Source organism: Bacillus salipaludis (assembly GCF_004358205.1).
Genome location: NZ_SMYO01000020.1, coordinates 1 through 56,907, shown reverse-complemented (window position 1 = coordinate 56,907; position 56,907 = coordinate 1). Strand labels below are relative to the sequence as shown.

The 56,907-nt window shown below is 39.3% G+C and carries 46 protein-coding genes, 20 tRNA genes, 2 rRNA genes, 1 riboswitch and 1 other annotated feature; of the genes, 54 read left to right on the top strand and 14 right to left on the bottom strand.

Annotation, left to right across the window (positions count from 1 at the left end; translation table 11 throughout):
• The 22 genes from E2K98_RS26085 to E2K98_RS25980 form a co-directional block, all read left to right on the top strand.
• Positions 1 to 150 (top strand): 23S ribosomal RNA (locus E2K98_RS26085); the annotation flags it as partial.
• 140 nt (positions 151 to 290) lie between these two features.
• Positions 291 to 407: ribosomal RNA gene (gene rrf / locus E2K98_RS26080) — 5S ribosomal RNA — on the top strand.
• A gap of 14 nt (positions 408 to 421) precedes the next feature.
• Positions 422 to 496: transfer RNA gene (locus tag E2K98_RS26075), tRNA-Asn, on the top strand.
• Between the two features lie 26 nt (positions 497 to 522).
• Positions 523 to 595, top strand: a tRNA-Thr gene (locus E2K98_RS26070).
• A gap of 22 nt (positions 596 to 617) precedes the next feature.
• Positions 618 to 692 (top strand) — tRNA-Glu (locus tag E2K98_RS26065).
• 39 nt (positions 693 to 731) lie between these two features.
• Positions 732 to 807 (top strand) — tRNA-Val (locus E2K98_RS26060).
• 9 nt (positions 808 to 816) lie between these two features.
• Positions 817 to 889, top strand: a tRNA-Thr gene (locus tag E2K98_RS26055).
• 15 nt (positions 890 to 904) lie between these two features.
• A tRNA-Tyr gene (locus E2K98_RS26050) sits at positions 905 to 989 on the top strand.
• 45 nt (positions 990 to 1,034) lie between these two features.
• Positions 1,035 to 1,109: transfer RNA gene (locus tag E2K98_RS26045), tRNA-Gln, on the top strand.
• 5 nt (positions 1,110 to 1,114) lie between these two features.
• Positions 1,115 to 1,187: transfer RNA gene (locus E2K98_RS26040), tRNA-Lys, on the top strand.
• Positions 1,188 to 1,226: 39 nt separating this feature from the next.
• Positions 1,227 to 1,297, top strand: a tRNA-Gly gene (locus E2K98_RS26035).
• 16 nt (positions 1,298 to 1,313) lie between these two features.
• Positions 1,314 to 1,389: transfer RNA gene (locus tag E2K98_RS26030), tRNA-Ala, on the top strand.
• Between the two features lie 344 nt (positions 1,390 to 1,733).
• A complete protein-coding gene (gene rocF / locus E2K98_RS26025; protein WP_133339346.1) occupies positions 1,734 to 2,630 on the top strand; it encodes an arginase in 897 nt (298 codons plus the stop codon).
• 169 nt (positions 2,631 to 2,799) lie between these two features.
• The gene (gene sigW / locus E2K98_RS26020; RefSeq protein WP_133339344.1) at positions 2,800 to 3,363 is read left to right on the top strand and encodes an RNA polymerase sigma factor SigW; all 564 of its coding nucleotides are present in this window, start codon (positions 2,800 to 2,802) and stop codon (positions 3,361 to 3,363) included.
• A gap of 16 nt (positions 3,364 to 3,379) precedes the next feature.
• Positions 3,380 to 4,006 carry an anti-sigma factor family protein gene (locus E2K98_RS26015; RefSeq protein WP_133339342.1) on the top strand — a complete coding sequence of 209 codons (627 nt, stop codon included), beginning with the start codon at positions 3,380 to 3,382 and terminating at the stop codon, positions 4,004 to 4,006.
• 133 nt (positions 4,007 to 4,139) lie between these two features.
• A complete protein-coding gene (cdaA, locus tag E2K98_RS26010) occupies positions 4,140 to 4,967 on the top strand; it encodes a diadenylate cyclase CdaA (protein WP_026576967.1) in 828 nt (275 codons plus the stop codon).
• Complete coding sequence (locus tag E2K98_RS26005) at positions 4,960 to 6,186, top strand: CdaR family protein (protein WP_133339340.1); 1,227 nt, start codon at positions 4,960 to 4,962, stop codon at positions 6,184 to 6,186. The genes cdaA and E2K98_RS26005 overlap by 8 nt, the downstream gene beginning before the upstream one ends.
• Before the next feature lie 36 nt (positions 6,187 to 6,222).
• Positions 6,223 to 7,572, top strand: coding sequence for a phosphoglucosamine mutase (glmM, locus tag E2K98_RS26000; RefSeq protein WP_133339338.1), 1,350 nt, complete (start codon positions 6,223 to 6,225; stop codon positions 7,570 to 7,572).
• A gap of 468 nt (positions 7,573 to 8,040) precedes the next feature.
• Entirely contained in the window at positions 8,041 to 9,843 is a 1,803-nt protein-coding gene (gene glmS / locus E2K98_RS25995) for a glutamine--fructose-6-phosphate transaminase (isomerizing) (protein ID WP_133339336.1), read from the top strand.
• Between the two features lie 205 nt (positions 9,844 to 10,048).
• Positions 10,049 to 11,959, top strand: a complete 1,911-nt coding sequence (locus E2K98_RS25990) for a PTS mannitol transporter subunit IICBA (RefSeq protein WP_133339334.1) — start codon at positions 10,049 to 10,051, stop codon at positions 11,957 to 11,959.
• Between the two features lie 73 nt (positions 11,960 to 12,032).
• On the top strand, positions 12,033 to 14,123 hold the full coding sequence (locus E2K98_RS25985; protein ID WP_133339332.1) for a BglG family transcription antiterminator: 2,091 nt from the start codon (positions 12,033 to 12,035) through the stop codon (positions 14,121 to 14,123).
• A 5-nt stretch (positions 14,124 to 14,128) separates the two neighbouring features.
• The gene (locus E2K98_RS25980; RefSeq protein WP_133339330.1) at positions 14,129 to 15,271 is read left to right on the top strand and encodes a mannitol-1-phosphate 5-dehydrogenase; all 1,143 of its coding nucleotides are present in this window, start codon (positions 14,129 to 14,131) and stop codon (positions 15,269 to 15,271) included.
• 39 nt (positions 15,272 to 15,310) lie between these two features.
• Here E2K98_RS25980 and E2K98_RS31250 read toward each other — a convergent pair whose 3' ends face one another.
• The 3 genes from E2K98_RS31250 to pdxR form a co-directional block, all read right to left on the bottom strand.
• A complete protein-coding gene (locus E2K98_RS31250) occupies positions 15,311 to 15,481 on the bottom strand; it encodes a hypothetical protein (protein WP_165976390.1) in 171 nt (56 codons plus the stop codon).
• A gap of 825 nt (positions 15,482 to 16,306) precedes the next feature.
• The gene (locus E2K98_RS25975; protein ID WP_133339328.1) at positions 16,307 to 17,185 is read right to left on the bottom strand and encodes an alkaline phosphatase family protein; all 879 of its coding nucleotides are present in this window, start codon (positions 17,183 to 17,185) and stop codon (positions 16,307 to 16,309) included.
• A gap of 143 nt (positions 17,186 to 17,328) precedes the next feature.
• Positions 17,329 to 18,717 (bottom strand): MocR-like pyridoxine biosynthesis transcription factor PdxR, encoded by a 1,389-nt coding sequence (pdxR, locus tag E2K98_RS25970; protein ID WP_133339326.1) that lies wholly within the window; start codon positions 18,715 to 18,717, stop codon positions 17,329 to 17,331.
• A 105-nt stretch (positions 18,718 to 18,822) separates the two neighbouring features.
• Between pdxR and E2K98_RS25965 the strand changes: the two genes are divergently transcribed.
• The 3 genes from E2K98_RS25965 to E2K98_RS25955 all read left to right on the top strand — a co-directional run bounded on the left by E2K98_RS25965 (position 18,823) and on the right by E2K98_RS25955 (position 22,910).
• On the top strand, positions 18,823 to 19,752 hold the full coding sequence (locus tag E2K98_RS25965) for a DMT family transporter (RefSeq protein WP_133339324.1): 930 nt from the start codon (positions 18,823 to 18,825) through the stop codon (positions 19,750 to 19,752).
• A 158-nt stretch (positions 19,753 to 19,910) separates the two neighbouring features.
• Positions 19,911 to 20,483 carry a TetR/AcrR family transcriptional regulator gene (locus E2K98_RS25960; RefSeq protein WP_133339322.1) on the top strand — a complete coding sequence of 191 codons (573 nt, stop codon included), beginning with the start codon at positions 19,911 to 19,913 and terminating at the stop codon, positions 20,481 to 20,483.
• 87 nt (positions 20,484 to 20,570) lie between these two features.
• A complete protein-coding gene (locus tag E2K98_RS25955) occupies positions 20,571 to 22,910 on the top strand; it encodes a YhgE/Pip domain-containing protein (protein WP_133339320.1) in 2,340 nt (779 codons plus the stop codon).
• Between the two features lie 181 nt (positions 22,911 to 23,091).
• On the opposite strand, the gene E2K98_RS25950 is transcribed toward E2K98_RS25955, so the two are convergent.
• A complete protein-coding gene (locus tag E2K98_RS25950) occupies positions 23,092 to 23,346 on the bottom strand; it encodes an alpha/beta-type small acid-soluble spore protein (protein ID WP_133339318.1) in 255 nt (84 codons plus the stop codon).
• A gap of 105 nt (positions 23,347 to 23,451) precedes the next feature.
• Positions 23,452 to 23,663, top strand: a binding site (T-box leader).
• Between the two features lie 51 nt (positions 23,664 to 23,714).
• On the opposite strand from E2K98_RS25950, the gene argS reads away from it, so the two are divergent.
• The 5 genes from argS to E2K98_RS25925 all read left to right on the top strand — a co-directional run bounded on the left by argS (position 23,715) and on the right by E2K98_RS25925 (position 29,213).
• Positions 23,715 to 25,409, top strand: coding sequence for an arginine--tRNA ligase (gene argS / locus E2K98_RS25945; RefSeq protein WP_133339316.1), 1,695 nt, complete (start codon positions 23,715 to 23,717; stop codon positions 25,407 to 25,409).
• Between the two features lie 70 nt (positions 25,410 to 25,479).
• Positions 25,480 to 25,944 (top strand): DinB family protein, encoded by a 465-nt coding sequence (locus E2K98_RS25940; RefSeq protein WP_133339314.1) that lies wholly within the window; start codon positions 25,480 to 25,482, stop codon positions 25,942 to 25,944.
• Positions 25,945 to 26,086: 142 nt separating this feature from the next.
• A complete protein-coding gene (locus E2K98_RS25935) occupies positions 26,087 to 26,575 on the top strand; it encodes a methylated-DNA--[protein]-cysteine S-methyltransferase (RefSeq protein ID WP_133339312.1) in 489 nt (162 codons plus the stop codon).
• Positions 26,576 to 26,810: 235 nt separating this feature from the next.
• Positions 26,811 to 28,637, top strand: a complete 1,827-nt coding sequence (locus E2K98_RS25930; RefSeq protein WP_133339310.1) for an APC family permease — start codon at positions 26,811 to 26,813, stop codon at positions 28,635 to 28,637.
• Between the two features lie 57 nt (positions 28,638 to 28,694).
• Positions 28,695 to 28,833, top strand: a riboswitch (guanidine-I (ykkC/yxkD leader).
• Positions 28,834 to 28,889: 56 nt separating this feature from the next.
• Positions 28,890 to 29,213 carry a hypothetical protein gene (locus E2K98_RS25925; RefSeq protein WP_133339308.1) on the top strand — a complete coding sequence of 108 codons (324 nt, stop codon included), beginning with the start codon at positions 28,890 to 28,892 and terminating at the stop codon, positions 29,211 to 29,213.
• 301 nt (positions 29,214 to 29,514) lie between these two features.
• On the opposite strand, the gene E2K98_RS25920 is transcribed toward E2K98_RS25925, so the two are convergent.
• The 3 genes from E2K98_RS25920 to mgtE all read right to left on the bottom strand — a co-directional run bounded on the left by E2K98_RS25920 (position 29,515) and on the right by mgtE (position 32,900).
• On the bottom strand, positions 29,515 to 30,111 hold the full coding sequence (locus E2K98_RS25920) for a DedA family protein (protein ID WP_208025425.1): 597 nt from the start codon (positions 30,109 to 30,111) through the stop codon (positions 29,515 to 29,517).
• A 120-nt stretch (positions 30,112 to 30,231) separates the two neighbouring features.
• Complete coding sequence (locus E2K98_RS25915; protein WP_133339304.1) at positions 30,232 to 31,413, bottom strand: FtsW/RodA/SpoVE family cell cycle protein; 1,182 nt, start codon at positions 31,411 to 31,413, stop codon at positions 30,232 to 30,234.
• A gap of 128 nt (positions 31,414 to 31,541) precedes the next feature.
• Complete coding sequence (gene mgtE, locus E2K98_RS25910; RefSeq protein WP_133339302.1) at positions 31,542 to 32,900, bottom strand: magnesium transporter; 1,359 nt, start codon at positions 32,898 to 32,900, stop codon at positions 31,542 to 31,544.
• 290 nt (positions 32,901 to 33,190) lie between these two features.
• Between mgtE and E2K98_RS25905 the strand changes: the two genes are divergently transcribed.
• The 5 genes from E2K98_RS25905 to E2K98_RS25885 all read left to right on the top strand — a co-directional run bounded on the left by E2K98_RS25905 (position 33,191) and on the right by E2K98_RS25885 (position 39,114).
• A complete protein-coding gene (locus E2K98_RS25905; RefSeq protein WP_133339300.1) occupies positions 33,191 to 33,967 on the top strand; it encodes a hypothetical protein in 777 nt (258 codons plus the stop codon).
• Between the two features lie 148 nt (positions 33,968 to 34,115).
• Positions 34,116 to 35,195: a D-alanine--D-alanine ligase gene (locus E2K98_RS25900; RefSeq protein ID WP_133339298.1), complete on the top strand. Its 1,080-nt coding sequence runs from the start codon at positions 34,116 to 34,118 to the stop codon at positions 35,193 to 35,195.
• A 167-nt stretch (positions 35,196 to 35,362) separates the two neighbouring features.
• On the top strand, positions 35,363 to 36,736 hold the full coding sequence (locus E2K98_RS25895) for a UDP-N-acetylmuramoyl-tripeptide--D-alanyl-D-alanine ligase (protein WP_133339296.1): 1,374 nt from the start codon (positions 35,363 to 35,365) through the stop codon (positions 36,734 to 36,736).
• A 12-nt stretch (positions 36,737 to 36,748) separates the two neighbouring features.
• Positions 36,749 to 37,438 (top strand): alpha/beta hydrolase, encoded by a 690-nt coding sequence (locus tag E2K98_RS25890; protein WP_133339295.1) that lies wholly within the window; start codon positions 36,749 to 36,751, stop codon positions 37,436 to 37,438.
• A gap of 200 nt (positions 37,439 to 37,638) precedes the next feature.
• The gene (locus E2K98_RS25885; RefSeq protein WP_133339294.1) at positions 37,639 to 39,114 is read left to right on the top strand and encodes a DEAD/DEAH box helicase; all 1,476 of its coding nucleotides are present in this window, start codon (positions 37,639 to 37,641) and stop codon (positions 39,112 to 39,114) included.
• Between the two features lie 47 nt (positions 39,115 to 39,161).
• Here the strand turns inward: E2K98_RS25885 and E2K98_RS25880 are convergent, their stop codons facing one another.
• The 5 genes from E2K98_RS25880 to E2K98_RS25860 all read right to left on the bottom strand — a co-directional run bounded on the left by E2K98_RS25880 (position 39,162) and on the right by E2K98_RS25860 (position 46,234).
• On the bottom strand, positions 39,162 to 40,265 hold the full coding sequence (locus E2K98_RS25880) for a GerAB/ArcD/ProY family transporter (RefSeq protein WP_133339292.1): 1,104 nt from the start codon (positions 40,263 to 40,265) through the stop codon (positions 39,162 to 39,164).
• A gap of 226 nt (positions 40,266 to 40,491) precedes the next feature.
• On the bottom strand, positions 40,492 to 41,652 hold the full coding sequence (locus E2K98_RS25875) for a Ger(x)C family spore germination protein (RefSeq protein ID WP_133339290.1): 1,161 nt from the start codon (positions 41,650 to 41,652) through the stop codon (positions 40,492 to 40,494).
• A complete protein-coding gene (locus E2K98_RS25870; protein ID WP_133339288.1) occupies positions 41,652 to 43,196 on the bottom strand; it encodes a spore germination protein in 1,545 nt (514 codons plus the stop codon). Before E2K98_RS25870 ends, E2K98_RS25875 begins: the two co-directional genes overlap by 1 nt.
• Before the next feature lie 157 nt (positions 43,197 to 43,353).
• Positions 43,354 to 44,769, bottom strand: a complete 1,416-nt coding sequence (locus tag E2K98_RS25865; RefSeq protein WP_133339286.1) for an FMN-binding glutamate synthase family protein — start codon at positions 44,767 to 44,769, stop codon at positions 43,354 to 43,356.
• Between the two features lie 58 nt (positions 44,770 to 44,827).
• Entirely contained in the window at positions 44,828 to 46,234 is a 1,407-nt protein-coding gene (locus tag E2K98_RS25860; protein WP_133339284.1) for an FMN-binding glutamate synthase family protein, read from the bottom strand.
• 188 nt (positions 46,235 to 46,422) lie between these two features.
• Here E2K98_RS25860 and E2K98_RS25855 point away from each other — a divergent pair, with 188 nt between their 5' ends.
• The gene (locus E2K98_RS25855; protein WP_133339282.1) at positions 46,423 to 47,172 is read left to right on the top strand and encodes a YqjF family protein; all 750 of its coding nucleotides are present in this window, start codon (positions 46,423 to 46,425) and stop codon (positions 47,170 to 47,172) included.
• Positions 47,173 to 47,287: 115 nt separating this feature from the next.
• On the top strand, positions 47,288 to 47,800 hold the full coding sequence (locus E2K98_RS25850; RefSeq protein WP_133339280.1) for a hypothetical protein: 513 nt from the start codon (positions 47,288 to 47,290) through the stop codon (positions 47,798 to 47,800).
• Positions 47,801 to 47,904: 104 nt separating this feature from the next.
• On the opposite strand, the gene E2K98_RS25845 is transcribed toward E2K98_RS25850, so the two are convergent.
• Positions 47,905 to 48,633, bottom strand: coding sequence for a rhomboid family intramembrane serine protease (locus E2K98_RS25845; RefSeq protein WP_133339278.1), 729 nt, complete (start codon positions 48,631 to 48,633; stop codon positions 47,905 to 47,907).
• A gap of 79 nt (positions 48,634 to 48,712) precedes the next feature.
• Here E2K98_RS25845 and acpS point away from each other — a divergent pair, with 79 nt between their 5' ends.
• From acpS to E2K98_RS25815, 6 genes are all read left to right on the top strand, one after another.
• A complete protein-coding gene (gene acpS / locus E2K98_RS25840) occupies positions 48,713 to 49,075 on the top strand; it encodes a holo-ACP synthase (protein ID WP_133339276.1) in 363 nt (120 codons plus the stop codon).
• 165 nt (positions 49,076 to 49,240) lie between these two features.
• Positions 49,241 to 50,254, top strand: coding sequence for a LolA family protein (locus E2K98_RS25835; protein ID WP_133339274.1), 1,014 nt, complete (start codon positions 49,241 to 49,243; stop codon positions 50,252 to 50,254).
• A gap of 114 nt (positions 50,255 to 50,368) precedes the next feature.
• Positions 50,369 to 51,526, top strand: a complete 1,158-nt coding sequence (gene alr / locus E2K98_RS25830; protein ID WP_133339272.1) for an alanine racemase — start codon at positions 50,369 to 50,371, stop codon at positions 51,524 to 51,526.
• A gap of 309 nt (positions 51,527 to 51,835) precedes the next feature.
• Positions 51,836 to 52,117, top strand: coding sequence for a CopG family ribbon-helix-helix protein (locus E2K98_RS25825; protein ID WP_026574158.1), 282 nt, complete (start codon positions 51,836 to 51,838; stop codon positions 52,115 to 52,117).
• A gap of 4 nt (positions 52,118 to 52,121) precedes the next feature.
• Entirely contained in the window at positions 52,122 to 52,472 is a 351-nt protein-coding gene (locus E2K98_RS25820; protein WP_026574157.1) for a type II toxin-antitoxin system PemK/MazF family toxin, read from the top strand.
• Between the two features lie 185 nt (positions 52,473 to 52,657).
• Positions 52,658 to 54,838, top strand: a complete 2,181-nt coding sequence (locus tag E2K98_RS25815) for a Tex family protein (RefSeq protein WP_133339270.1) — start codon at positions 52,658 to 52,660, stop codon at positions 54,836 to 54,838.
• A gap of 26 nt (positions 54,839 to 54,864) precedes the next feature.
• Here E2K98_RS25815 and cmpA read toward each other — a convergent pair whose 3' ends face one another.
• Positions 54,865 to 54,978 carry a cortex morphogenetic protein CmpA gene (gene cmpA, locus E2K98_RS25810; RefSeq protein ID WP_133339268.1) on the bottom strand — a complete coding sequence of 38 codons (114 nt, stop codon included), beginning with the start codon at positions 54,976 to 54,978 and terminating at the stop codon, positions 54,865 to 54,867.
• A gap of 156 nt (positions 54,979 to 55,134) precedes the next feature.
• Here cmpA and E2K98_RS25805 point away from each other — a divergent pair, with 156 nt between their 5' ends.
• The 11 genes from E2K98_RS25805 (at position 55,135) to E2K98_RS25755 (ending at position 56,744) form a co-directional block, all read left to right on the top strand.
• Positions 55,135 to 55,608, top strand: coding sequence for a SprT family protein (locus E2K98_RS25805; RefSeq protein ID WP_133339348.1), 474 nt, complete (start codon positions 55,135 to 55,137; stop codon positions 55,606 to 55,608).
• A 109-nt stretch (positions 55,609 to 55,717) separates the two neighbouring features.
• Positions 55,718 to 55,792: transfer RNA gene (locus tag E2K98_RS25800), tRNA-Asn, on the top strand.
• Between the two features lie 3 nt (positions 55,793 to 55,795).
• A tRNA-Ser gene (locus E2K98_RS25795) sits at positions 55,796 to 55,883 on the top strand.
• Between the two features lie 8 nt (positions 55,884 to 55,891).
• Positions 55,892 to 55,963: transfer RNA gene (locus E2K98_RS25790), tRNA-Glu, on the top strand.
• Positions 55,964 to 56,014: 51 nt separating this feature from the next.
• A tRNA-Asp gene (locus E2K98_RS25785) sits at positions 56,015 to 56,091 on the top strand.
• A 26-nt stretch (positions 56,092 to 56,117) separates the two neighbouring features.
• Positions 56,118 to 56,192: transfer RNA gene (locus tag E2K98_RS25780), tRNA-Gln, on the top strand.
• Between the two features lie 10 nt (positions 56,193 to 56,202).
• Positions 56,203 to 56,287 (top strand) — tRNA-Leu (locus E2K98_RS25775).
• A 62-nt stretch (positions 56,288 to 56,349) separates the two neighbouring features.
• Positions 56,350 to 56,435, top strand: a tRNA-Leu gene (locus E2K98_RS25770).
• Between the two features lie 61 nt (positions 56,436 to 56,496).
• Positions 56,497 to 56,573 (top strand) — tRNA-Arg (locus tag E2K98_RS25765).
• Positions 56,574 to 56,579: 6 nt separating this feature from the next.
• Positions 56,580 to 56,656: transfer RNA gene (locus E2K98_RS25760), tRNA-Pro, on the top strand.
• 14 nt (positions 56,657 to 56,670) lie between these two features.
• Positions 56,671 to 56,744, top strand: a tRNA-Gly gene (locus tag E2K98_RS25755).
• The last annotated feature ends 163 nt before the right edge of the window (positions 56,745 to 56,907 follow it).

The following is a 56,907-nucleotide window of genomic DNA, read 5'->3' as shown; positions in this document are numbered from 1 at the left end:
GCATCTAAGCATGAAGCCCCCCTCAAGATGAGATTTCCCATAGCGTCAAGCTAGTAAGATCCCTGAAAGATGATCAGGTTGATAGGTCAGAGGTGGAAGCGTGGCGACATGTGGAGCTGACTGATACTAATCGATCGAGGACTTAACCAAGTCATATGTATTATATGAAGGTGAACTCGTTTTTACAAAACTTCTTCTGCATTATCTAGTTTTGAGGGAATGAAAAAAATCAATTTTCCTCTTGAAAAATTTTAAAAAGACATTATAATATAAAAGTGTCTGATAAATAGTCTGGCAATAATGGCGAGAAGGTCACACCCGTTCCCATACCGAACACGGAAGTTAAGCTTCTCAGCGCCGATGGTAGTTGGGGGCTGTCCCCCTGTGAGAGTAGGACGTTGCCAGGCTGTTATAAAATTATTCCGCAGTAGCTCAGTGGTAGAGCTATCGGCTGTTAACCGATCGGTCGTAGGTTCGAGTCCTACCTGCGGAGCCATTTTTATTTTTAAATGATTTAGCTATGCTTCCATAGCTCAGTAGGTAGAGCACTTCCATGGTAAGGAAGAGGTCAGCGGTTCGAGCCCGCTTGGAAGCTTACCTAATTTAAATAGGCTATAGGCCCCTTGGTCAAGCGGTTAAGACACCGCCCTTTCACGGCGGTAACACGGGTTCGAATCCCGTAGGGGTCACCAAAGTTATATCGTATTCGCGAAAATAACTTACATTATATCGGAGGATTAGCTCAGCTGGGAGAGCATCTGCCTTACAAGCAGAGGGTCGGCGGTTCGATCCCGTCATCCTCCACCATTATACCATGCCGGTTTAGCTCAATTGGTAGAGCAACTGACTTGTAATCAGTAGGTTGGGGGTTCAAGTCCTCTAGCCGGCACTTTTTTATTTTATTGGAGGGGTAGCGAAGTGGCTAAACGCGGCGGACTGTAAATCCGCTCCCTCAGGGTTCGGCGGTTCGAATCCGTCCCCCTCCACCACTTATATTTTTAAAAATAATGGACAAGCTATTTTTATAAGATTATTGGGCTATAGCCAAGCGGTAAGGCAACGGACTTTGACTCCGTCATTCGTTGGTTCGAATCCAGCTAGCCCAGCCAAAAAAGAGCCATTAGCTCAGTTGGTAGAGCATCTGACTTTTAATCAGAGGGTCGAAGGTTCGAGTCCTTCATGGCTCATTTTGTTCAAATTGACCATTGGTCTTTACCTATGAATTACGGAAGTAGTTCAGTGGTAGAACACCACCTTGCCAAGGTGGGGGGCGCGGGTACAAATAAAGTCTTCCGCTTCAAGCATAACATATCGGGGTCTTAGCTCAGCTGGGAGAGCGCCTGCTTTGCACGCAGGAGGTCAGGGGTTCGATCCCCCTAGACTCCACCATACACTACATAAACCATTCGCCTTAAATCATTATCTGATTTAAGGCTTTTTTGTTTTTAAAGACAAATTACCACCCAAGGTCATGTGAAAAGTCCTTTATATTGTTTTCTAAGGTAAAACTCCACTTAAATAAGCTGGTACAAATTAAAACCAACAAAAAAAAACATTAAAAATTTTCCCAAAAGTCATAGCCAGCCATACAGGAACTCACAAAATAACCCCGCTAAACCCTATTAAAACAGTATTTACGGGCCTTCCCCGCATATATATACATATTTTTGTCGAGTTGAGTCATCTTAATGGAAGCGGTTAAAATAGGGATATAAAGGCTAGGAGGTAGAAGCATGAAAAAGCTATCAATTATTGGAATGCCTATGGATTTAGGACAAATGAGAAGAGGAGTCGATATGGGGCCGAGTGCAATCCGTTATGCTGGGATTAACGAGCGCCTAAAACCTCTTTTTGATGAAGTACATGACTTAGGTGATATTCCAATTGGCAGACCTGAAGTTGTCGTAGATAAAGAATCCAATCTACGTAATTTAGATTTAGTAGCAGAAAAAAATACATTGCTTGCTGAAAAGGTGGACGAAGTCATCGAATCAGGGTCTTTCCCACTTGTTCTTGGTGGAGATCATAGTATTGCAATCGGAACATTAGCAGGTGTGGCAAAACACTATAAAAACCTTGGTGTTATCTGGTATGATGCCCATGGTGATTTAAATACTGCAGAAACTTCTCCAACAGGGAATATTCATGGAATGCCTTTAGCAGCTAGTCTTGGATTAGGACATCCACTCCTAACTCAACTAGGCGGCTATAGTCCAAAAATTAAGCCTGAAAATGTTGTAATCATTGGTGCAAGGGCTCTTGATGACGGAGAAAAGGATTTAATCAAAGAAATCGGCATTAAAGTTTACACTATGCATGAAATCGACCGCCTAGGAATGACAAAAGTCATGGAAGAAACGATTGCCTATTTGAAAGAAAAAACAGATGGCGTTCATTTATCATTAGATTTAGATGGTCTAGACCCTAGCGACGCACCAGGAGTTGGAACGCCAGTAATGGGTGGGATCAGCTACCGTGAAAGCCATCTTGCTATGGAAATGCTAGAAGAGTCAAAAATCATTACTTCAGCAGAATTTGTTGAGGTAAATCCAATTCTAGATGAGAAAAATAGAACAGCCACTTGTGCAGTAGCTTTAATGGGCTCATTATTTGGAGAAAAACTATTATAAAAAAGCAGCTTCGGCTGCTTTTTTATTTTTCTACTAAAATTCAGTTTACGCGCGCGTTTAGTAAATTTTTGTTAATATTAAAGGTATTGAGAAGTTTTTCGCTCAAAACGAAACTTTTTCGCTATCGATTCGTAGTATCGTATAGCCGCATTAGAGCGGAGGTAAATAGATGGAAGCGGTCATTAAAAAGAGAATTAAGCAAGTAATAAAGGGAGACCAAGACGCATTTGCCGATATTGTCGAGATTTATAAGAATAGCGTGTATCAGCTTTGTTACCGAATGATTGGAAATCGACATGAAGCAGAAGACCTTGCCCAAGAAGCTTTTTTACGTGCTTATATGAATATCCATACTTTTAATCAAGATTTAAAATTTTCAACCTGGCTTTTTCGTATTGCAACAAATCTTTGTATTGATCGCATTCGAAAAAAGAAACCGGATTATTATTTGGATGCTGAAGTAGCCGGAACCGAGGGGCTTACCATGTATTCACAAATACCTTCGCAGACAAAACCACCCGAAAGCGAAGTGGAAAGTTTAGAGCTTCATGAAACGGTTCAAAAGGAAATTTTAAAACTGCCTGAAAAATATCGCTCAGTTATTGTCTTAAAATATATTGAAGAGTTGTCATTAAACGAAATCAGTGAAATTCTCGATATGCCCTTAGGTACGGTTAAAACGAGAATTCACCGCGGACGGGAAGCTTTACGGCAACAATTACGTTATGTGTGATAAAGAGGTGATACGGTTGAAATGTCCAGAACAAATCATTGAATTAATGCATGACTTTTTAGATGAAGAGATCACACCAGAAAATGAAGCAATTTTAAGAGGGCACCTCCAGGACTGTAAAGAATGTGAACCCCTTTTTAATGAATTAAAAAAGACTGTTGCTCTTGTGAAAAGCACCTCAAATATGCAGGCCCCATCTAACTTTACAGCCAATGTTATGGCAAAGCTTCCAAAAGAAAAGAAAAAAGTGGGGATAGAACGCTGGCTGAAAAATCACCCAATACTGGCCGCAGCATCGCTCTTTATTGTTTTAATGTTGGGAAGTTTATTTTCAACCTGGAGTCAGAACCGTGAATTTTCTGTTTCGAAACAAAAGAATTTAATTGTCCAAAATAATACTGTGATTGTCCCTAAAGGCGAAGTAGTAAAGGGGGATGTCATTGTTCGAAATGGTAAATTAAAGATTGAAGGAGAAGTTCAAGGTGACGTTACAGTCATAAACGGGGAAAAATATATGGCATCAGCCGGCCATGTCACAGGGAGAATTGAAGAAGTGAACGAGGTTTTTGATTGGATTTGGTATTATATGAAAAAGACCGCACATGATGTGATTAACGTATTTGATCAAAATGAAACGCAATAGAAAACAAATCACTCCGATTTGAGTGATTTGTTTTTTTATGATACTACATATAATAGGTACAAGCTTGATTTATGTTATAATAACATGGGTTTAGATTTCATGGATTCTTATGCAAAATTACGGAGGAAGAACAATGCCGTTTGCCGATTTCACAGTATGGAAGTATTTATCTAGTATTGTTGATATTCTCCTTGTGTGGTATGTCATTTATAAGCTGATTAATGTTATAAGAGGAACAAAGGCCGTTCAATTACTCAAGGGAATTTTGGTAATTCTGCTTGTTAGGGTAGTCAGTGAATACTTAGGCTTAAAAACATTAAGCTGGATGATGCAACAGGCCATTAACTGGGGATTTCTTGCGATTATTATTATTTTTCAGCCGGAACTTAGAAGAGCACTTGAACAGCTGGGCAGGGGACGGTTTTTTTCGAGAAGCGGTAGTCCAGATGACGATGATCCGGAGAAAACCATTGCAGCCATTATAAAAGCAACAGATTATATGGCAAAACGTCGGATAGGAGCCTTAATTTCGATTGAAAAAGAAACAGGAATGAGTGATTATATTGAAACGGGGATTCCTTTAGATTCAAAAATTTCCTCAGAATTACTCATCAATATTTTTATTCCAAATACACCTCTCCATGATGGAGCGGTCATTATTCAAAAAAATAATGTATCTGCTGCGGCTTGCTATCTTCCTTTGTCAGAGAGTCCTTTTATTTCTAAGGAGCTGGGGACGAGACACCGGGCAGCACTCGGGATTAGTGAGGTAACAGATAGCATCACAGTGGTGGTTTCGGAGGAAACAGGTGGAATTTCTCTTACGAAAAATGGGGAACTTCACCGAGATTTAAATACCGATGAATTTAAAGAATTATTATCGAGTGAATTATTAGTGAATACCAAAGTCAAACAGGCTTCTTCAGCTCGTTGGAACTGGAGGGGAAAGAAAAATGGATAAATTGATGGATAATCGGTGGTTTATAAAAATTCTTGCATTGGTTCTAGCTGTTCTGCTTTATTCATCTGTTCCCCATACTACGAACAGCACCAAGTTTACCGGTGTGAATGTACCAGGTGAGCAAACCACTGAAACCCTAAATGATGTACCGGTAAAGGTATACTATGATACGGAAAATTTAGTCGTATCGGGGATTCCAAACAAAGTGAAGCTAACATTAAAAGGACCGGTAACACATATTCAAAATGCGAAAGCATTGCGGAACTTTGAAGTATATGTTGATTTAACAAAGGCCAAGATTGGCCATCAGACCGTAAAACTGAAAATAAAAGATTTATCAGATAAGTTAAAGGCTACGATAAAGCCGTCCCGTGTAAATGTGTCCGTTCAAGAGAAAATTACTCAGGAATATAAAGTGGATACTGAATTTAACCAAGGATTGCTTCAGGAAGGCTTTGCTGCAGGGCAGCCCGTTGTTGAGCCAAATAAAGTGAAAATTACTGGGGCAAAAAACTTAATTGATCGAATTAGCTACGTAAAAGCGACGCTCAATGTTAAAGATCAGATAAATAAAACGATTTCACAGGAAGCGAATATCCAGGTTCTCGACCGCGACTTAAATAAATTGGACGTTGAGGTCGATCCTAGTACGGTAAGGGTAACCATACCTGTCAAGGATATAAGTAAAAAGGTTCCGATTGATATCAAACAAATTGGAACACCGCCTAGTGGAGTAACCATTGATTCCATCACTTTAGATACAAAGGATGCAGTAATTATTGGTAGTGAACATGCCTTAAAAAATGCCCATGTTCGCGTTGAGGTGGATGTAAGTAAAATTGATGATAATAAGACAATGGATTTACCTGTAATCATTTCGAATGGAATCACAAAGGTATCGCCGGAAATGGTGACGGCAACCATTGTTGTGAAAAAGCAAGAAGAAAAAACGATATCGGGGATTCCTTTAACAATCCTCGGTTTATCTGACCAGTATTCTGCGGAGATAAACAATCCCGATAATGTCGATATAACAGTCAATGGTCCAAGCTCCATGGTGAACAAATTAAAATCAAAAGATTTTAATGTTTTTATCGATGTGTCCAACCTTAAGGAAGGGGACCATAATGTAAAAATTCAAGTGGAAGGGCCTTCGGAGGTAGACTGGGAACTTGATCAATCCAGAGCAAACGTCACAATAACTAAAAACAACGCATAAACCCTGCAATATATTGATGAAGGAGCGATTTTAATAATGGGAAAATATTTCGGTACCGATGGAGTACGCGGAGTTGCAAATAGTGAATTAACACCTGAATTTGCCTTTAAATTAGGGCGTTTTGGTGGATATGTTTTAACAAAGGACAAGGACCGCCCGAAAGTCATTATCGGCCGTGATACTCGTATATCAGGCCATATGCTCGAAGGCGCTCTTGTTGCCGGTTTACTGTCCATTGGTGCAGAAGTAATGCGACTTGGGGTAATTTCTACTCCTGGTGTTGCTTATTTAACCAAAGCATTAGGGGCCCAGGCAGGGGTTATGATTTCCGCCTCTCATAACCCAGTAGCGGATAATGGAATTAAGTTTTTTGGTCCTGATGGTTTTAAACTTTCGGATGAACAAGAATTAGAAATTGAAAAACTAATTGATTTACAGGAAGATCAATTACCAAGGCCAGTAGGTTCTGATTTAGGGCAAGTTATGGACTATTTCGAAGGCGGACAAAAATATCTACAATACTTAAAACACACAGTAGATGAAGACTTTTCTGGAATCCATATTGCTTTAGATTGTGCAAATGGAGCAACATCTTCTCTGGCAACGCATCTATTTGCTGATCTTGATGCAGACCTATCGACTATGGGAGCGTCTCCGAATGGACTGAATATTAACGCCGGAGTTGGTTCCACCCATCCCGAGGCTTTAGCTCAACTAGTTAAGGAAAAGGTTGCAGATGTCGGCTTATCGTTTGATGGGGATGGCGATCGCTTGATTGCGATTGACGAAAAGGGAAATATCGTGGATGGCGACCAAATAATGTACATATGTGGAAAGTACATGAAGGAACATGGACGTTTAAAGCATGGGACAATTGTTTCAACAGTTATGAGTAATCTTGGTTTTTATAAGGCTCTTGAAAGCCATGGAATCAAAAGCGTTCCTACTGCAGTGGGCGATCGTTATGTGGTAGAGGAAATGAAGAAAAGCGGCTATAATCTTGGCGGTGAGCAATCGGGTCATATTATTTTCCTTGACTATAACACAACAGGTGATGGTCTATTAACAGGCTTACAATTGGTAAATATTATGAAGGCAACCCATAAGCCATTATCCGAATTAGCCGGTGAAATGAAGAAGTTTCCGCAGAAGCTTGTCAATGTAAGAGTGACAGACAAGCTTCATGTAACGGATAATGATAAAGTAAAAGCAATTATTGAACAGGTGGAAACTGAAATGGCAGGTGACGGAAGAGTGCTTGTCCGTCCATCCGGTACAGAACCGCTAGTTCGTGTAATGGTCGAAGCACCAACGGAAGAGCTATGTGAATCCTACGTGAACAGAATTGTAATGGTAGTTAAAGAGGAAATGGAATTAAAAGAATAGTCTATTTTATATGCATAAGGGAACCTTAATATCCCTTATGCATATTTTATTATGTATAATTTTTCACTTGTAAAAGAAAAGTCAAAATCCCTTTATCTTCCTAGTTGACGGAAATCTTGAATTCAGGTAAGATTGATTTGCTTTGTTGTTAAAAGCACATCTTACTAAAGAAAGGTGGATAGTGATTTAAAACATTTTAAAGCGCCTGAACTAATTCATAGTGAGTTGAATTAGTTGACGAGGAGGAGGTTTATCGAAATGTTCGGCGGATACCTCCCGGTTGCGATGCACAACCGTCAGTTCTTCTTTAAAACATCTGAGGCAACTCGATGCACAAAGAGAAGAAAATGCACACATATTAGCTTCACGCTTTAAAGGGTATAGACAGATACCTAAAAAACGGAGATAAGGGGGCAAGGTAAGCCTCCAAAGCATTCTTGCCCCCTAAATCAGGGAGGAAAAGAAATTATGTGTGGAATTGTTGGATATATTGGAAATAAGGATTCAAAGGAAATTTTATTAAAAGGTCTTGAAAAGCTGGAATACCGCGGTTATGACTCAGCAGGTATTGCGCTTCAAAACGGGCACGGGATTCATGTATTCAAAGAAAAAGGCCGCATTGCAGATTTACGAAAGATTGTGGATGGAAATGTAACAGCTCATATTGGAATTGGGCATACTCGCTGGGCAACTCATGGTGTACCAAGCAAAACAAATTCCCATCCGCATCAAAGTGCTTCAGACCGTTTTACGCTTGTACACAATGGTGTGATTGAGAATTATGATTTCTTAAAGCGCGAATATCTTTCAAATGTTGAGTTTAAAAGTGAAACGGATACGGAAGTAGTTGTTCAGCTTATTGAGTTCTTTGTAAACGAAGGCCTAACTGTTTTAGAAGCATTCCGTAAAACACTAACACTTTTACATGGTTCCTATGCTCTTGCCCTTTTAGATGCAAAAGACCGTGAAACAATCTACGTTGCTAAAAATAAAAGCCCACTTCTTGTCGGTTTAGGAGACGGCTTTAATGTCGTTGCTAGTGATGCGATGGCAATGCTTCAGGTTACAGATAAATATGTAGAGCTAATGGACAAAGAGGTTGTCATTGTTACGAAAGACCAAGTAACAATTCAAAACTTGGCTGGAGAGACAATCAACCGCAAACCGTATAAAGCAGAATTGGATGCAAGTGATATTGAGAAGGGCACATATCCTCATTACATGATAAAAGAAATCGACGAGCAGCCGCTTGTGATGCGTAAGATTATTCAAACGTATCAAAATGAGCAAGGGGAACTAACCATTGATTCTGAAATTATCGGTGCAATGAATGATAGTGACCGTGTTTACATTGTTGCAGCTGGAACATCCTACAATGCAGGTCTTGTCGGAAAACAACTGATTGAAAACATGGCTAAAATTCCAGTAGAAGTTCATATTGCTAGTGAATTTGTTTATAATATGCCACTGTTATCGAAAAAGCCGTTGTTTATTTTCATCACACAGAGTGGGGAAACAGCAGACAGCCGTGCGGTACTTGTTAAAGTAAAAGGAATGGGTTATCGTGCATTAACAATTACGAACGTTCCTGGTTCAACTCTTTCTCGTGAAGCGGATTATACATTATTACTACATGCTGGTCCTGAAATTGCGGTTGCATCTACGAAAGCTTATACAGCCCAAATAGCCGTGCTTTCCATACTGGCCGAGGTAACGGCAAAGAGCCAAAATATCAAAGTTGACTTTGACTTGGTACATGAACTTGGAATTATTGCAAATGCAATGGAAGTTCTTTGCGATTCAAAAGAGCTGTTTGAGCATATATCAAGAGAGTTTTTATCGGTAACACGAAATGCCTTCTTTATCGGCCGCGGAGTTGACTATTATGTATGCTTAGAAGGATCCTTGAAATTAAAGGAAATTTCTTATATTCAAGCAGAAGGCTTTGCTGGCGGAGAATTAAAACATGGCACGATTGCTTTAATTGAAGAAGGAACGCCGATTATTGCTCTAGCTACTCAAGAAAGTGTAAACCTAAGCATTCGCGGAAATGTGAAGGAAGTCGTTGCCCGCGGAGCAAACCCATGCATCATTTCGATGAAGGGTTTAAATATGGACGAAGACAGCTTCATCATTCCAGAAGTACATGAATTATTAACACCACTTATCTCTGTTATACCATTACAATTAATTGCCTACTATGCAGCACTGCACCGTGATTGCGACGTGGATAAGCCACGTAACTTAGCAAAATCGGTTACGGTTGAATAAGCAGGTGAATGATTATTTAAAACACGGTTCAATTTTGAACCGTGTTTTTTTGTTACTATTGTTGCTATCGTATAGTGAACCTTTTTTGAGAAAAACTATGTTTGTCATCTCTTGTGCGACAAAGTTAGCTTTCTTCTTTATTGAATGAGGGTGCTCTGTCCTTTACCATTGACTATGTACAAAACTAATGAAGGGAAGAGAGCATATGGCTCAATCTAATATAAAAGTAGCTGTCCAAAAGTTCGGTAACTTCCTAAGTTCAATGGTCATGCCGAATATCTCAGCTTTCATTGCTTGGGGTTTAATTACAGCACTATTCATTCCTACCGGGTTTACTCCAAATGAAAGCCTTGCCAAAATGGTTGGCCCGATGATTACGTACCTCCTTCCGTTATTAATCGGATACACGGGTGGTAAGTTAGTTCATGATCAACGTGGTGCGGTCGTTGGTGCGATTGCCACAATGGGTGTCATTGTTGGCGCTGACATTCCGATGTTCCTCGGCGCCATGATCATGGGACCGCTTGGCGGTTATGTAATCAAGAAATTTGACCAGTGGATCGAAGGGAAAGTCAAAGCTGGTTTTGAAATGCTTGTGAATAACTTCTCCGCTGGGATACTTGGAGGATTGTTGGCTATTCTAGCCTTTTTGGCAATCGGTCCTGCCGTTGACGTATTTACAGGCTGGCTTGTAAAAGGGGTCGATTGGCTCGTAAGCACAGGGTTATTGCCGCTTACAAGTATCATTATCGAACCAGCAAAGATTTTGTTCTTAAATAATGCTATTAACCACGGCGTCCTTTCGCCAATTGGTGTTGAACAAGCTAAAACAGCAGGAAAATCGATTTTATTCCTTCTTGAAGCCAACCCAGGACCTGGTATTGGTGTCCTGTTAGCCTATATTATTTTTGGAAAAGGTACGGCCAGAAGATCAGCCCCAGGTGCGGCGATTATTCAATTCTTTGGCGGTATTCATGAAATTTACTTCCCTTATGTTTTAATGCGCCCAATGTTGTTTATTGCCGTTATTCTTGGGGGGATGAGCGGCGTATTTACAGAGGTGCTTTTAGGCGGAGGATTATTCGCTCCTGCATCACCGGGAAGTATTATCGCTATCACCGCTGTTACTCCCCATCATGCAAGTGCATATATTGCTAACTTCGCGGGTGTGCTCGTAGCTGGTATTGTCTCCTTTGTAGTTTCATCGTTTATCGTAAAAACTGGGAAGGAAACAGATGAAGACATTGAAGAAGCAGCGAGAAAAATGCAAGAAATGAAAGGGAAGAAAAGTTCTGTCGCCAATGTTTTTGCATCAAATCCTGGTACCTTCCCGGAAAACGTCAGCAAAATTATTTTTGCCTGTGATGCGGGAATGGGTTCAAGTGCAATGGGAGCTTCTCTTCTTCGTAAAAAAGTGAAAGAAGCAGGGTTGAATATTTCTGTAACTAATACAGCGATTAGCAACCTGCCATCTGATGCACAAATTGTTATTACGCAGGAAGAGTTGACACCAAGAGCTCTGAAACAAGTGCCGAATGCTTATCATATTTCGGTTGATAATTTCTTATCAAGCCCGGAATACGATCATTTAATGAACCGATTGAAAAACCCTGAAACAGCGGAACTTCAGGAAATAGTTGAAGACGCGGAAGACAATGTACCAAATGGTGGCAATGATGCCCAGGATTCATTACTTCGTGAAGAAAATATATTTTTAAATCAGGAATTCGCTACAAAAGAAGAGGCCATTCGCTTTGCAGGTAGAGCATTAGTTAAAGCAGGCTATGTAAAGGAAAGCTATATTGATGCCATGATCGCCCGTGATGAAATGACATCTACCTATATGGGAAATGATGTTGCGATTCCACACGGTACGGAAGAAGCAAAAAAGGATGTCCTGAATTCTGGATTTACTGTTTTACAGGTTCCGAACGGGGTTGACTTCGATGGACAAAAAGTGCGGTTGATTTTCGGTATTGCTGGGAAAGATGGTACACATCTTGAAATCTTATCAGGTATTGCAGTTACTTGCTCTGACATGGCCAATATTGAAAAATTAGTAGAAGCCAAGTCGGCAAAGGAAATCATAGATATTTTAAATGATAAAAATCAATAGAGTAGTTTACGAATAGAAAAGTAGAAAATTTGCTTTTCTATTCGTGTTACATCACCAGAAATGAGTTGGTAGCATGTACATAACTACAAGGGAAAAAGAAATTATTGAATTAATTATCAAAACATCTGGGAAGCATACAGCATTAACCCTTGCTACATATTTAAATGTTAGTGTTCGAACCATCCAGCGTAATTTAAAGTCTATTGAGAAAGTCCTTGACTCCTTTGACCTTCAGTTAGTCCGAAATACGGATAAAGGCTTGGTGGTTGAGGGAAAGAACGAACAAGTTTTTCGATTAATTCAATATTTAATGGGAATCGATCCAATCGATCAAACTCCTCAGGAAAAAGAGTTGCTTTTGCTCATCGCATTAATTCAGGAAGAATCCTATAAAATTCAGGCTTTGTCCATTGATCTCGGCGTTAGTGCTGCGACATTAACAGCTTACCTGGATGAACTGACAGGCTGGCTCGGCAATTTTAATATCCAGCTAACTCGAAAAAGAGGCGTAGGTGTTGAACTTATAGGCACTGAATCCTCCAAGCGAAAAGCTTTGGCAAGTTTTATGCTGCTTCATTTTAACGAGGAACTAATAGAGGGTTTATTTTTGTTAGAAAATGGAGAATCACATCAGGATCTTATTTTATATTATTTTCACCCCAATTACTTACTTGCGATTGATAGGGTAGTTAATACTGTTTTTAGCAAATTCCAGCAAAGGCTTGCTGATAGTGATTATATTGGTTTAATTGTTCATATTTGTATCACGCTGCAAAGAGCAGAGGCTTTCTTTTTCTTGGAAGAAGAGGGGGAGTTCGCTAACGAACTAACAAAAGAATATAACCTGATTTCCGAAATCCTCCGGGAACTTGAATCATTATTCTCCTTTCAATTTAAGAAAAACGATATTTTATTTTTGGCGGGAATCCTAAAAGGTTCTAAACTCCAGGCAGCAGACATTCTTCCCTATGATAGTGTGGTTCTTAGCAAAAAAATTAAAAATCTGATTCAACATGTTTCTTCTCAACTTCATGTTGATTTAACGAAGGATTTTTCCTTACATCAAGGATTGCTTGCCCATATGGAGCCTTCGCTATTCCGGCTTCAACAGAAAATGGGGTCATTTAACCCGCTAAAAGAGGAAATCAAACGGAAGTATCCTGTTCTGTTTATGGCTGTGAAAAATAGTGTGGAAACCTACTTTAAAGAGATTAAAGCTTTTCCTGAGGATGAAATTGCCTTTATTGTTCTTCATTTTGGTTCTGCCTTGGTGATGAAGGAAGAGGATATTACGATTAAGGCCTTGGTTGTTTGTCCAACGGGTATTGGGACGTCTAAAATGCTGGCAAGTCGAATTAAGAAGGAAATTGCCGGGATTGATACGATTGAAATTAAATCGATTAAAGAAATGCAGCAGCAAGAAAACTTCAGTAGTTATGATTTGATTATATCTACAGTAAAGCTTCCGTTTACAAAATTGGAATATATGATTGTCTCCCCACTCTTAAGCGAAGAGAATATCGAGACAATCAAGAATTTTTTAAAAAATAACATTAAGAATATCACGGAAAAAAAGAGTTATTTAAAGGCATTGCAAAAATCAGCCCCTTCCTCCAACAAAACGGGTGTCACAATTTCAGGAATTTTACAGGAACTTCAGGATGTCCATCAGAGTATTCAGGCGGTTTTAAACAATTTTTGTGTTTACCGGCTTCCTATTCTCAGCGGTCATGAGCAAATATTAAAAGAGATGGTCAAGTTGGCGGAGAATAAGGGACTTTTAACAAATGCGGATGATGTTATGAGTTCATTAAAGGAACGAGAAGAAAAAGGCGGACTTGGAATACCCGATACGGGGATGGCGCTTTTCCATTGCAGAAATGAGAATGTCAAAAAGCTTATTTTTCAAATCACCCATTTAAAGCAGCCTATACCCGTTAAAGGTATGGATGGAAATGATATGTACATGAAGAATTTACTGCTCATGCTGGCTCCTGAGGAATTAAGTGTAAGGGAGCAGGAAATAGTAAGCCTGATTAGCACAAGCTTAATTGAGAATAATGAGGCAATCTTAATTTTTTCATCATCGAATGAAGAGATGATTCGGACTAGATTAGAGGCAATCTTTTTGGATTATCTTCAAACAAATATTATAAAGGAATGATAAAAATGAAACTAGCAGTCCATTTTGGAGCAGGGAATATTGGCAGAGGATTTATTGGTGCTCTGTTTTCACAGTCCGGCTATCATGTTACCTTTGTTGATATTGCAGATCAAATTATTAACCAATTAAATGAAGAAAAGCAGTATCAAGTTAAATTGGCACAGGACCAGCAGGAGAGTATGACAATTACGAACGTTTCCGGGCTTAATAATATGACACAGGAAGACGAAGTAGTAGAAGCGATTGGCAAGGCTGTATACCTTACAACCGCCATTGGCCCCAATATTCTGCCTCGGATTGCTCCGTTAATTGCCAAGGGCTTAACTCAAAGAGTGAAAGCGAACAATGAAAGATTATATATTATTGCATGTGAAAATCAAATATCTGCTACAGATTTATTAAAGGGTTATATTTTTGAACACTTAGATGATGAGACAAAAACAAAGTTAGCAGATAAAGTTTCTTTCTTTAATTCCGCAGTTGATCGAATTGTTCCGATTCAAAATAATCAAGGGTCACTTGATGTTCTTGTAGAGCCATACTATGAATGGGTAGTGGAAACAAATGAAAGTATCCCTTCGGTTGAAGGGATGAAGATTGTCTCTGATCTTGCTCCTTTTATTGAGAGAAAGCTTTTTACCGTGAATACAGGACATGCGGTCATTGCTTATCTTGGTTATTTGGAAAAGAAAGCAACCATTGATGAAGCATTAGCAGATGAAGCCATTGTCCAACAGGTTCAAGCCACTCTTGGCGAAACCGGGGCTTATTTAATTAATCAGTATGGTTTAAATTCAGATGATCACCAGCAATATATTAATAAGATTATTAATCGTTTTAAAAATACCTATTTGAATGATGCAGTGACAAGGGTGGGCCGCTCTCCTTTGCGTAAACTAGGGCCAAATGACCGCCTCGTACGACCTGCTACGGAAGCGGCAAAAGCGGGCCTTTCACACACGAACCTTGCTAAAGCTATCGCTTCCGCATTACTTTTTGATTACCAAGAAGATGAGGAAGCGGTAAAACTGCAAGCGATGATTAATGAGAGTGGATTGGCTGTTGTCCTTAAGGAAGTAAGCGGCTTGGATGAAAATAGCGAGCTTACTCAAGAAGTGATTAGACATTATCATGATTTAAAAAGATAAAGTATTAAAAAACAGCTTCATTTGAAGCTGTTTTTACTATTATGATACTTTTTTTGCCATTCTTTTATGATCTATCGTTAGATTTTCAAGTTGAGAATGTAAAATAGCTAAATCGTATTGGTCTTTTTCTTTTAATCCGTTCATAATGATATTTGTTGCATAAATGCAAATTAAAAATACACTTATTGTTATTAACCAAGCAGCAAACATTTTAATTCCCCCTTTGATTTAACTTGACATCATTTTAAGTGATTTTTCCTAGTTTCTATGTGATATAAATCACAAAAAGGGGGGATTATTATGTCTAATATATTACAAATAGTGAAAATGAGCTGGTCTTTTTGTGGAAACACTATTCCTGTTATCTGAATAGTGTTTTTTATTTATAACTAAATGAGAAGTGGTGGATAAAAAGGGAGAACCGGAATGTAAACTTGCAAACTGGTGGGTAAAGAGCCAAAACCGGTTGGAAATGAAATTAGGTTGAATTTGTGGACCGTTTAGAGATGTGAATTTACTGAAAATGGTAATTTTTCTTTTGAAAAGGTAATTTTCAAAGAAGAATACCTGAATTTCAGTAGCTTAAATGAGAAGTGGAAGGTAAAAGGCGAAAAGAGGTGGGTAAAAAGAGAAACCGGATTGTAAACTGGCAAAAGTGGTGGGTATAGAGCCAAAACCGGTTGGTAAATGAAAGTAGGTTGAATTTGTGGACTATCTAGAGACGTGAATTTACTGAAAATGGTAATTCTTCTTTTAAAAAGGTAATTTTCAAAGAAGAATACCTGAATTTCAGTAGCTTAAATGAGAAGTGAAAGGTAAAAGGCGAAAAGAGGTGGGTAAAAAGGGAGAACCGGAATGTAAACTTGCAAACTGGTAGGTAAAGAGCCAGAACCGGTTGGTAAACGAAATAGGTTGAAACGCGTGGACCAATCTTGAGGTATAGAAGAAAAAAGCAGAATAGCGGGCACTGTAAAGATTTCACAGTACCCATGATAGTCTAAAACAAACAACAGAGGCACCATTGACATCTACTCTTTAACGAACCCATATACTCCTAATAGGCTCGGCCGTCTTACTTTGCCCCGCATGGGCTAATCCGTAAAGATCCTCAATGGTCCTTAAAAGATTAAAGTGATTTAACTTTTCATTAAACTCTCCTGTTTTTACCATTGGGCCGACAAGAAAGGTTGGGATTTTGTTGTCCTGTGAAAAATCATCTTCGTCCCAGGTCACAATTAATAAACTGTTATGAGTCTTCGACCATTGGACATATGGATCAATCTGTGCCTTCAGCCAATCGTCTCCTTCCTTAATCGTACCATCATGCATATCGTTTCTAAGACTTGGTATGACAAACGAAACCGTCGGCAGTTTAGCAAAATCCTTTGGAAAGCTGGTCAGTGGCTGATTTACTTCTTTTGGCACATTGGTGAAGTTTACCCATGGATTATGCTTGCGGGCATAACCGCTAGGACCAGACGATGCCCCATTGAAGCCAACCGAAGGCATGTCCTCGGAATAGCCTGCAAATGTATAATTTTTCGCAATCAGCTCGCTTGCCAAATTATCTGTAGAAAATTTCCCTTTAGGAACTCCGTCATCTAAAACACCTTGATTGGAACCGGAGAATAAGTTCAAATAGTTGGGTTGACTCGGGTGCAAGGTGGCATGAAAATTCGTTAAGTTTGCGCCCTGCTTCATTAATGAATTGATATAGGAAGCCGATGGGTTCCCTTGAATTACTTTTTGTGAGCGATTTTCCTCAATCACAATAACGATATGATCAATTTTTGGAAGCTTCCCTGCTACAGAAATCTTCTTCTCAGCTGGTGCCTGATCCTTAGGCTGATTTGAAGCACAAGCACTTAAAATAGGGACGATTAATAAAAGGAACATTCCCCACTTTCTAAACATATCAACCGCCTTCTTTCTTTTGAATTTTTTAGGAAAAGAGGGACACCCATGCCACAATAATTCAACAGTTATACATGGTCTATCTCATTTTAACCAACATTCGGAAAAACTCTCTTACTATGGACTTGTTTAATCAAAAAGAATCAATAAAACCAAGCCTTCGCAAGTAACTGAACGGCCTTAACCATTTCTTCTTCGATCAAAGTGGCAAAACCGAGTAAGACAGTTTGATCATCGTTTTTTCCATAAGGGGAGACCGGATACACTTTAATACTAAATTCTGCAGCTTTATCTATCAGTTCCTGCTCGTTCAAACCATTATTGGGTCGTATTAAGATATGTAGTCCCGAGTCTTGACCAATGATGTCTGCGGTTTTGGGAAAATAGTCCGAAATCGTTGAAATCAGCCAATCCCGCTTTTTTTGATAGACAACCCTTACTTTTTGAATATGCTTTTCCCAATAACCCTGTTGCATAAATCGTGTTAAGACCTCTTGATCAATCCTTGATACCGTTTGGGTATAGAAAAATAATTCATCTTGATACTTTTTAATTAATGGCGGTGGTAAAACCATATAGCTTAATCGTATTGAAGGGAGCAGGGCTTTGGAAAAGGTGCTCATATAAATGACTTTTTCATACTTATCAATTCCTTGAAGGGCAGGAATCGGTTTTCCGCTATATCGGAATTCACTGTCATAATCATCCTCAATAATGAAACGGCTCTCTTCCTTTTCGGCCCAGTTTAAAAGCTGCATTCGTCGTGAAATCGGCATGATCATCCCGCAAGGAAATTGGTGAGACGGTGAGACACAGACAATATTTGCTCCGCTTTGTTCCAAGTTGGATAGGATGATTCCACCTTGATTGAGAGGAATCAATTGAACATCGACGATATTTTGCCCGTGGAGAAAAAGCCTCTGATGATATCCGGGATCTTCCACAGCGAATTTACTTCCTTGTAACAGCTTGAATAAAAGGCTTAATAAGTAGGGTGTCCCCGCGCCTAGGATTATTTGGCTTGGCGAGCAATGAACCCCGCGTGATTCAAATAAATATTTTGCAATCGTTTCACGGAGCCCGAAATCGCCCTGTGGATGTCCAAGGGAAAGTACTTGTTCATTTTCTATGCGTAGAACTTCGTTGGTAATTTTCCGATACACTCCAAAAGGGAACGATCCTGCATCCACACCTGCATAGGTGAAATCATAAGCAAAAAACTGCTCCTTGTGTTTTTTTTCCTCCACAAATTGAACATCCCGCTTAATCATGAAATTCGCTTGTTCCAGTTCACAAACAAAGTATCCCCGTCTAGGCATTGCCTCAATGTAGCCTTCAGCCAAAAGCTGACCATAAGCTGCTTCGATTGTATTCTGGCTAATTTGTAAATACGTTGAAAGTTTGCGCTTTGAGGGAAGCTTCGTGTTTGTTGGTAGGTTCCCTGTTTTTATTTCTTTTTTAATATAGTTATATAACTGCAAATATAATGGCTCGTTATGATGAGCGTTAAGATTTGGCGTGAATTCCAACAAAAAACTGGCCCCCTCCATTTTTTTAAATCTGATACTTCTTGTAGTATCAGATATTTTATATAATACCACTATGTTCAAGATGAATCGATACTGGAGGAAGAATTTATGAAACCATCAAGACACCTTGGTCTGATGATGATTATTTGTGGCGCAACCCTTTGGGGTTTATCTGGTCCAATGATCCAATGGCTTTTTAATCGTACAGACCTTTCATCAGGAGATTATTTGGTTGTCCGGCTACTGTTTGCTGGTATTACGATTTTAGGATTTTTGCTTTTCACTAAACACAATATCTTTGAAATTTGGAAGCATCCGAAGGATTGGGTTCAATTATGTATTTTTGCTGTGATAGGGATGCTTGCCGGTCAATATACATTTATTGAAACGCTTGACAAGAGTAACGCGGTTACGGCTACATTATTTCAATTTCTTGGTCCCATCATCATAACGATTTATGTTGCTGCCCGGAAAAAGAAACTTCCGGCACCAATGCAATTATTGGCAGTGGTTGCTGCAGTGTTGGGGACATTTTATTTGATTACAAATGGCTCAATTGAAAATGTTATTTTATCGAAACGAGCTATTCTTTATGGGATTTTAACAGCGGTCACCTTTGCTTTTTATACGCTGCATCCTAAGTCTTTGATTAAACAATGGGGAACCTTACAAATTGTTGGCTGGGGAATGCTGCTTGGCGGAGTGATACTGTGGTCATTAAAAAGGCAATTTAGTTTTCATCACGTGGCTCAGACATTGACAATCAGTACATTTTCGATGCTTATTATTATTCTTTTAAGTGGAACGATTTCTTTTTTACTCTATATTGGAAGCTTAAAATATTTAACGGCCATCGAAACAGGGCTTTTATCGAGTATCGAACCACTTGTGACTGCCATCCTTTCTATCGCTTGGTTAAAGGAATCGTTTGGAGCATATCAATTGTTGGGTGGAGTGTTCATTATTGTTGCGGTTATTTTATTAACCATTCCTGAGAAAGAATTTAAACCGGGTGTAGCAAGGGAACGAGTGTCCTGAGTATGATTTTTAACTAGAATCACATATTAAGAAATAAAAATCGGTCTCTTTTTTTAAAAAGAGGCCTTGTTTTTATATTGAATCGTCTTGTTAATTATGATATATTTAACCTTGTTAAAAAAATGACTAAAAAACCAAAACGGTCAAAGGGGGTTCGTATGGCAATAGATCGTAGAAAGATGATTGTTGAAGCGGCAACGAAGTCTTTTTCCTTATTTGGCTATAAAGCAACGACGATGGATCAAGTGGCGAGACTTGCGAATGTTGGGAAAGGTACCATCTATACTTTCTTCAAAAACAAAGAAGAGCTGTTTGAAGAAATTGTTTCTTCATTAGTCAAAGAGATGATTGACGAGGCAGAAGATGTAATCGAGCCGGGGATGCCCTTTACAGAGAACGTCCATCGGGCCCTTTACCGTTTATTAGAATTCCGCTCACAGCACCAGCTTATGATTAAATTGATTCAAGAAGAAAAGGAAATGGGAACATTGGCGGTCTCTGAAATGCTGCAGCATGTGGAAGATGAAATTATTGCTTACTTAAAGCAAAAAATTGAAATTGCCATTACTAAGGGGGCTATTCCCGCAGCTGACCCAGAAATGACCAGCTTTCTGCTTTTAAAAATGTACATTGCCCTTGTTTCTGATTGGGAAAAAAATCATGAACCATTAAGTTCAGAGCGAATTGCAGAGCTCATGAAGGTCTTTTTATTAAAAGGATTATCAATTTGATAATCTTCTTTATTTACTCAAGAGTGACCAATTGGGGATTTTAGTCAAAAATTATAAAATGGATTTTGTCCAAATAGGAGGTACGATATGAAAGCTTTCTCATCTTTGAAAAGCGAGCTTTTGGGGATTATCCATAACCGTAAACTGCTAATTGCCATTATTGGCGTCATGACGATTCCATTGCTTTACAGTGGGACGTTCTTATGGGCGTTTTGGAACCCATACGGCCATGTAGACCGAATGCCGGTAGCTGTTGTCAATCATGACAAAGGTGCGGTATATAATGGGGATAAGCTTGAAATTGGTAATGACTTAGTAGAGAAGTTAAAGGATAAGAAAAGCTTTAACTGGAAATTTGTAAGTGAAAAACAAGCAAATATAGGCTTGGAAAAACAGGATTATTATATCAAAATCGAAATTCCAAAAGATTTTTCAAAAAATGCTACAACTCTACAAAGCAATCATCCGAAAAAGTTAGATCTTATTTATACTCCGAATGAGGGAACGAACTATCTTTCATCTAAAATTGGTGATTCGGCAATTGAAAAGATAAAAGAAGAGGTGGCAGGTGCTGTCACAGAAACTTATGCCGAATCCATGTTTGATCAAATCAAAGATGTAGCTAAAGGATTAAAAAAGGCAAGCGATGGCGCGAAGGACCTTCATAAAGGTATAAACACAGCCAAAGATGGCGCCGGAGAGTTGAATTCAGGGATAGGGTCAGCAAAAAACGGGGCTGCTAAATTAACCAATGGTGCAGTGTCGGTTAACAGCGGGGCAAATAAGATTGAACAAAATTTACAAATACTTGCAAAAAACTCCCTTACCTTTTCACAGGGGGTACAATCTGCATCATCTGGATCGAAGGACCTTCAAAGCGGGCTTCAGCAGTTTGATGCTGGGCTTAGTCAAATGCAGGATGGAAATGATCAATTATTGAATGGAGCGAAAAAGTCCCAGGCAGGTGCAAAACAATTATCAGACGGGCTTGATTCAGCAGCTTCGAACATTCCAGATCTGCAAAAAGGTTCACAGCAGTTGGCCGATGGCGCAACGAAACTTTCCTCTTCCATGGAAAAATGGAAAGCCGGGGCAGAAGATGCGAAAACAGGTTCTGCTGATGTTAGTACAGGATTACAGCAAACCATCGATTTTGTAGCTCAAATGGAAGAACAAACAAATGACCCGGTTGAAAAGGCAAAACTTGAAGGCTTAAAAGGGAATTTGAAAAAATTATCAGAGGGAAATCAGAAGGTTACGTCCGGTATAGGGGCTCTTTCTGAAAATACAACACTGTTAAAACAGGCATCAGATCAGTTGGCAGCTGGTGCAGGTAAATTGAACAACGGGCAAAATCAACTTGCTGAAGGGGTTAATCAATTGTCTGCCGGTGCGAAACAACTTGAAGCTGGGCAGAATCAATTGGCAAAAGGTTTGGGTACCTTTGGTGATAAATTGGATGAAGCGAAGAAAGGATTCAGCCAAATAACAGACGGAAGCAGCAATCTCTCTTCCGGTCTAAATGAATTAGCTGCAGGTTCAACGAAGCTTCAAGATGGAACGAATAAGCTTGCCGAAGGTTCCAAGCAATTATCGGAAGGAACTGGCCAATTATATGATGGCACAAAAAGCTTAAACAGCGGTATGTTCAAACTTGCCAGTGGTTCTAATGATTTAACAGGTGGGATGGAAAAGCTTGCAGATGGTTCAAAGGAATTAAAAAATAAATTGCAGGATGGAGCCAAAGATGCAAGTGATGTAAAAGCGAACAATAGTGTTTATAATATGTTTGCTAAACCGGTAAAACTGAAAGAGGATCGTATGAACCATGTTCCTGACTATGGTACCGGTTTTACACCTTACTTCTTATCATTAAGCTTGTTTGTTGGGGCTTTAATGTTATCGATTATCTTCCCAATGTTTGAACCTGCAAGGAAACCGAAAAGCGGCTTTAGCTGGTTTGCCGGTAAATTAGGGATTTTGTTAATCATCGGGGTAGGGCAGGCACTGCTTGCGGATATTGTCCTTCTTGCGGGGCTTGGATTAGAGGTTAAAAGTGTTCCGTTCTTCATTATGATGAGTATTTTTACAAGCTGGACGTTTTTAGCGATTATTCAATTCCTTGTAACGGTATTGGATAATCCGGGGCGCTTCCTTGCAGTTATTATTTTAATCTTGCAATTAACGAGCAGCGCCGGAACCTATCCAATTGAATTGGTTCCAAGGATTCTGCAAAAAATTAATCACTTCCTGCCAATGACATACTCCATTGCAGGATTCAGGGCGATTATTTCTACAGGCGATTTTAGTTTTATGTGGGAAAATATCGAGTTTATTTCAATTTTCTTTATTGCTTTCCTTGCAGCAACCCTTACATTTTTTGTTGTTAAATTTAAACGGCAAAATGTACAGCATCAGGAAGCGTGATGAGAGGGGGTGCCCTATATATGGGGCACCCCCTTTGTGGTTTATAAAGCATTTATCTGCGATAGTTTAGGTTTTATCTGCGATGCCTAGTGATTTATCTGCATAAACCTCACTTTTATCTGCGAAGAGAGTATTGCCTATTAAAATCGGTGATTTAAGCAATCGTATTCTATACATGTGTTTATTTTTTTCCAAGGTTCTGCTGTGCCATTTTTACGAGTTCACGAACCATGCTGCCGCCTAGTCTGCCGCCGACTTTTCCTGCTTGCTCGGAGGTTAGCTGGCCGTTATATCCTTTCTTTAACGGTACACCCGTCTCTTCTGCCGCTTCAAATTTGGCATCCTCAGGGCTCTTGGCATTGACAACTCTGGCTTTTAATTCATCCAGTTCGGCCCTTGCTCCCGGGACGAGAATTTTGTTATTTTTTCTAGCCATGAAAAAATCCCTCCTTTCCGTTAGGATTTCCTCTTATAAGGAAAATTACTAAAGAACCACTGGAAAAATCCCTAATGTTCCAGTATAATATCTGGTAATTAACATCGAAAATCAATGACAAAGAGAGTAGTTATCTGTGAGGTCAAAGCGATTCAGGGGCGGTGGGAGCCTGAAACCAAGAGAAGATAATGAAGCGCACTTTCGAGATGCCGTCCGAAGTAATAGTAGGATATGCCGGAGAATACTCCGTTACTAAGCGTAAGCTGGTTCTTTGTGAACAATTAGAGTGGTACCGCGGGATAACTCTCGTCTCTTTTTTTAGAGGCGGGAGTTTTTTATTTGGGATAAAAATTATTGGAGGTTTTAAAGTGAATTTTAAGAAAGAGCTTGCCGAAATACTTTTTGAGTCGCTAAAGGGAGAAATTTCAGTTCAGGATCTCGAACAACTTATTGAAAAGCCAAAAAACCAAGAACATGGCGATTTGGCATTTCCATGCTTTACACTAGCAAAAGTTAAACGAAAGTCACCAAATCAAATAGCCCAGGAACTAAGCAGTACAATTCAATCGCCACTTTTTGAAAAAATTGAAGTAATTGGCGCCTATCTAAACATATTTTTAAATAAACAACAGGTTTCTGAACAAGTGATTAAGGAAATCGGCACGCTAGAAAGCCGTTATGGTATGCAGGCGATAGGAAATGGCGGAAAAGTACCGATTGATATGTCCTCTCCAAATATCGCCAAACCGTTCTCAATGGGCCACTTGCGCTCTACCGTTATTGGGAATTCGCTTGCCCTTATTCTTGAAAAATGCGATTATAAGCCAGTGAAAATCAATCACCTCGGTGACTGGGGTACACAGTTTGGTAAATTAATTACTGCTTATAAGCTTTGGGGAGAAGCGGAGAAGGTAAAGCAAAACCCGATTAAGGAGTTATTGACTCTTTATATTAGGTTCCATGATGAGGCAGAGAAAGATCCATCCCTTGTTGACCAAGGTAGAAGCTGGTTTAAAAAGCTTGAAGATGGTGACAAGGAAGCGCATGAGTTATGGCAATGGTTCCGCGACGAGTCTCTAAAAGAATTCTCTAGAATCTATGATTTAATGAACGTTGCGTTTGACTCCTTTAACGGTGAGGCTTTTTATAATGATAAAATGGACCGTGTTGTAAAGCTGCTTGAGGAACAACAATTGCTGGTAGAATCAGATCAGGCTCAAGTGGTGGAATTAACCGAAGAAGAACTGCCCCCATGTCTGATTAAAAAGTCAGACGGGGCCACGCTGTATGCTACCCGTGATTTAGCTGCTGCTCTTTATCGCCACGAAACCTATCATTTTGATAAGTCTTTATATGTTGTCGGGAATGAGCAAAGTCTCCATTTTAAACAACTTAAAGCTGTTTTAGGAAAACTGGGGTATGACTGGGCAAAGAATATGGTCCATATTCCATTTGGCATGATGTTAAAAGACGGAAAGAAAATGTCTACTAGAAAAGGAAAAGTTGTTTTATTAGAAGAGGTTTTAGATGAGTCGATTTCAATGGCGCGTCATAATATTGAAGAGAAAAATCCAAATCTAGAGAACAAGGACATAGTTGCGAAACAAGTTGGTGTGGGAGCGGTTATTTTCCACGACTTAAAGAATTTCAGAATGAATGATATTGAGTTTTCATTAGAAGAAATGCTTCGTTTTGAGGGAGAAACGGGACCATATGTTCAATATACGCATGCTCGGGCCTGCTCCATTTTACGAAAAGGAAATTGGTCCGCCGATTGGCAGCCAAGCAGAATCGATTATTCTTGGGAAAAAGAATGGAAGGTTATTACTATGCTCATGGAGTTCCCAAATGCCATCAAAAGAGCATTTAACCAGTACGATCCTTCCCAAGTCGCTAAATATGTAGTCGACCTAGCCCAAGCTTTTAATAAGTATTATGGAGAAGTAAAAATTCTAGAGGACAATAATGAGAAGCAAGCACGTTTAGCCCTTGTTTATTCGGTTACGGTCGTTCTGAAAGAAGGTTTACGACTATTAGGTGTTGAGGCACCTGATGAAATGTAAGTCATTTGATTTTCAAAGTTGGATGATTTTGGGTTAAAATAGAATCGACCAAAATCGAGGAGGCTAGGGTATGAGTGAATTATTATTCAAGCATTTTAAGGTAACGAGAAACTTTTTTCTTAAAAATATTGATGCTATAGATGAAGCGATTGTGGATATACAGCCGGAAGGTTTTAATAACACCATTCATTGGCATATTGGGCATGTGTTAACGGTAGCAGAGCAGTTTATGTTTGGGTTCCCTAAAAAATCAACTAACCTGCCGGAGAATTATATGACGTTATTTGCAACTGGCACGAAACCTGCTGATTGGCAGGGTGCTGTTCCGTCCATAGCAGAATTAACAAGCCAGTTAAAAGAGCAAATCAATCGTATTAAAGAGGTTCCGGCTGAAAGCTTAAATGAACGACTTGCAACCCCATTCCTTGGTTTAGAATCATTCGGTGAAATTGCTAATTTTGCGACCTTCCATGAGGCCAATCATTTGGGGCAAATACAAGCTATGAAGCGAGTTATTGAAGCAGCAAGTAAATAAAAGAAAAACAGGTAATTGAAAGATCGTTTCTACTTATGTAGGAACGTTTTTTCATTTCCTCTGCTACAAAAGTATCGTATAGGGAATTTAAATCCATTGTATAATGGATAGAAATAGATGTATCTTATCTGGAGTGATTGAATTGAGACTAGGTTATGCAGCTTACGAATCGCCGATAGGGAAGCTTTATGTGATTGCAGATGAAAAAGGTGTTAAAAGAATTGAGATGTTTGAAGAGGACTGGCAGAACTATCAAAAAGAAAACCCTACATTAAAAGAAGATTTGGAGCTTTGCGGTGAAGCGGTAAAACAATTAGATGAGTATTTTCAAGGCTATCGTCAACAATTTGAGCTGACCCTTTCGGTTGAAGGTACGGATTTTCGTAAAAAGGTTTGGGAAGCGCTCCAATCCATTCCGTTTGGAGAAATTAGAAGCTATGCGGATGTGGCTGAAATGATTGGGAATCCCAAAGCTGTCAGGGCTGTTGGTCAAGCAAATCGGACAAATCAAATTCCGATTATTATTCCCTGCCATAGGGTAATTGGCAAGAATGGGAGTTTAGTTGGATATGCGGGGAGCAACACCCCGATTAAAAGAAAGCTCCTTGAAGTTGAGGGAGTCAAAATGTAGATTGAAAAGGTTGTCTGGAGGATTAAATAAATCCCTTTCAGCAGCTTTTTTTCTTTTAAACCATAATTCCTAATAAATTAATATTTTTCGACAACACTAAGGTTACAATAACAGTTTTTTTAGGTTAATTGGAATCTATTCAGTGACTTTGTCGAAAAGAAAATACTTCATATTCACTATCCTCTTGTGTTAAAATCAATCGGTAACTCTACTTCAAGTCTGGTGGGTGAATCACTTGCTCTCTTCTATCAAGAGATTTTTAATTGGCCGGCCGTTAAAATCAGCGGCATTGGGCGAACAAAAGTTAAATATATTTAAGGCGTTAGCCATTCTTTCTTCCGATGCACTATCCTCTGTTGCATACGGAACAGAGCAAATTCTTCTTGTTTTGGCGACCATTAGTGTTATAGCTTTTTGGTACTCGATTCCAATTGCAGTAGGCGTATTATTTTTATTAGCTGCACTTATCATTTCTTATCGACAAATTATATTTAGCTACCCACAGGGTGGAGGCGCCTATTTGGTTTCGAAGGAAAACTTAGGTGAGAATGCGGGGTTAATCGCCGGGGGATCCCTGCTGGTTGATTACATATTGACAGTAGCTGTAAGTGTTTCAGCTGGAACTGATGCAATAACATCCGCATTTCCAGTACTTCATCCACACACCGTCTCAATTGCTTGTGTGTTGGTTGTATTGATTACCATCTTAAATCTTCGTGGCTTGACGGAGTCGGCTTCCATTTTAGCCTATCCTGTCTATTTATTTGTCTTTGCCCTTGTTGTTTTGATTGTTGTCGGGATTTTCAAAATAATAACCGGAAATGTTTCTCCAACCGTTCATCATGCTCCGATTGGCGCGCCGGTACAAGGAATTACGTTATTCTTATTACTAAGAGCATTTGCGTCAGGATGTTCAGCGTTAACAGGTGTCGAGGCAATTTCCAATGCGATACCAAATTTCAAGGATCCCGCTCCTAATAATGCGGCAAAAACGCTTATTTTAATGGGATCGTTGCTCGCCGTTTTATTTTCAGGGATTACTTTTTTAGCCTATTATTATGGGATTGCTCCAAAAGTGGAGGAAACCGTTGTTTCACAAATTACGAAAGAAACCTTTGGGCGAAATTATCTTTACTTTTTTGTACAGGGTACGACTGCACTGATCCTCGTTTTAGCAGCTAATACAGGCTTTTCTGCTTTCCCACAGTTAGCCTATAACCTGGCAAAAGATAAATATATGCCAAGGATGTTTACGATTCGCGGTGACCGTCTAGGGTATTCTAATGGGATTGTTTCCTTAGGTATAGCATCCATTTTATTGATTATTACCTTTCATGGGCAAACTGAACATTTAATTCCCCTTTATGCGGTAGGTGTTTTTATTCCATTTACTTTGTCGCAGACTGGGATGATTATTAAATGGGTCCGCGAAAAGCCGGCTGGCTGGGTGGCGAAGCTAACTGCCAATTTGATTGGTGCTTTAATTACATTAACTGTTTTACTGATTTTCTTTATTACAAAGCTCGGGCAAGTTTGGTTTGTATTTATCTTCTTGCCGCTGATTGTGCTCCTATTTCACCGGATTAATAAGCATTATGAAGCTGTCGGGGAGCAATTACGTGTCTATAACCAGCAGCCTGCAATACCGATTGAGGGGAACGTTATTATTGTTCCGGTGGCAGGGGTTACCCGGGTTGTAGAAAATTCAATTAATTATGCAAAGTCGTTAACAGACCAAATCTTTGCAGTGTATGTTTCCTTTGATCGTGAGGATGAAAAACGCTTTGAGGAAAAATGGCAAAAATGGCAGCCGGATGTCCGGCTTGTCACCTTACAATCTCATTATCGAAGCATTCTGCATCCGTTAAGTAAATTTATTGATACAGTGGAACACAAGGCAAGTGAAAATAATTACCGTGTTACCGTATTAATTCCGCAATTTATTACGAAAAAAAGCTGGCACAATATATTGCACAACCAATCTAGTTTATTAATACGTGCCTATCTGCTTTATAAAAAGAAAGTGATTGTGGCGACCCTGCCATATCATTTCAAAAAGTAAAATTTGGAAGTATCTGGTTTTGGGTTTTTGTGTTAAAATAGGTTACAAATCATATCGGAAAAGGTTTTCTAGGGTTCCGTGGCTTATTCAAGCTAGTCTGGTCCGAGAGAAAACGCACCGTTTAAGAAGGTTGTGCCTGACCAAGGTGCTTGTGCTTTTCTTATGGTGTACACGGAGGGATAAAAGCCTGGGAGAAATGTCGGAAACGATATTTTTCCGGGCTTTTTTATTTTTTAGAAGGGAGATAGGGGAATGGATTTTTTATTAGAGAATAAATGGGTGATTTTGGTAAGTCTTGAGGTACTGGCGTGGTCATCGACCTTTTTCTTGTTGTATGCCAGGTACGGTCTGCAATCCAGTTTCTGGTTTAAGGTGGCAACGGTATTATTCGCGTTGACTGGAGTGATCCCGCAAGTATTAATGGGAATTATCAACTTTATTGCAACAAGGAAAGTTGATCTGTTTACCTTAATTATTGTGCTGCTTATCCTATATGGATTTACCCTTGGAAAGGGCCATGTCAAAAAACTCGATGCCTGGGCACAAGCAAAATTTTCAAAGCGTCGGGGTTCATAGATTAGATAAAGACCATTTGGTGGTCTTCTAGGTTGTCGAGAAAGGATATTTTTCTCGGCAATTTTTTTCTTTGTTAAATCTAAATACGAATTTTCTCGATAGTCCCTGTAATAGGGCCTGTTGATTTCCGCTCCGGTCACTCGCTTTCCGCGGGGAGTGCCTGGAGCGGAAATCAACAGACTTGTTGCACAGACCGAACTAATTATTTTGCACTAAATTAATGCATTGAATCGTTAAAGAGCGCAAACAAAATAAACGGCTACCGAAAGATTTTCGGCGGTCAGAAAAAACCACCAAGTCATCATTTGGTGGTTTTCTTTGTTTTTTTGATAATAAAGTAAATGGCGGCTAAAACAATTGCTGTGATAATAATTGGAAGCACATAGGGCTGTGCATATTCTTTAATATGAGACCAATTTTCCTTCAGTACCTTTCCTAAGTACAGAAATAAGACGGTCCACGGCAATACCGCCGCAACGGTGTAAAGGGTAAATTTGCTGACAGGCATTTTCGCTATTCCTGCTGGAATGGAAATGGCATGTCTGACAACGGGGATAAAGCGTGCAGAAAAAATGACACCAGCCCCATACTTTTGAAACCAACTTTCAGCAACATCGATGTGGCTCTTTTTAATTAACACATATTTACCGTACTTTTCAAGGAAAGGACGGCCGCCGTAATAACCTGCCCAATATAAAAAGAGCTGGGCTATCGTTCCACCAATGGTTCCAGCAATGACCGCTCCTAAAAAGTTCAAATGGCCTTGTGCAATCATATATCCGCCATAACCCAAGACAATCTCACTTGGGATAATTTCAATCATTAAACCTAAAGCAATTCCGAGATAGCCTAACTGTGATAGAAACATTAAAATTGAGAAAATAAAATCCTTCATAATTCACCTTCGCTATTGTAATGTTTATAGTTTAAACCAGATTGTCCTATAAAGAAATAAATATGGTACCAATTTAACATTCATTCCTAAATAAATGAAAAAGACAGCGTAAAGTCGCTGCCTTTAGGAATCAACTGATGCACCGGAAGAAAACATATAGGTCCGATGATGGTAACGGATGCTATAGACCAAGCCCATTGCAAACATATTCCCCATTAAAGAGCTTCCTCCATAGCTGATGAAGGGAAGCGGAATGCCGGTAATCGGCAGAACTTGGATGGTCATGCCAATATTTTGAAAGACGTGGAATGTAATTACGCTGATGACTCCTATGCAGACATAAATATTAAACGGGTCATTTGTATCTAAGGATGTTTTGATTAAATGGTAAATCAACAGGAAGAATAGTCCTACCACGATACTGCCGCCGACAAAGCCGTATTCTTCGCCAATAATACTAAAGATGAAATCGGTATGGCCCTCAGGAATGTAAACTTCACCTTTATCAAAACCTTTTCCCGTTATCAGACCTGAGCCAATCGCCGTTAATGATTTCATTAGATGGTAGCCGGAATCACTTTTATGGTTAACCGGGTCAAGCCAGGAATAGATCCGTTCAAATTGATAGGTTTTCACATTTAAATATTTTACAAGCAGTTCTGGTTTTTGAACGACGAGATAAAGAATGGCTGCTCCAAGGCCTGCCCCAGATCCGTATATCGGTAATATGATTTTCCATGAGATTCCTGAGACTAAAATAAGGCCAGTAAGAATCGATAAAATCACAAGACCGGTTCCTAAGTCAGGCTGAAGCATAATCAGCCCGAGTGGTACTGCTGTAGTAATCCCCAATTTTAAAAGTAACAAGAAGTCTAATTTAAGGGATTTTCCCTTAAACTTTTCTTGATGCTGGGTAATGACCCGGCTTAAGGCAAGAATCAAAAAAGTTTTTACAAATTCCGAAGGCTGAATGCCGAGCCCATGAATAATAAACCAGCTTTTCGCACCGTTTCGATAGGGAGCAATGCTTGTCGGTGCAACAATGATCGCAATCAGCAATAATAGGCCAAAGCCATAGAGATACCATGCAAGCCGTTTATATTGATAGCCATCGATTAGAATGGCAACAGAAATAATCGCTGCCCCCACTACATACCAAAAGACTTGTTTGATTAAGAAATTTTCATCATACTGTGCGGCACCTTGAGCACTGTAGATGGAGGCGCAGCTAATCAGGAAAAACAGAAATAAAATTAACGTTAATGTCCAATCAAACCGGTCCGGTTTTTTCGAAAAATAATCCATATGTCACACCCGTTATATTTGCATTTGTTACTTTCATGCTAGCAAAGAAAGAGTTTCCTCACAATAGAAAGTAAGGGAAATATTTCAAAATATAAGACGGATGAAACAGGTTGATGGTTTCAAAAAACTTAGATGAGGTAATGCAAAAACATTGATGCGATACCAAAGTAGGTCATTAAGGAAAAGATATCATTTAAGGTGGTGATCAGCGGGCCGGATGCAACGGCAGGGTCAACATTAAAGCGGTATAAAATTAGAGGAATGATGGTTCCTGCCAGCGTTCCGATTATAAGTGTGAAAAAGAGGGAGCAGCCCACCACCGCACCAAGTATCATATTCCCCTGCCAGATGTAGGCAATAACTGAGATTAGCACAGCGCAGGTAACCCCAATCGTAATCCCAACCCCAAACTCACGAGCAATCAGCCGGGTAACCACTCCTTTATCAATATCATGGGAGATTAGTCCGCGAACGACAACCGCTAGGGATTGTGTCCCAGTGTTTCCAGTCATGCCAGCAATCATCGGCATAAAAAAGGCTAATGCAACCACTTGTTTTAACGTATCTTCAAAGCTTGAGATGATCCTTCCGGAAATGAGACCGATAAATAAAAGTAAAATTAACCATGGTAATCTTCGTGCAGCAGCAACAAAAATTTTTGTATCAAAGTCAATCGCTTTCCCCGAAGCAGATAGTTTTTCAATATCTTCATTTGCTTCTCTTATCACAACATCGATAATGTCATCGACCGTCACAATCCCAACGAGGACATTTTTATCATCCACAACAGGAATGGCTAAGAAGTCATAACGTTCTGCTGTTCTGGCCACTACTTCCTGGTCAGTCGCCACTAGAACAGAAATAACCCGTTCATACATAATGTCATTGATCTTTTCATCCATATCAGCCAATAATAAATCACGATAGGAAACAACGCCAACCAGTTTGCGCTCTTCATCAATCACATATAAATAATTAATGGTTTCAGCAAATTCTGCGAAAATCTTTAATTTATCGACGGCCTCCCTGACAGAAAAATAATTTCGAATCCAGACAAACCGATTTGTCATGATTCTACCTGCTGTTTCCGGCGGATAATTTAGGATGTCTTTAACAGCGGTAGATTCCTCCGCCTTCATTCCGGACAAAAGCGAATCCATCTTTTCTGGGGATAGTTCATGTAATAGTAAGGCAAGGTCGTCATTATCCATTAAATCAAGAATCTTGCTCGACTTTTCAATTCCAAGCTTATTTAATACCTCGAGCTGTTCATCCTTATCAAGCTCTTCCATTAGGTCAGCGAGAAGATCATTTTTAAGAAATAAGAGAAACTTAGCTTTATGCTTCTCCGGTAATCCCTCATAAATTTTCGCAATATCATAGGGCTGCAATTCCTCAAGAATCGCTTCAAATTCAGCTTTTTTATTTTCTTTTAAAACTTTAATAATATGAAGGCTAATCTCAGCCTGAGTCATATTCTTAATCATGGATTAAAGCTCCTTTCTACCCCGCAGGTTTGATAACAGGGGAGACGGAAATGTTTTTTCGAATCTTTACTAGTATATGTTAATAAATAAGAATCCATTGATATTTTAAAAACAGTTACTTTTATGATAATCCATTTGCAATTTTCATCATCAAAGCTTTAAAATTGTAAAAGAATTGAAATAAGCTATTTGACCTATTCTTTGGTAAAATGATAAGGAATAACACATAGGCAGTTTTTACGATAGCTGTCCTTTTAAGATAAATTTTTAACTTTCGGAGGAGTTTGGCCTTGAAAAAGCATCATCAAGACATACGGGATCTTATTTATGTACACTTAAATCAATCGGATCAGTATGTAATGTCCTACGGAATTGAATTCGATGAATTTGCTGCTGCTTTTTCAGATTCATTAAACCATTTGCTTTTATTAAAGCACCGTTTTGATGATACTGAGTTTAATATGCATACGCTGCTTGAATATTGTCCGGAGGATCGTGTAAAAAAATTAGCTGGGGAAGATGTATACGGATATGGAGATTTTTGCTGGATTGATTTTATTGAAGAAGAGGTTTTAAATGAGCTAACAGGACAGGAAATTGCAGAATTATTATATTTGGGTCATTTAAAGCAACATTTAAAATTGCCCTTCTATAATAAGCTCGGAAATCGGTTTGTGTATTTAGCCCATGATGATGGCTGGTTTAACAAAATTTATTATCGCAGCTTTAAGGACTTTTTTCATTTACTTAGCGAGGCCATTTCCGGAAAAGTAAGTAAACTGAAATTGGAGAAATCCCTTTTAGGTTTAAGAAAAAAACGCATCTATCCGTCCGTAAACAAGGAGATTCTTCTTTCCTTAACTCCGTTTATAAAAGAGGGAATCTGCATTTCGATGAAAGATGCAGATCAACAGCGTACAAAGATTGAAATTCCAATCTGGGTAATTGGTGATTTTGCCAATATGGATGATATGTATGAGGAATATGAAATTATTTCAAAAGAACCATATCATGCTAAAATCATTTTTGATAAAAAAACAAAAGAGTGGAAATTGAATGTTCGCTAATCTCTCCTGATAATTTGGAGAGATTTTATTTTTGATTGTTTTGAATCAAGCACTTGATTTCATAAAATATAAAAAAGATTATCACATCATTCCTTAAATTTTTGAGAAAGTGCTAAAATAAAAACAGTATTTAAAATGGAGGTTTATCATGAAAACGAAACTGGGTTTATTATACGGAGGAAAATCCGCTGAACATAAAGTATCTATGCAAACGGCGATGGCAGTCATTCGCGCGCTGGACCTGGAAAAATTTGAAATTCATCCAATTTACATAAATGAAGAAGGTCAGTGGATTAAGGGTGCGCAGCTGCAAGCTCCTGTTGAGAATGTTAAGGAACTTGAGTTTACCGGGGGGGATGAATTATCCCCACTTTCTTTAGCCCCTGCTTTATTTGAAGGAAATAAACAGGAACAAGCCCCTCTTGACGTCATCTTTCCGCTATTGCACGGACCAAATGGGGAAGATGGTACGGTACAAGGATTATTAGAACTATTAAATCTTCCCTATGCCGGAAATGGGGTACTTGCTTCCGCAGCCGGTATGGATAAAGTGATGATGAAAAATGTATTTGCACAAGCCGGGCTCGCCCAAGTAAACTATGTTGCTTTTATTAAAAGTGAATGGCAAAAGGAAAAAGAAGTTGCTTATGCAAAGGTTGAGGAAGCACTAGGTTATCCATGTTTTGTAAAGCCAGCTAATCTTGGATCAAGTGTTGGAATTAGTAAATGCCGGAATCGTGCAGAATTGGAAACAGCTTTTGCGGAAGCCTTCCAATTTGATCGCAAGGTGATTATCGAAGAAGGTGTAACTGCCCGTGAAATTGAAGTGGGTATTCTAGGAAATGATGAGCCGGAATGTTCCGTAGCAGGAGAAATTGTACCGAAAAAAGATTTTTATGATTATAAAGCGAAATATGAAGATGGCGAAACCGCGTTGATAATTCCTGCTGAAATTACAGAGGATGAATATAAACAAATTAAAGCAATGGCAATTCAGGCATTTAAAGCGTTGGATTGTTCGGGGTTGGTTCGTGCTGATTTCTTCTTAACAAAGGATGGAAGAGCATTAATTAACGAAGTAAATACAATGCCTGGTTTTACTCCATTTAGTATGTTCCCGCTGTTATGGAAGCACACTGGGGTGGAATACCCACAATTAATTGAGCGCCTTGTCAATCTTGCAAAAGACAGACATAACGAAAAACAACAGATTAAATATACTTTCTAAACGAAAAGCGATGTTCCTTGCTCAGTGCCGAAGTGACCTAGGAAAAAAGAGCAGTTCATTTTTTCCCTGAAGGGCTTGGCGCAGGAGCTAGACAATAAATGTGTACGGCACGGCTTTTCGCCGTGTCCGTTCTTTTGAGAATCAATTGAATAGAGGAGGGAAAAAGGATGAAAAGAACTCTTAGCCAAATCGCTAACATGATCACGGTAAAAAATGATATCACTCCTTTTAAAGATGTAGTCGTCCAAGAAGTTGTCATTGATTCAAGGCAAATTGAAGCAGGAAGCTTGTTCGTACCCTTTAAAGGGGAACGGGTAGATGGCCATAAATTTGTAGAGGAATCCATCCAAAAAGGTGCTGCAGCTGCTCTTTGGCAAAGCGATGTTCCAAACCCGCCAGAGCATCTGCCGATTTTAATTGTTGATGATTGTTTAACAGCTTTACAGGAATTAGCAAGAAGCTACCGTCTGGAACTGAATATAAAGGTGGTAGGAATCACCGGCAGTAACGGAAAAACAACCACAAAGGATTTAACTGCTGGTCTGCTTTCGACCCAATATAAAGTTCAAAAAACGGAAGGTAATTATAATAATCAAATTGGTCTTCCACTTACGATATTAGGATTGGAAGAAGATACCCAAATTGCTGTTTTGGAAATGGGGATGAGCGGACGTGGTGAAATTGAATTTCTCACCAAACTCGCCTGCCCGGATGCCGTCGTTATCACGAATATTGGTGAATCCCATTTGCTTGACCTTGGTTCTAGAGAGGGAATTGCTGAAGCGAAGCTTGAAATTTTGCAAGGCTTAAAAGAGGGTGGACTAGCTGTATTGCATGGGGATGAACCATTGTTAATGGAAAGAATCCATCGATATAAAGGTAATGTCGAGGTACAGACCTTTGGAAGGAATGAAACCAATGATTTATTCCCAACAGACATTATTCAAATCGATCATGGTAACCGGTTTAAGACGAATGCTTCAACCGAAAGCTTTATGCTTCCCGTTTTGGGAACGCACAATATTTTAAATGCGCTTGCCTCCATGTTGATTGCCAGACATTTTAATGTTCCGTTTGAAAAAATGAATGAAGGTTTAGCTGGGATCAAGCTTACAAATATGAGAATGGAGCTTGTTGAAGGTAAGCATGGGGAAAAAATTATTAATGATGCTTACAATGCCAGTCCGACATCGATGATTGCTGCGATTGAATTAGTATCGAATCTTCAAGGGTATGATAAAAAAATCCTTGTATTAGGTGATATGCTGGAATTAGGGCCGCAGGAAGAACAATATCATTTGCAAATTGGTCAGGGGCTAAATCCAAATAAAATTGATTTATTGTTTACTTACGGTCAATTAGGAGCTCATATCGCTAAGGGTGCACGTGCAGTTTTAGGAGAAAATCGGGTTTTCGCCTTTACGGATAAAAAGGAGTTAATTCGCGAATTGGTAAACAATGTAAACCAAGAGTCTTTAGTGCTTGTTAAGGCATCCCGCGGGATGAAATTAGAAGAAGTTGTAAGTTATTTACAAAAATAGCAGGTGAGTAAAATGATTGGCTGCTTATGTATTCACGGCTTTACGGGAGCCCCTTATGAAGTAGAACCGCTGGTGGAGTATTTATCGGAACGGACCGATTGGTGCTTTTGTGTGCCCACACTTCCGGGTCATGGTGAAACACTTTCATTAAAAGGGGTTCAGTATCAGCAATGGATTGAATGTGCCGAGGATGAATTAAAGAAGCTCCTTCAAACCTGTGAAGAAGTTTATGTCATTGGTTTTTCAATGGGGGGCTTAATTGCGGCCTATTTAGCAGCCAATTATCCTGTTAAAAGGCTTATTTTGTTAAGTGCCGCCGCCCTCTATATTAATCCAAAACAAATGGCGGTGGAATTAAAAAGAATGCTGATCGACTCTCTAAGAGGAAACTTGAGGGAGAATGAATTATTTCAGCGTTATTTAAGAAAAATAAAAGCAACCCCAATAGCGGCTACCTTGCAATTTCGTCAACTTGTCTCCTTTATTAAACCACTTTTGTATCAAGTAGAAGTGCCGACCTTAATTGCTCAAGGGGAATGCGATGGAATGGTGCCGCCAAAAAGTGCTGAATATTTGTATCGGACCATTAATTCAAAAAAGAAGCGGATTACTTATATTAAGGATTCCCAACATCATATTTGTCACTGTGAGGAAAAAGCCGCCCTATTTTCCCAGGTGTATGATTTTTTATCCGAGTATTAAGGTTGGTAAAACTAGCTTTGATTGCAATATACAAGGAATAGTGGTATGATAATAATCAACGTGTCTTAAGAACGAGGAAATAAGGGCATACTCCTTTGGAGGAATGTCTTTTTTTGATAAAATAAATTTGGGCATTTTGATGCGTCACGATACATTCAGCATAAATACAATTTTTAAATAGATGAAGGAGAATGAAAACATTGACGAAGTTTCAAGATTTAGGTATTAGCCAGGAAACATTAAAGGCTGTCCTCAAAATGGGTTTTGAGGAAGCAACGCCAATCCAGGCAGAAACGATTCCATTGAGCTTAGAAAATAAGGATTTGATCGGCCAGGCTCAAACAGGAACAGGAAAAACAGCTGCATTTGGAATTCCATTGGTAGAAAAAGTGGATACAAGTGTAGAGGCAATCCAGGGGATTATTATTGCTCCTACCCGCGAGCTTGCGATTCAAGTATCAGAAGAATTATACAAAATCGGTTCAGGTAAAAGAGTTCGTGTATTACCAATTTACGGAGGACAGGATATTGGCCGCCAAATCCGTTCTTTAAAAAAGGCCCCACATATTATTGTTGGGACACCAGGCCGTGTACTTGACCATATCAACAGAAAGACACTTCGCTTAGACCATGTTCATACAGCCATCCTAGATGAAGCAGACGAAATGTTAAACATGGGATTCATTGAAGATATTGAAACGATTTTAGCGGAAATCCCTACCGAGCGCCAAACATTACTGTTCTCAGCAACCATGCCGGGACCGATTCAGCGAATGGCTGAAAAGTTTATGAAGGATCCTCAGATTGTTCGTGTCAAAGCTAAAGAAATGACTGTTCCTTCCATTGAACAATACTATGTGGAAGTGCAGGAAAAAAATAAATTTGATGTGTTAACAAGACTTTTGGATATCCAATCACCAGAACTAGCGATTATTTTCGGACGGACGAAACGCCGTGTCGATGAGTTATCTGAAGCTTTAAACCTTAGAGGCTATACGGCTGAAGGAATTCATGGCGACCTTAGTCAGGCAAAACGTCTTTCTGTCCTTCGTAAATTTAAAGAAGGCTCGATTGATGTCCTTGTAGCAACGGATGTAGCAGCAAGAGGTCTTGATATTTCTGGTGTAACCCATGTTTATAATTTTGATATTCCTCAAGATCCTGAAAGCTATGTTCACCGTATTGGACGTACTGGCCGTGCGGGTAAAACAGGGGTTGCGATGACCTTTATTACACCACGGGAAAAATCTTACCTGAATGTGGTTGAAAAAACTACAAAACGTAAGATGGAAAGAATGAAGCCGCCAACCCTTGATGAAGCATTAGAAGGACAGCAGCGTGCAGTAGTGGACAAAATTGTTCAGACAATTGAAGCCAATAACCTTCAATATTACAAAGCGGCTGCCGAAGAATTACTTGAAGCAAACGACGCTTCCACTGTTGTTGCAGCTGTTTTGAAAATGTTAACGAAGGAACCAGATACTACTCCTGTTAAGTTAACAGAGGAACAACCTCTTCCGCAAAAAAGGGAAAGAAGATCGCAGGATCGGGACCGCAGAAGAAGAGACGATTCTAGAGGGTTTAATTCCGACCGCAGAAAGAAATCACCGGTAAAACCAAGAAGCGGTGAAAAAAGAACGTCTGGAAAATCAAAGCCAAGAAGCTATAATCATTAAAATAGGAAAGAGCATGGACATCTTGTTCATGCTCTTTTCGCTCGTTTTTAACTTTTTTCCGTTTTCTTCTTTATGGATTGTTTGATTGTGTCCATGACTAAATATAGTAAAGGAATAAGCTCCATAAAGTAAGAAAGGGTAGGAAATGAGTCAGTAAAAAGGCTGGTCATTTCAGCAAATCCGCTTGCTATGTTTAGGGATAAGGAAATCATTACTGCTGTTAACGAAAACACAAGGGGCCGGTGATCTTTCAAGCGAAATAGCTGGGAAAGAATTTGAACTGAAATCGTAAAAAAAAGAGTAACTTTTATAAAAACTGTTGTGGCCCAGATAGAAATTAATAAATGGTCTAGATTTTGGATGAAATCAGCGATACGGATATAGCGAATCATTTCTAACATTGGATAGGTCAGGTGACTTGCCAAATTCGGTCCAAACAGCAATAATAGCCAAATGATATTGGATGAAATAAATAGTATAGAGAAAAACGATGCCAAGATAATGGATTTAAATGTTTTGTGTTTTTGCGTCAAATAGGGAAATAAAAAAAGTAAAATAATAGCCTCTCCAAAAAAATGAGCAGTGGAGTAGCCGCCCATTAAGATTCCTTGTCCGCTATGATTGGTAATAAAGGCCATCCAGCGTTCCCAGCGCAATTCCTTGCCGATAAAAAGTAGATTTCCTATATTCCCTAAAATAACTAAATAAAACAACCCTTGTGCGATCCGGAATAAATTTTCAAATCCTAATCGCGCTGTGACGGCTACTACCACTCCAAACATGCAGCCAACCGCCCAATTCGGCGTCTTGGGAAGATAAATTTGGACAATAAAATCTTCATATTCTCTTAGAATTAGAGCGCTGCTGGTCAGAAAGAAAACAAAGAAAATCGCCATAAAAGGAATATGAATCCAGTTGGGGAAAATCTCGCTTCCATAATGGACGATAAATTCATTAGGTCTCCGCTTTGCTAGTTTTATGACACAAAAGGCAAGTATAATCCCTGTTAAGGCGCTTAAACATAGAACAAGTAATGAATCGTACTGGGATACGTGAATCATGTGACTAGCACCAAATCCAACCAGTGTGGAGAAAAAATAAAGAATGAAGAAAAGTAGTAGTTGATTTTGGGAAATCTGTTCAGTTTTCAAAAAAGGTTCACCTAACCTATAATTTTTTGTTGGATTGGTTTAAAAAGAAATTGAATCAAATCACCTGCGCTAGGTAGTTGTTTGAATAGAATAGTCGAAATACAATAAAAAAAGGAAGCACCCATTATACAGAAGACAATCCAGTAGGTTCTTTTTTTACGATTTTTGCTTTTTAAGTACGTCCATTCGTAACAAAATATTATGAGAAAGCCAAGGATAATCAAAATCATAAATTTCTTCCCTTTATCCAAAATGGATCATTTTCAGACCCTAGTCGTCTAATCTTTAAATCAATGTGAACATTTAATTTCACCTTTTCATGATAAACCTCAGGCCAGTCATTTTTTACCTTTTTCCATATTTTTGGTTTATACCAGGATAGATATTCACCGAATTGAAAAACATCTGCTTTTTCTTCTTGGGATGCCTTTAAAGTGGCTTTAATCCTATTTCGAATTTGTTTTTCGGCTGTTAGCTCAAGTTGAGCTATGTTTTTTTCATTTGATAAGTTGATATTGGAATGAGATTCAGAAATATGCCCTTCCGCATTTATATCGACATTAAAAGTGAAAGGTTTGTTTTTGGAAGGGCGAATCTTTGAATTGGCGTTCATGACTAATAAACTAATCAAATGTTGATCTGTTGGAGAATTCATGGTTACTTCGGCATCTTTTATCAGGTTGCGAAGCCATAACGCCCCCCGGCCAGCTTTTGTGTCTAATTTTCCGACCATTTTGTAATTATGAAATAAGGCCATCTCTCCGGGACTGACAAAAAGCCCCTCTTTCCCACCTTCACTTAGCATTTTCATGATTTTCTTAGATAAAAGGCTGACAATCATATCACCGCTATGAGCTTCAAGGAAGTCTTTTGTTGTTGTATCCATAGTGATCTTTCTTTGCGTAAAAGATGTGGGAATGCTACTTGGAAATCGTTCAAATATTGGAGTTAATTTTTCGATATCCTTTGCTTTTCCCGGTGCAATTAATAAAGCCTGATTAATATTCAAACTTGGTTCCCGGACAACAAATTCTAATATATCTTTAATACCATCCCTGGCCATTTCTTCACTAATGATAATGATCCTTGTATGTCCCCAGCTGATATTTCTGGTTATGGTTGCCTGTATTTTTTTATAGGCTTCCGTAAACGATTTTCCAGTTGCAGAAAGAATTGTATATGGTTTTCCGGATGAACCTGCACCGCCGAGATCACCAGGTACAAGGCGATTTGGCAGGGTAAAAGAAAGACTTACCTCCATGTTTCCTTTTGCGGCTTTATCAATGTAAATGCCTGCAACAAACGCTCGTTCATTGAGTTCTAATTGTGACCAGCACCCTGTTAATAACAAAGGGCATAACAAGATGAGCCATTTTAATCTTTTCATTAATCTTCATCATCCTCGAGTATGGATTTCTCGATATTTGAGCGAATCTGATCATTTGCCCCGGAAAAGGAGGGCCGGCTACGCATCATCCACCATGGAACCCGGATAAAGATATCCTTTAAATCACTGATTCTAAGCGGTGCTGTTGGCGAAAGATAGGGCATGCCAAACGAACGCAGGCTTACCACATGGATATAAATCAGAATGACGCCGATCATTAAACCGAATATTCCGAAGGTACCCGCCAAAATCATGATTGGAAAACGGAGTAAACGGACGGAAAATCCTAAATCATAACCTGGTATCACGAAGGAGGCAATCCCAGTTATGGAGACGATGATGACCATAATCGCCGAAACAATCCCTGCTTGTACAGCTGCTTGTCCAATGATGATTGCGCCAAGGATACCGATTGCCTGTCCTACCGCTTTTGGAGTACGAATCCCAGCTTCACGTAAACCTTCAAAGGCAAGTTCCATCAGTAATGCTTCCACGATGCTTGGAAAGGGTACATTCTCACGTGATGCAGCAACACTTAATAAAAGACTCGTAGGAATCATTTCCGGATGGAAGGTGGTAATCGCTATATAAAAGGATGGGAAAGTCAGCGAAACGATTAACCAGCCGTAGCGGAGCAAGCGAATAAAACTAGTAAGAAAATATCGTTGGTAATAATCCTCAGCGGCTTGGAGAAACATGTAAAAATTAACAGGTGCAATAAGGGGGATCGGGTCACCGTCAACAAAAATAACCACTCTCCCTTCCAGTAAGGCTGCCGCCGCCACATCTGGGCGCTCTGTTTTTTGTGATTGAGGGAAGGGTGATAACGGCCGATCATCGATACACTCCTCAATATAGCTGCTCGCCAAAATGCCATCTATTTTTATCCGGTTTATCCTTTGTTTCACTTCTTCAATTAAGTCATCCCGGCAAAGTCCTTCGATATAACTAATGATGACTTTCGTTTTTGTATATTTTCCGATTATAAGTTGTTCCATTTTTAAATCCGGTGATTTTATTCTTCTGCGTATCATAGTGACATTTGTATGGATATCCTCCAAAAATGCTTCTCTTGGTCCCCTGATAACATTCTCATTTGTAGTTTCACTACCGGTTCGTTTTTCAAAGCTTGTTAGCGGAAAAGCAATCATGCGGCTATCGCCTTCGAAAAAAACGACAACTTTTCCGTCCAAAATATTCTCGGAGGCTTCCTGCATATCGGTAAGAATGCTCGTACACATTGTGCTGATCGATTGTAAATCAAGTATTTTATGAATTAATTCATTAGGGGATGCAGCGAAATTAGGTGAAACAATATATTTTAATACTTGGTCATCAAATAATTGCTGATCCACCATACACTGTAAAAACACAATCCCACAGCGCGTTTGATTTGCCGTTAATTCGTGAAAGGTGATATCAATACTTTGTTGGAAGGTGTCTCTAAACCATTCCATTCGTACTTCAAAATCAGACCCTAAAAAGACTTTTCTATTTTCCTTTTGGGTTTTCTGCAGACTTTTCAATTTTGAAAAAATGGACATACTTTCTCACTCCACGAACTTTTTGTTAGAATTCCCCCTTTTTAGTAAAAATATTTTTGGGAAAAGAACATAATCATTAACGGGACTTAAATCACGACCCAAATAATGAGAATGCACTTGGTATTGGAACGGGAGTAAAAGTAATGTCTCTGGACACTTATTTCTCAAATTGTTTTTCTTCCCATGGTTCAAAAGAAAATGGAATTCCAACCATTTTTGCTGTCAGCTCATCATAGGACACTAAATCCTTTCTTGACAACTCTTTTAAAGAGCGTTTTCCCATTGCTCTTAAAGCCATTTTCATTTCTTCTGCACTCGCTGTTAAGAACTTTTCTGCTGTTTTTTCCCCATCTTCTCTCTTAAATTGATCCTTGAACTTGCCGTCATACCACATAGCTTGTGTTGGCGGTTCAAATGGAAGGGCATTCAATACTTGATCATGTGCAAGAGCAAACAACATAGCAGAGCCTACATATACAGCGTCCGCTCCGAGTGCAAGGACTTTTAAAAAATGTCCGGGGACTAAAAGTCCTCCTGAAACGACTAAACTAATCTTTCCCTTCACCTTTCTTTTTTCAAGATGATTTACCGCTCTGACTACTGCATGCAAGGTAGGGATTCCAAAATCATCTAATAATATAGGAGGTGCACCCTTCATGGCTGCTTGTCCGCCATCAATGGTAATAAAGTCAACCCCCATAAAGATTAAATGATCAATATCTTCTTCAATTTTTCCACCTGCGCCAATTTTGACACCTATAGGAACACCACCTGATCGGACGCGAAGTTCCTCCACGAGTAGTTTTAAATCGACTAATGTTTGATCTTCCCAAAAGTTTTCATGAATGACTGCTTCCTCATTTTCCTTAAGTCCCATTACATCACGGGCACGACCTGTTAAGTTTTGTGCCGGGATTTTTTCGCCCATTCCCGCTACTGCACCCTGGCCCAATTTGATTTCAATCATATCAGCACGGCTAAATAAATGGTCTTCCTTTGCCCAATCTGTTTTCGAAAATTGTAAAATATACCTTCCGGCTGAGTCTAATTCTTCAGGTAGGATTCCACCTTGCCCTGAATTAATCGCTGTTCCTGTCTTTTTAGCAGCAGTTGCCAAAGAAAGCCTGGCTTGTTCACTAAGTGAAATTCCAAAGCCCATTCCACTGATCATTAGTGGAATTTTTATTTCCATTGGTTTTTTTGCCCTTGGCCCAATGGTTACCTTAACATCTACATCATCTTCACCATCAACTGGAAAGGGTGATGTTTGTGCGGGGATAAAGGTAATCGGATCCAAATGCGGCCATTTTTTTGAAGAGCCGCCAAGCGGGCGATAAAGGACAGTCCCTGTTTCAGCTCTCAAGCTATTTTCCAACATATTTTGAATGCCCATATGCCGAAGGCCTGGGATTAGTTCCATAATATTTTCCTGATAACTGTCAGATAACATGATTTTCCCGGCCTTTTTCACGATTAGTTTCATCACCCAGCGCCAGCCGACGAGCATGAATAAAAACATGATAAATAGGAGGGACATCATTGTAAAAGATATATAAAAGAATAGGTTTGCCATTGTCACTTCTCCGATAGTAAAGAAAATGGATCGAATAATTTGATCATTTATTAAATATTCACCTGTTTTTGTCCTCCCATGGTTCAAAGGAAAACGGAATTCCAATCATTTTGGCCGTTAATTCATCATAGGAAACTAAATCCATTCTAGATAACTCTTTTAAAGAGCGTTTTCCCATTGCTCTTAATGCCATTTTTATTTCCTCTGTACTTGCTGTTAAGAATTTCTCTGCTGATTTTACTCCTACGTCAATCTTAAATTGATCCTTGTATTTCCCTTGATTCCAAACAGCTTGTGTCGGTGGTTCAAACGGAAGGGCATTTAAGGATTGAGGATGTGAGACGCTAAATAACATAGCAGACCCTAAATATACAGCATCAGCTCCGAGGGCGAGCGCCTTTAAGAAATGTCCGGGAACTAGAAGTCCGCCTGAGGCAATTAAACTAATTTTTCCCTTCATGTTTCTCTTTTCAAGATGATTAGCAGCCCTGACAATTGCATGCAGAGTAGGGATTCCGACGTCGTCAGCTAAAATAGGAGGGGCACCATGTGTTGCTGCTTGACCGCCATCCACTGCAATATAATCAACACCAATGTAGATTAAATGATCAATATCTTCTTCAATTTTCCCGCCAGCTCCTATTTTCGAGCCAATGGGAACTCCACCTGTGAGACTACGAAGCTCATCAACAAGTTCTTTCAAATCATCCAGCGTTTGATTCTCTACAAAATTATCATAAATAACGGCATCCTCGTTTTCCTGTAACCCCATCAGTTCACGGGCACGGCCTGTTAAATTTTTAGGAGAAATTTTCCCGCCGGTTCCGAGTAATGCTCCTTGCCCTAACTTAACTTCGATCATATCGGCCCGCTTAATTAATTTTTCTTCCTTTGACCAATCTGTTTTGGAAAACTGTAAAATATATTTTCCGCCGATATTGATTTCCTCAGGTAAAACTGCCCCCTCACCAGAATTAATGGCGGTTCCAACATTATTAGCTGCTTGTGCTAATGAGATTCTCACTTCCTCACTGAGTGCAATCCCATAGGCCATGCCGCTGATCATTAACGGAATTTTTATTTTCATCGGTTTTTTTGCTTGTGGCCCAATGGTTACTTCCACATCAACATCTGCTTCACCGTCAATCGGAAAAGGTGAGGTTTGGGCAGGTATAAAGGTAATCGAATCAAAATGCGGCCATTTTTTTGAAGAGCCAAGCGGGCGGTGGAGGACGTCACCAGTTTCTGCACGCAAGCTATTTTCAAGCATATTTTGAATGCCCATATGACGCAGTCCTGGCATCAACTCCATGATATTTTCTTGATAACTGTCTGTTAAAATAATTTTTCCCATTTGTTTCACCATTCGTTTCATGAACCAACGCCATCCAAGAAGCATGAATATAAAAATCGTAAAAATTATTGCTACCATTCCAAAAGTCAAATAATAAAAAATATTTGCCATAGTTATTTCTCCAAATTCCGCATAGTTTCAATAATAAAGTCAATCAATCTTATTATATCCAAAAAAAGGGAAAACTTATGAATATCAAGATAATACTTAGAAAATAGTCTAGATTTATGTATATAACATCGTATTAAAATTTCAATTTACACTAAACTATATACATATAAAAACAGGGGGATTATGTGATGAATATAATGAATGATCTTAGTCATCGGTCTTGGCCATTACCATCAAAATATTGGATTATGCGACAAACTTGGAGAAATTTATTGTTTTTGCATTGGCCAATTCCACTTAATATACTACGGCCACATATTCCTTCTTCTTTACAAATTGATACGTTTAATGGTTCCGCATGGTTAGGTGTCATTGTATTTGTTTTAGAAGGAATCTATCCCCGTGGAATATCATCTGTTTCCCTAACCCCTAAATTTCCAGAAATGAATGTAAGGACATATGTAACATGCGATGGAAAACCCGGTATTTATTTTTTATCTATTGATGTTGAGAACTGGGCTTCCTTGAAGATTGCAAAAAGATGGTTTCATTTACCGTATTATTCGGCACAAATTTCTTTTCGAAAAGAAGGACAATCCTTTCATATTCATAGTAGTCGGAACGGTAATTTTAATACTCCTATATTATTTAAGGGGAAATACGTTCCGGTATCGGAAGTTTATTTTCCAAAGGAAGGAACACTAGACCATTGGCTTACTGAGCGCTATTGTCTCTATAGTTCGAATAACGGAGGAAACATTTATTGCGGTGAAATACACCATCCGCCTTGGCCGTTGCAAAAGGCAGAAATAGAGATATTCAGGAACACCCTTTTTTCTCCTTTTCATTTTGACATATCTCAAGTGGGTCCTATCGCGCATTTCTCCGCAGGGGTTGAGTCGCTAATGTGGAATATTAAGAAAATACGGACCTATTAAAAATATTTGTTAAGTGGAGGAGTATAAATTTAATTCGTGTATATTTGGGTTAGTCAGGATAAATTATATATTTATGGAATTATTACTGTGAAATACCAATTTGAGGGGGAGCTTAATGGTTAAGCATAAAACGAAAGTTGCATTCTCTTTAGCTGTATTAATTTTTCCTTGGCTAACCGTTCCTTTTATGGGAATAAGAAGTTTTTTGAGGTTTTTACCTGTAGCAAGCTTTACCAATTTATTTTTAAGCGTATTCAGCCTAATTTGTTATAAGAAAAAATGGTGGATCACTAAAAGTCCTATATCTCCTGGTCCAATAGATTTTACATTTATATTGGGTCCTTTTTTTGTAGCAACACTTTGGATCTTTAAATTAACATTCGGAAATTTTCCAAAGTACTTACTTACAAATATGGTGTTGGATGTCATAAATGCTTTCCCGTTACCCTATATAGGGAAAAAATTCGGAGTTGTCAAATTTATAAAGATGAAACATACTACCTGGTATTTTATTTGTATATTCTTGTCGGTTATTATTTATGGCTTTCAGTATGTTGTAGAACAATCAATTAAGAGGGCTGCTAGTCTTAAAAACGCAGAGTTTTCATTTAATAAAGAATCAAGATAGGTTTAAAGAAATACTTCTCACTCCACGAACTTTTTGTTAGAATTCACTGTTCCTTATAAAAATATCTTTGAAAAGGGAAAAACCTCCAAGAATGGAGGTTCCTTTTATTTTCGAGAGAAAATGCCAATGATGACGATTGATATAACGATTCCCCAAATTAAAATTTTTAGGGGGGATTTAGAAGTAAACAGTCGTCTTTTTCCGCTTGCCCAATAAGTAGCATCCTTAATTGAATTGGAAAGCTCCTTTTTGTTGTAATAAGGAATCACTCCAAGGAAAAATCCACCAAGTAATCCGAATAAATGGGCGGTAATATTAATATTTGGCTGTAAAAATGTCATAATTAAACTGAGGACGCAAAGAACAAGGATAATATGTGAGTTTTGTCTTGAAAGCCAATTTTTACGAAAAATAATAATCGCTACATAATATCCAAAAAGGCCAAAAATTGCTCCACTTGAGCCGACGTGGGTATAGCTGAGCGGCTCAAGGAGAAGCGTTGCGAGGTTGGCAATCAGTCCTGATACAAGATAGACCAATAGAAATTTAACCCCGCCAAGCATTCGTTCAAGCGCTGGGCCGAACAGCAGCAAAGAAACACTATTAAAAAGCATATGGGTAAAACCGCTATGTAAAAAGGTCGGTGTAATGAGCCGCCAGTATTCTCCCTCCAAAATATAAAGGTTTACACCTGACAGATGTTCAAAAAACCAGTAGTTTGGAAAGATAGGCAGTACGGTGAAAAGAAATAAGACTACATGAATGGTAATAATAGTAGAAACAATTGGATACAAACGGATAAATTCACGAAAGGTTTCCGTTCTTGTAAACATATATGTACCTCCGGGAGCATTTGCGACTTGTACATTATTATTTATGCTGTTTATAAACAAAATAGAAGGATGATGAAGCATGATTAAAGGGATTGGGATTGATATTATTGAATTGTCACGGGTTCAGGATTTATTACATAGACACCGAAAATTAATTGACCGAATTTTAACTGACCAAGAGAAACAAAAATTCGAGGTGCTTTCCGAGCGAAGACAGGTTGAATTTTTAGCCGGAAGATTTGCAGCAAAAGAGGCTTTTTCGAAAGCTGTCGGCACAGGGATTGGAAAAGAGCTGTCCTTTTTGGATATTGAAATTGACTCGGATTCTTTAGGGAAGCCCTATTTGGTAAAGCCGGAAATCAAGGGCCATTTATCTATTTCTCATAGCAAGGAATATGTCGTGGCCCAAGTGATTATTGAGAATGAAGTGATAAAAAATTAACTGCTTGACCCTCCTCATTAGCATATTCCTAAAGGTTGTCTCATATATTCATAGAGAATTAGGAGAGACAAGGTCAGCTATGGTCATTTTGATAAGCGATTATTCTGGCCCCTGCCTTTCTCTTCTCCATAATCATATGAAATGAGACAAGAAGGGGTTGAAGGAATGAGGAAAAAGTTGATGCTGCTGATCACGGGACTAATGGTCATCTTTTTGCTGGCAGCTTGTGGGTCGAAGTCTCAGGGTGATGTAGTAAAAGAGTTAAGTGGTAAACTTAATGACCTATCGGGTTATAAAGTAAATGCAAAAATGACCCTAAAAATGGGCACGGATTCTCAAGTGTATAATGTTGAAATCTGGCAAAAGGACAAGAAGTTTTATCGAGTAAATCTAAAAAATGCCGAAAAAGACCAAAGTCAAATGATTTTAAGGAATGACGAAGGGGTATTCGTTCTAACTCCAGCCCTAAATAAGAGCTTCAAATTTCAGAGCGATTGGCCGCAAAACAGCAGCCAGGCCTATCTATATGAATCATTAATTAAAGATATTATGATGGATAAAGAGGCAAAATTCTCCTCAACCAAGGACTACTATGTATTTGAAACGAAAACACGCTATCAAAATAATAGCATGCTTCCATTCCAAGAAATTAAACTAAATAAGAAGGATTTATCACCGGCAGTGGTTAAAGTAATGGATCCTGACCGAAATCCACTTGTAACAGTTCAATTTGAAAAAGTGAAGTTTAATGCAAGCTTTGATAAAGACGATTTTAAATTGAAAAAGAATATGACAAGAGCACAAATTGGAATGCCGGCAATGGCAGAACCAAAAGATGCTGCTTTTACGGTTAAATATCCAACAGCCAAAATTTCAGGTACGAAGTTAATTAAGGAAGATGAAGTAAGCATTGAAGACGGCAAACGGGTTGTATTAACCTATGACGGCAAAAAATCCTTTACACTTGTACAGGAAAAGGTAACAGTGAAAGATGCATCCACTTCTCCGACGTACGTGGAAGGGGATTTGGTAGATTTGGGAACGACCATTGGCGCTGTATCAGATCACTCTATTTCTTGGACACAAGACGGGGTCGATTACATGATTGCTTCGAAAAATCTGTCAAGGGATGAAATGATTGAAGTAGCACAATCTGTACAGGGTGATGCTGTTAAATAGGATATCTTGTAGCAGGCTCTTTTAGAGCCTGTTTTCTTTTTGATTTGGAGCAATTAAATTGTTTTATGATAAAATAATATTGGAGTTTAATTATCGTTTTTAGGAAGTGGAAAAATGGAAGAGCGCAGCTTTTTCTATCGAGATACATGGGCGGAAGTAGACTTGGATTGTATTCATACGAATGTTTCGTCCGTTAAAAAGCTTCTGCCCAAAGAGGTGGAAATCATTGCAGTTGTAAAAGCAAATGCTTACGGCCACGGGGATGTACAAGTGGCCAGAGAAGCGCTTGATGCAGGTGCAACCCAATTGGCCGTTGCCTTTATGGATGAAGCCCTTGCTTTAAGAAAGAAAGGAATAACAGCACCGATTCTTGTGTTAGGTGCCAGCCGTGCTGAGGATGTACAAATGGCTGCAGATAAACAAATAACCCTTACCGTTTTTCAAAAGGATTGGCTGCTTGAAGCCCAAAGACATTTAAAAACAGATAGCAGGGTGTCTGTTCACATAAAGCTGGATACGGGAATGGGTAGACTTGGTATTCGCAGTAAAGAAGAAGTTGAAGATTTTGAGCAACTGGTATCCCTTGATCAGCGTTTTCACCTTGAAGGAATCTTTACTCATTTCGCTACAGCAGATGAACTGAATCAAAATTATTTCAATCAGCAATTCGAGCTTTTTCAAGAGTTGGTAAGTGTGCTGAAGGTACGGCCAAAGTATGTTCATTGCAGTAATAGCGCCGCAACGCTTAGATTTCAAAGCGGCATTTATAACGCCGTTCGTCTGGGGATTGCTATGTACGGATTGACACCATCCCTTGAGATGGAACCTGAAATCCCATTTTCTTTGAATGAAGCCTTTTCACTGCACTCAAAACTTGTCCATGTAAAACAACTGAGTAAAGGTGATAAAATAAGTTACGGTGCTACGTATGAGGCAAGCGGGGATGAATGGATTGGAACCGTGCCCGTTGGCTATGCAGATGGGTGGATTCGAAAATTGCAGGGTCAGGAAGTATTAGTCAATGGAATACGTGTGCCAATTGTCGGCAGAATCTGTATGGACCAATTCATGGTGCGGCTACCACATGAGGTACCTGTTGGCACGAATGTAACGTTAATTGGGAAAGACAACAATCAGTTTATATCTGTCAATGAAATTGCAAAAAAAATGGAGACCATCAATTACGAGGTTCCGTGTATTATAACGAATCGAGTCCCTCGTCTATATATAAAAGGCGGGAAAACGGCCGAAATAAAAAACTATCTTCTTTAGAAAAAACGCTAATTTTGATAAATAAACTATGTTGATTGGGGAGCGTAGCGACGAGGAGGCTCTCCGAACCGCTTGTGCCTAGAGCGGAAATCAACAACTAAGTTAAACAGAGCCTTAGAAAAAAGAAGGCGTATTTATTAAATTTAAACATATTTATATTATTGCGGACTTTTTATGCATAAAAGCATCTTTTATTGGCTTATAATACAATAGTATTATAATTAGTCTATGCATTTAGGTTGAATAGTGTTATTATAAAATATGGTACAGAGAAAAATTGGTGTGTAGTGATGGTGGAGGTGTATGTTTGTGTCTGAATCCGGCGCAACTACGGAGATCTTAGTGAAATTACCGCAACATCTTTTAACCGAGTTAGATGGTTTTGTAAAGCTTGAAAATGTGAATCGCAGCGAATTTATTTATCAAGCAACAAAAATGTATTTACGCGAACGTAAAAAAAGACAAATTCGCGAATCCATGAGACGTGGATATATGGAAATGGCTAAGATTAATTTAAGGATTGCATCTGAAGCATTTCAAGCAGAATACGAGGCAGAACACACAGTAGAACGTCTTGTAAGCGGAGGATAATCCTTTGATTGTCAAGCGTGGTGACGTATATTTCGCGGACCTATCCCCAGTTGTTGGTTCTGAACAAGGCGGCGTCCGTCCTGTACTTGTCATCCAAAACGACATCGGGAATCGGTTTAGTCCCACCGTTATTGTTGCAGCGATTACAGCTCAAATTCAAAAAGCGAAGCTTCCGACTCATGTTGAAATAGACGCGAAGCGCTACGGTTTTGAACGAGACTCAGTCATTCTTTTAGAACAAATTCGTACAATAGATAAGCAGCGGTTAACCGATAAAATTACCCATCTCGATGACGAAATGATGGAAAAAGTGGATGATGCCTTGCGTGTAAGCATCGGTCTCATCGAATTTTAGCTAAGCACGCTCTTTTTGAAAGGGCGTTTTTTTATACATATTCTACTCTTCTACTGTGTTTTTCTGCTGAAAGCAAGCCCGCCGGCTTGCTTTTTTGTTGCTAAAAAAGCAAAACCATGGTTGGTGAATCGCTCAGTTTTATTTGATACAATAATATGGAAATGATGAAGTGGAGGATTGTTTAAGTGAATGATACAGTCGTAAAAGATGAGCAGTTGTTGTTTGGTAAGATTGCATCCGAGCAAGCAATTTCCGCCAAGCAAGTTAAAAGTGTGATTTCTTTGCTAAACGAAGGCAATACAGTACCTTTTATTGCCCGTTACCGTAAGGAAATGACTGGAGCGCTTGATGAAGTGCAGATTCGCAATATTTTAGAACGCTGGCAGTATATTCAAAACCTCGAACAACGTAAAGAAGAGGTTCTGAGGATCATTGCTGAACAAGGAAAACTAACTGAAGATTTGAACAAGAGCATCACCCGTGCTGAAAAGCTTCAGGAGGTTGAAGATTTATATCGGCCTTATAAACAAAAACGCCGAACAAAAGCAACCGTTGCAAAAGAAAAAGGTTTGGAACCTTTTGCAGAGTGGCTTATGACTTTCACAAAAGAAAATGTGGAAAATAAGGCACAGGAGTTCTTATCTGAAGAAAAAGAAGTCCTTTCCGTTGAGGATGCCATTGCGGGAGCTAAAGATATCATCGCGGAATGGGTAAGTGATGATGCTGAAGGGCGAAAATGGGTTCGGAAAGAAACCTTTAAATCTGGTACAGTCTCATCAGCAGTTAAGGAAGAGGACAAGGACGAAAAGAAAGTTTATGAAATGTATTATGAATATGAAGAACCTGTAAGCAAAATTGTGCCCCATCGTATTCTAGCTCTTAATCGCGGCGAAAAGGAAGATATTTTACGAGTTTCAATCAAAATGAATACGGATCTAATCTTGAATTATCTTTCGAAAAAGTGGATTCGTAATCAGCATTCACCTGCGGCACCAAGTGTAGTTGAGGCGATCGAAGATAGTTATAAAAGATTAATCCAGCCCTCTATTGAAAGAGAAATTCGCAGTGAACTAACTGATAAAGCAGAGGAGCAGGCGATACATATTTTTTCTGAAAATCTTCGGAATTTGCTTTTGCAACCGCCGCTTAAAGGAAAAGTCGTAATCGGAGTCGATCCGGCATATCGAACAGGCTGTAAACTTGCTGTTGTGGATGAAACTGGAAAGGTTCTAAAGATTGATGTCATTTACCCACATCCACCGGTTTCAAAAACAAAAGAGGCTAAAGAAAAGTTCATCCAAATTTTACGTGAGTATAAGGTAGAAATGGCTGCCATCGGAAACGGTACGGCATCAAGAGAAACAGAGCAGTTCGTGGCGGATATCTTAAAAGAGATGGACGAAGAAATTTTTTATTTAATTGTCAATGAAGCGGGAGCTAGTGTTTACTCCGCATCTGATTTAGCAAGAGAAGAGTTTCCGAATTTCCAAGTAGAAGAGAGAAGTGCTGTATCGATTGCCCGGCGCTTACAGGACCCGCTTGCTGAGCTGGTGAAGATTGACCCGAAATCTGTAGGAGTGGGTCAATACCAGCATGATGTTTCCCAAAAACGATTATCAGAATCGCTAAATTTCGTGGTGGAGACCGCGGTTAACCGTGTAGGGGTCAATGTGAATACTGCATCATCGTCCCTTTTGCAAAATGTTGCGGGTTTAACCAAAACGGCGGCAAACAATATTGTGAAAAAACGGGAAGAGGAAGGGAAATTTACAAGCAGAGTTCAACTAAAAAAGGTACCGCGGCTTGGGGCAAAAACATATGAACAAGCAATAGGGTTCCTGCGGGTAATTGATGGAAAAGAGCCTCTGGATCGTACGGGAATTCATCCGGAAAACTATGATGAAGTGAAAAAGTTATTATCCACCCTTGGATTTTCAACAAAAGATTTAGGTGCAGACGAGTTAAAGGAAGCTCTTAATGGCCTAGACTTAAAAAGTGTTTCAGAAGAGTTAGCGATAGGAGAATTAACCTTAAAGGATATCATCGACGCTTTAGTAAGACCGGAAAGAGATCCGCGTGATGACTTACCCCGTCCTCTATTAAAAAAGGATGTTTTAAAATTAGAGGATCTGAAACCTGGGATGGAACTTCAAGGTACAGTTCGTAACGTGGTTGATTTTGGTGCCTTTATTGACATCGGCGTAAAACAGGATGGATTAGTCCATATATCAAAGCTAAGCAATCGATTTGTTAAGCACCCATTAGATATTGTGTCCGTTGGGGATGTTGTGACAGTTTGGGTAGATTCTGTTGATATGAACAAGGGACGTGTAGCATTAACGATGTTGCCACCAGCAAAGCAATAATCAAGCTGTGAAGGAAAACACTGCTTTTAAGGGCAGTGTTTTTTTCTGTAAAAAAACCAGCATTGGTTTAAAAGCTTGATTTGATAACGGTTCTTTTCATAAAAGGCTCTTTTCATTTGGTTTTGAAACCAAGTCGGCATAGTAAAACCTCCTGAAAGTAAATCATTAAAGGTAAATACAATATATGCTATAATAGGTTGTCACGTTCACTAGAAATATGAAGGTATTTGTTATTTTGTACCGTATTGAAAGTTTTTGAAGAAGAAAATAGTGAAGTGGAAAGTGTGGGAAGAAAAATGGAGGCACCAGAGCTTCAAAGACTGGTTGAAAGGATATCCATTGAAGTGTTTGGAAAACCTTTTCTACATCAAGCTGCGTTTAATTCTAGATTGCGGTCAACAGGCGGAAGATACCTGTTAGGTACACATAATATTGAAATTAATAAAAAGTATCTAGAGCAATTTGGAGAGAATGAATTAATTGGGATTATTAAGCATGAGCTTTGTCATTATCATCTCCATCTTGAAGGAAAAGGGTATCAGCATCGTGATCCTGAATTTAAATGGTTGCTAAAGAAAGTTGGGGCACCCCGATTTTGTACACCACTAAAGGAGAAAGCTCCAAAGAGAACCTTTAAAAAAATACTCCTATATGAGTGCACAAACTGCTGCCTCCGTTATCAAAGAAAGAGAAGTATCGATACAAGCCGGTATGTTTGCGGGAAATGCCGAGGGAGACTGAAGAAAATTAAAGAAGTAATCCAAGAATAGCGTAAGAAAATGGAAAATGATTTTCTTGAAAAATGATGTTGACTTTGAATCCTAACGTCATTATAATATGAAGAGTCGATAAGGTAATTGCCTTATTAAATCTTACTATTCCGCAGTAGCTCAGTGGTAGAGCTATCGGCTGTTAACCGATCGGTCGTAGGTTCGAGTCCTACCTGCGGAGCCATATGGGGAAGTACTCAAGAGGCTGAAGAGGCGCCCCTGCTAAGGGTGTAGGTCGGGTAACCGGCGCGAGGGTTCAAATCCCTCCTTCTCCGTAGTTAAAGGCCCCTTGGTCAAGCGGTTAAGACACCGCCCTTTCACGGCGGTAACACGGGTTCGAATCCCGTAGGGGTCATCAGGGATGGGAAATGAACAATAGCTCATTTCCTGTTTCTCAAAAGATAATGGTCTGGTAGTTCAGTTGGTTAGAATGCCTGCCTGTCACGCAGGAGGTCGCGGGTTCGAGTCCCGTCCAGACCGCCATTTTTTATTTTTCAATCGTTTTTTGATGGGCTATAGCCAAGCGGTAAGGCAACGGACTTTGACTCCGTCATTCGTTGGTTCGAATCCAGCTAGCCCAGCCATCTTAAATATGCGGGTGTGGCGGAATTGGCAGACGCACCAGACTTAGGATCTGGCGCCGCAAGGCGTGGGGGTTCGACTCCCTTCACCCGCACCATTAATTACCACTTGAAATAAGCGTGTAATTTTGATATGATTACTTTTGTCGCTAATTTATACGCGGTCGTGGCGGAATGGCAGACGCGCTAGGTTGAGGGCCTAGTGGGGGCAACCCCGTGGAGGTTCAAGTCCTCTCGGCCGCACCAAAATTACTCTTGACAAGACGAAATGGATTTGTTAAGATATAAAAGTTGCTTGTAAAATATTGCGCCCGTAGCTCAATTGGATAGAGCGTTTGACTACGGATCAAAAGGTTATGGGTTCGACTCCTTTCGGGCGCGCCATTATTACGGGAAGTAGCTCAGCTTGGTAGAGCACTTGGTTTGGGACCAAGGGGTCGCAGGTTCGAATCCTGTCTTCCCGACCAGTTAAATATAATACGCGGGTGTAGTTTAGTGGTAAAACCACAGCCTTCCAAGCTGTTGTTGTGGGTTCGATTCCCATCACCCGCTCCAAATTGATTTTGTGATTGTTCTTTGAAAACTAAACAAACAAAAACGTCAACAAACAATAATATTCATTTCTTTTGAAATGAAGCCAACGTAACATTCGAGCTAAATCAACTTTCTTGGAGAGTTTGATCCTGGCTCAGGACGAACGCTGGCGGCGTGCCTAATA

Coding starts and splice junctions, on each gene's coding strand:
- rocF (WP_133339346.1), top strand. CDS start 1,734: ATGAAAAAGCTATCAATTATTGGAATGCCTATGGATTTAGGACAAATG.
- sigW (WP_133339344.1), top strand. CDS start 2,800: ATGGAAGCGGTCATTAAAAAGAGAATTAAGCAAGTAATAAAGGGAGAC.
- cdaA (WP_026576967.1), top strand. CDS start 4,140: ATGCCGTTTGCCGATTTCACAGTATGGAAGTATTTATCTAGTATTGTT.
- E2K98_RS26005 (WP_133339340.1), top strand. CDS start 4,960: ATGGATAAATTGATGGATAATCGGTGGTTTATAAAAATTCTTGCATTG.
- glmM (WP_133339338.1), top strand. CDS start 6,223: ATGGGAAAATATTTCGGTACCGATGGAGTACGCGGAGTTGCAAATAGT.
- glmS (WP_133339336.1), top strand. CDS start 8,041: ATGTGTGGAATTGTTGGATATATTGGAAATAAGGATTCAAAGGAAATT.
- E2K98_RS25990 (WP_133339334.1), top strand. CDS start 10,049: ATGGCTCAATCTAATATAAAAGTAGCTGTCCAAAAGTTCGGTAACTTC.
- E2K98_RS25985 (WP_133339332.1), top strand. CDS start 12,033: ATGTACATAACTACAAGGGAAAAAGAAATTATTGAATTAATTATCAAA.
- E2K98_RS25980 (WP_133339330.1), top strand. CDS start 14,129: ATGAAACTAGCAGTCCATTTTGGAGCAGGGAATATTGGCAGAGGATTT.
- E2K98_RS31250 (WP_165976390.1), bottom strand. CDS start 15,481: ATGTTTGCTGCTTGGTTAATAACAATAAGTGTATTTTTAATTTGCATT.
- E2K98_RS25975 (WP_133339328.1), bottom strand. CDS start 17,185: ATGTTTAGAAAGTGGGGAATGTTCCTTTTATTAATCGTCCCTATTTTA.
- E2K98_RS25965 (WP_133339324.1), top strand. CDS start 18,823: ATGAAACCATCAAGACACCTTGGTCTGATGATGATTATTTGTGGCGCA.
- E2K98_RS25960 (WP_133339322.1), top strand. CDS start 19,911: ATGGCAATAGATCGTAGAAAGATGATTGTTGAAGCGGCAACGAAGTCT.
- E2K98_RS25955 (WP_133339320.1), top strand. CDS start 20,571: ATGAAAGCTTTCTCATCTTTGAAAAGCGAGCTTTTGGGGATTATCCAT.
- E2K98_RS25950 (WP_133339318.1), bottom strand. CDS start 23,346: ATGGCTAGAAAAAATAACAAAATTCTCGTCCCGGGAGCAAGGGCCGAA.
- E2K98_RS25940 (WP_133339314.1), top strand. CDS start 25,480: ATGAGTGAATTATTATTCAAGCATTTTAAGGTAACGAGAAACTTTTTT.
- E2K98_RS25925 (WP_133339308.1), top strand. CDS start 28,890: ATGGATTTTTTATTAGAGAATAAATGGGTGATTTTGGTAAGTCTTGAG.
- E2K98_RS25915 (WP_133339304.1), bottom strand. CDS start 31,413: ATGGATTATTTTTCGAAAAAACCGGACCGGTTTGATTGGACATTAACG.
- mgtE (WP_133339302.1), bottom strand. CDS start 32,900: ATGATTAAGAATATGACTCAGGCTGAGATTAGCCTTCATATTATTAAA.
- E2K98_RS25900 (WP_133339298.1), top strand. CDS start 34,116: ATGAAAACGAAACTGGGTTTATTATACGGAGGAAAATCCGCTGAACAT.
- E2K98_RS25895 (WP_133339296.1), top strand. CDS start 35,363: ATGAAAAGAACTCTTAGCCAAATCGCTAACATGATCACGGTAAAAAAT.
- E2K98_RS25890 (WP_133339295.1), top strand. CDS start 36,749: ATGATTGGCTGCTTATGTATTCACGGCTTTACGGGAGCCCCTTATGAA.
- E2K98_RS25875 (WP_133339290.1), bottom strand. CDS start 41,652: ATGAAAAGATTAAAATGGCTCATCTTGTTATGCCCTTTGTTATTAACA.
- E2K98_RS25870 (WP_133339288.1), bottom strand. CDS start 43,196: ATGTCCATTTTTTCAAAATTGAAAAGTCTGCAGAAAACCCAAAAGGAA.
- E2K98_RS25865 (WP_133339286.1), bottom strand. CDS start 44,769: ATGGCAAACCTATTCTTTTATATATCTTTTACAATGATGTCCCTCCTA.
- E2K98_RS25860 (WP_133339284.1), bottom strand. CDS start 46,234: ATGGCAAATATTTTTTATTATTTGACTTTTGGAATGGTAGCAATAATT.
- E2K98_RS25855 (WP_133339282.1), top strand. CDS start 46,423: ATGAATATAATGAATGATCTTAGTCATCGGTCTTGGCCATTACCATCA.
- E2K98_RS25850 (WP_133339280.1), top strand. CDS start 47,288: ATGGTTAAGCATAAAACGAAAGTTGCATTCTCTTTAGCTGTATTAATT.
- E2K98_RS25845 (WP_133339278.1), bottom strand. CDS start 48,633: ATGTTTACAAGAACGGAAACCTTTCGTGAATTTATCCGTTTGTATCCA.
- acpS (WP_133339276.1), top strand. CDS start 48,713: ATGATTAAAGGGATTGGGATTGATATTATTGAATTGTCACGGGTTCAG.
- E2K98_RS25835 (WP_133339274.1), top strand. CDS start 49,241: ATGAGGAAAAAGTTGATGCTGCTGATCACGGGACTAATGGTCATCTTT.
- alr (WP_133339272.1), top strand. CDS start 50,369: ATGGAAGAGCGCAGCTTTTTCTATCGAGATACATGGGCGGAAGTAGAC.
- cmpA (WP_133339268.1), bottom strand. CDS start 54,978: ATGCCGACTTGGTTTCAAAACCAAATGAAAAGAGCCTTTTATGAAAAG.
- E2K98_RS25805 (WP_133339348.1), top strand. CDS start 55,135: ATGGAGGCACCAGAGCTTCAAAGACTGGTTGAAAGGATATCCATTGAA.